General features: G+C 34.5%; 49 protein-coding genes and 2 riboswitches (1 of these 51 running past the window's edge). Of the genes, 18 read left to right on the top strand and 31 right to left on the bottom strand.

Annotation, left to right across the window (positions count from 1 at the left end; genetic code table 11):
* Together K8344_RS11985 and K8344_RS11980 are read right to left on the bottom strand one after the other, a co-directional pair.
* A protein-coding gene (locus K8344_RS11985) for a viperin family antiviral radical SAM protein (protein ID WP_237608925.1) crosses the window boundary here: on the bottom strand, window positions 1–606 show its 5' portion. Its footprint begins 405 nt before the window's first position; the window shows 606 of its 1,011 coding nt (coding positions 1–606); the start codon lies at window positions 604–606; its stop codon lies off the left edge, out of view.
* A 355-nt stretch (window positions 607–961) separates the two neighbouring features.
* On the bottom strand, window positions 962–1,102 hold the full coding sequence (locus tag K8344_RS11980) for a hypothetical protein (RefSeq protein ID WP_237608924.1): 141 nt from the start codon (window positions 1,100–1,102) through the stop codon (window positions 962–964).
* A 212-nt stretch (window positions 1,103–1,314) separates the two neighbouring features.
* On the opposite strand from K8344_RS11980, the gene K8344_RS11975 reads away from it, so the two are divergent.
* From K8344_RS11975 to K8344_RS11965, 3 genes are all read left to right on the top strand, one after another.
* On the top strand, window positions 1,315–2,349 hold the full coding sequence (locus K8344_RS11975; protein WP_237608923.1) for a LytS family sensor histidine kinase: 1,035 nt from the start codon (window positions 1,315–1,317) through the stop codon (window positions 2,347–2,349).
* On the top strand, window positions 2,350–3,105 hold the full coding sequence (locus K8344_RS11970; RefSeq protein ID WP_237608922.1) for a LytR/AlgR family response regulator transcription factor: 756 nt from the start codon (window positions 2,350–2,352) through the stop codon (window positions 3,103–3,105).
* A 525-nt stretch (window positions 3,106–3,630) separates the two neighbouring features.
* A complete protein-coding gene (locus tag K8344_RS11965) occupies window positions 3,631–4,125 on the top strand; it encodes a YqiA/YcfP family alpha/beta fold hydrolase (protein WP_237608921.1) in 495 nt (164 codons plus the stop codon).
* Between the two features lie 35 nt (window positions 4,126–4,160).
* On the opposite strand, the gene K8344_RS11960 is transcribed toward K8344_RS11965, so the two are convergent.
* From K8344_RS11960 to K8344_RS11945, 4 genes are read right to left on the bottom strand one after another with little or no spacing between them, the layout of a single operon-like run.
* On the bottom strand, window positions 4,161–4,403 hold the full coding sequence (locus K8344_RS11960; RefSeq protein WP_237608920.1) for a hypothetical protein: 243 nt from the start codon (window positions 4,401–4,403) through the stop codon (window positions 4,161–4,163).
* Window positions 4,387–4,797, bottom strand: coding sequence for a hypothetical protein (locus tag K8344_RS11955; protein ID WP_237608919.1), 411 nt, complete (start codon window positions 4,795–4,797; stop codon window positions 4,387–4,389). Before K8344_RS11955 ends, K8344_RS11960 begins: the two co-directional genes overlap by 17 nt.
* Window positions 4,798–4,844: 47 nt before the next feature.
* On the bottom strand, window positions 4,845–5,441 hold the full coding sequence (locus K8344_RS11950) for a CHAP domain-containing protein (protein WP_237608918.1): 597 nt from the start codon (window positions 5,439–5,441) through the stop codon (window positions 4,845–4,847).
* A gap of 56 nt (window positions 5,442–5,497) precedes the next feature.
* On the bottom strand, window positions 5,498–6,301 hold the full coding sequence (locus K8344_RS11945; protein ID WP_237608917.1) for a DUF4846 domain-containing protein: 804 nt from the start codon (window positions 6,299–6,301) through the stop codon (window positions 5,498–5,500).
* Window positions 6,302–6,607: 306 nt separating this feature from the next.
* On the opposite strand from K8344_RS11945, the gene K8344_RS11940 reads away from it, so the two are divergent.
* Window positions 6,608–8,317, top strand: a complete 1,710-nt coding sequence (locus tag K8344_RS11940) for a tetratricopeptide repeat protein (RefSeq protein WP_237608916.1) — start codon at window positions 6,608–6,610, stop codon at window positions 8,315–8,317.
* A gap of 124 nt (window positions 8,318–8,441) precedes the next feature.
* Here K8344_RS11940 and K8344_RS11935 read toward each other — a convergent pair whose 3' ends face one another.
* Entirely contained in the window at window positions 8,442–10,043 is a 1,602-nt protein-coding gene (locus K8344_RS11935; protein WP_237608915.1) for a T9SS type A sorting domain-containing protein, read from the bottom strand.
* 503 nt (window positions 10,044–10,546) lie between these two features.
* Window positions 10,547–10,642, top strand: a riboswitch (TPP riboswitch).
* 6 nt (window positions 10,643–10,648) lie between these two features.
* Between K8344_RS11935 and thiS the strand changes: the two genes are divergently transcribed.
* From thiS to K8344_RS11890, 9 genes are all read left to right on the top strand, one after another.
* Window positions 10,649–10,975, top strand: coding sequence for a sulfur carrier protein ThiS (thiS, locus tag K8344_RS11930; RefSeq protein WP_237608914.1), 327 nt, complete (start codon window positions 10,649–10,651; stop codon window positions 10,973–10,975).
* Between the two features lie 45 nt (window positions 10,976–11,020).
* Complete coding sequence (gene thiC, locus K8344_RS11925; protein ID WP_237608913.1) at window positions 11,021–12,880, top strand: phosphomethylpyrimidine synthase ThiC; 1,860 nt, start codon at window positions 11,021–11,023, stop codon at window positions 12,878–12,880.
* Between the two features lie 3 nt (window positions 12,881–12,883).
* Window positions 12,884–13,480, top strand: coding sequence for a thiamine phosphate synthase (locus K8344_RS11920; protein ID WP_237608912.1), 597 nt, complete (start codon window positions 12,884–12,886; stop codon window positions 13,478–13,480).
* Entirely contained in the window at window positions 13,467–14,231 is a 765-nt protein-coding gene (locus K8344_RS11915) for a hydroxymethylpyrimidine/phosphomethylpyrimidine kinase (protein ID WP_237608911.1), read from the top strand. Before K8344_RS11920 ends, K8344_RS11915 begins: the two co-directional genes overlap by 14 nt.
* On the top strand, window positions 14,228–14,851 hold the full coding sequence (gene thiE, locus K8344_RS11910) for a thiamine phosphate synthase (protein WP_237608910.1): 624 nt from the start codon (window positions 14,228–14,230) through the stop codon (window positions 14,849–14,851). The genes K8344_RS11915 and thiE overlap by 4 nt, the downstream gene beginning before the upstream one ends.
* Window positions 14,852–14,877: 26 nt before the next feature.
* Window positions 14,878–15,651: a thiazole synthase gene (locus tag K8344_RS11905; RefSeq protein ID WP_237608909.1), complete on the top strand. Its 774-nt coding sequence runs from the start codon at window positions 14,878–14,880 to the stop codon at window positions 15,649–15,651.
* The gene (gene thiH, locus K8344_RS11900) at window positions 15,644–16,762 is read left to right on the top strand and encodes a 2-iminoacetate synthase ThiH (RefSeq protein ID WP_237608908.1); all 1,119 of its coding nucleotides are present in this window, start codon (window positions 15,644–15,646) and stop codon (window positions 16,760–16,762) included. The genes K8344_RS11905 and thiH overlap by 8 nt, the downstream gene beginning before the upstream one ends.
* A 3-nt stretch (window positions 16,763–16,765) precedes the next feature.
* A complete protein-coding gene (moeB, locus tag K8344_RS11895) occupies window positions 16,766–17,839 on the top strand; it encodes a molybdopterin-synthase adenylyltransferase MoeB (RefSeq protein ID WP_237608907.1) in 1,074 nt (357 codons plus the stop codon).
* 141 nt (window positions 17,840–17,980) lie between these two features.
* Window positions 17,981–18,199 carry a hypothetical protein gene (locus K8344_RS11890; protein WP_139856339.1) on the top strand — a complete coding sequence of 73 codons (219 nt, stop codon included), beginning with the start codon at window positions 17,981–17,983 and terminating at the stop codon, window positions 18,197–18,199.
* 372 nt (window positions 18,200–18,571) lie between these two features.
* On the opposite strand, the gene K8344_RS11885 is transcribed toward K8344_RS11890, so the two are convergent.
* The gene (locus tag K8344_RS11885; protein WP_237608906.1) at window positions 18,572–19,012 is read right to left on the bottom strand and encodes a nucleoside deaminase; all 441 of its coding nucleotides are present in this window, start codon (window positions 19,010–19,012) and stop codon (window positions 18,572–18,574) included.
* Window positions 19,013–19,343: 331 nt separating this feature from the next.
* Entirely contained in the window at window positions 19,344–19,817 is a 474-nt protein-coding gene (locus tag K8344_RS11880; RefSeq protein ID WP_237608905.1) for a 6TM ABC transporter family protein, read from the bottom strand.
* 371 nt (window positions 19,818–20,188) lie between these two features.
* On the opposite strand from K8344_RS11880, the gene K8344_RS11875 reads away from it, so the two are divergent.
* Window positions 20,189–21,601, top strand: a complete 1,413-nt coding sequence (locus K8344_RS11875) for a glycosyltransferase family 2 protein (RefSeq protein WP_237608904.1) — start codon at window positions 20,189–20,191, stop codon at window positions 21,599–21,601.
* Window positions 21,602–21,746: 145 nt separating this feature from the next.
* Here the strand turns inward: K8344_RS11875 and K8344_RS11870 are convergent, their stop codons facing one another.
* Complete coding sequence (locus K8344_RS11870; protein WP_237608903.1) at window positions 21,747–22,163, bottom strand: response regulator; 417 nt, start codon at window positions 22,161–22,163, stop codon at window positions 21,747–21,749.
* Entirely contained in the window at window positions 22,160–23,611 is a 1,452-nt protein-coding gene (locus tag K8344_RS11865; RefSeq protein ID WP_237608902.1) for a sensor histidine kinase, read from the bottom strand. The genes K8344_RS11870 and K8344_RS11865 overlap by 4 nt, the downstream gene beginning before the upstream one ends.
* A 164-nt stretch (window positions 23,612–23,775) precedes the next feature.
* On the opposite strand from K8344_RS11865, the gene K8344_RS11860 reads away from it, so the two are divergent.
* On the top strand, window positions 23,776–24,339 hold the full coding sequence (locus K8344_RS11860) for a response regulator (protein ID WP_237608901.1): 564 nt from the start codon (window positions 23,776–23,778) through the stop codon (window positions 24,337–24,339).
* Between the two features lie 58 nt (window positions 24,340–24,397).
* Here the strand turns inward: K8344_RS11860 and K8344_RS11855 are convergent, their stop codons facing one another.
* From K8344_RS11855 to K8344_RS11840, 4 genes are all read right to left on the bottom strand, one after another.
* A complete protein-coding gene (locus K8344_RS11855; protein WP_237608900.1) occupies window positions 24,398–25,993 on the bottom strand; it encodes an FMN-binding glutamate synthase family protein in 1,596 nt (531 codons plus the stop codon).
* Between the two features lie 682 nt (window positions 25,994–26,675).
* Entirely contained in the window at window positions 26,676–26,870 is a 195-nt protein-coding gene (locus K8344_RS11850) for a hypothetical protein (protein ID WP_237608899.1), read from the bottom strand.
* A gap of 244 nt (window positions 26,871–27,114) precedes the next feature.
* On the bottom strand, window positions 27,115–28,062 hold the full coding sequence (locus K8344_RS11845; RefSeq protein WP_237608898.1) for a T9SS type A sorting domain-containing protein: 948 nt from the start codon (window positions 28,060–28,062) through the stop codon (window positions 27,115–27,117).
* A 23-nt stretch (window positions 28,063–28,085) separates the two neighbouring features.
* Window positions 28,086–29,378 carry a DUF5074 domain-containing protein gene (locus K8344_RS11840; RefSeq protein ID WP_237608897.1) on the bottom strand — a complete coding sequence of 431 codons (1,293 nt, stop codon included), beginning with the start codon at window positions 29,376–29,378 and terminating at the stop codon, window positions 28,086–28,088.
* 314 nt (window positions 29,379–29,692) lie between these two features.
* Window positions 29,693–29,925: riboswitch (cobalamin riboswitch) on the bottom strand.
* 189 nt (window positions 29,926–30,114) lie between these two features.
* Here K8344_RS11840 and K8344_RS11835 point away from each other — a divergent pair.
* Window positions 30,115–32,283 (top strand): S46 family peptidase, encoded by a 2,169-nt coding sequence (locus K8344_RS11835; protein ID WP_237608896.1) that lies wholly within the window; start codon window positions 30,115–30,117, stop codon window positions 32,281–32,283.
* 147 nt (window positions 32,284–32,430) lie between these two features.
* On the opposite strand, the gene K8344_RS11830 is transcribed toward K8344_RS11835, so the two are convergent.
* The 6 genes from K8344_RS11830 to K8344_RS11805 all read right to left on the bottom strand — a co-directional run bounded on the left by K8344_RS11830 (window position 32,431) and on the right by K8344_RS11805 (window position 42,192).
* Entirely contained in the window at window positions 32,431–34,554 is a 2,124-nt protein-coding gene (locus K8344_RS11830) for a M3 family metallopeptidase (protein ID WP_237608895.1), read from the bottom strand.
* A 123-nt stretch (window positions 34,555–34,677) separates the two neighbouring features.
* Complete coding sequence (locus K8344_RS11825; RefSeq protein ID WP_237608894.1) at window positions 34,678–38,184, bottom strand: HYR domain-containing protein; 3,507 nt, start codon at window positions 38,182–38,184, stop codon at window positions 34,678–34,680.
* Between the two features lie 339 nt (window positions 38,185–38,523).
* A complete protein-coding gene (locus tag K8344_RS11820; RefSeq protein WP_237608893.1) occupies window positions 38,524–39,183 on the bottom strand; it encodes a uracil-DNA glycosylase family protein in 660 nt (219 codons plus the stop codon).
* A 50-nt stretch (window positions 39,184–39,233) separates the two neighbouring features.
* The gene (gene yaaA / locus K8344_RS11815) at window positions 39,234–39,995 is read right to left on the bottom strand and encodes a peroxide stress protein YaaA (protein WP_237608892.1); all 762 of its coding nucleotides are present in this window, start codon (window positions 39,993–39,995) and stop codon (window positions 39,234–39,236) included.
* 117 nt (window positions 39,996–40,112) lie between these two features.
* Complete coding sequence (locus tag K8344_RS11810; RefSeq protein ID WP_262913428.1) at window positions 40,113–40,640, bottom strand: DUF3124 domain-containing protein; 528 nt, start codon at window positions 40,638–40,640, stop codon at window positions 40,113–40,115.
* Window positions 40,641–40,716: 76 nt separating this feature from the next.
* Window positions 40,717–42,192, bottom strand: coding sequence for a potassium/proton antiporter (locus K8344_RS11805; RefSeq protein ID WP_237608891.1), 1,476 nt, complete (start codon window positions 42,190–42,192; stop codon window positions 40,717–40,719).
* A 240-nt stretch (window positions 42,193–42,432) separates the two neighbouring features.
* On the opposite strand from K8344_RS11805, the gene K8344_RS11800 reads away from it, so the two are divergent.
* Both K8344_RS11800 and K8344_RS11795 read left to right on the top strand, forming a co-directional pair.
* On the top strand, window positions 42,433–43,230 hold the full coding sequence (locus K8344_RS11800; RefSeq protein ID WP_237608890.1) for a HipA family kinase: 798 nt from the start codon (window positions 42,433–42,435) through the stop codon (window positions 43,228–43,230).
* Entirely contained in the window at window positions 43,208–43,591 is a 384-nt protein-coding gene (locus K8344_RS11795; protein WP_237608889.1) for a DUF3037 domain-containing protein, read from the top strand. The genes K8344_RS11800 and K8344_RS11795 overlap by 23 nt, the downstream gene beginning before the upstream one ends.
* A 37-nt stretch (window positions 43,592–43,628) precedes the next feature.
* Here K8344_RS11795 and K8344_RS11790 read toward each other — a convergent pair whose 3' ends face one another.
* From K8344_RS11790 to K8344_RS11745, 10 genes are all read right to left on the bottom strand, one after another.
* Window positions 43,629–44,006 (bottom strand): PH domain-containing protein, encoded by a 378-nt coding sequence (locus tag K8344_RS11790; RefSeq protein ID WP_237608888.1) that lies wholly within the window; start codon window positions 44,004–44,006, stop codon window positions 43,629–43,631.
* A 30-nt stretch (window positions 44,007–44,036) separates the two neighbouring features.
* Window positions 44,037–44,537, bottom strand: a complete 501-nt coding sequence (locus tag K8344_RS11785; RefSeq protein WP_237608887.1) for a DUF4251 domain-containing protein — start codon at window positions 44,535–44,537, stop codon at window positions 44,037–44,039.
* A gap of 82 nt (window positions 44,538–44,619) precedes the next feature.
* Complete coding sequence (locus K8344_RS11780; protein WP_237608886.1) at window positions 44,620–46,257, bottom strand: ABC-F family ATP-binding cassette domain-containing protein; 1,638 nt, start codon at window positions 46,255–46,257, stop codon at window positions 44,620–44,622.
* Window positions 46,258–46,949: 692 nt separating this feature from the next.
* Window positions 46,950–47,507 carry a PepSY-associated TM helix domain-containing protein gene (locus K8344_RS11775; RefSeq protein ID WP_237608885.1) on the bottom strand — a complete coding sequence of 186 codons (558 nt, stop codon included), beginning with the start codon at window positions 47,505–47,507 and terminating at the stop codon, window positions 46,950–46,952.
* A gap of 55 nt (window positions 47,508–47,562) precedes the next feature.
* Window positions 47,563–49,968 carry a TonB-dependent receptor gene (locus K8344_RS11770; RefSeq protein WP_237608884.1) on the bottom strand — a complete coding sequence of 802 codons (2,406 nt, stop codon included), beginning with the start codon at window positions 49,966–49,968 and terminating at the stop codon, window positions 47,563–47,565.
* Between the two features lie 62 nt (window positions 49,969–50,030).
* A complete protein-coding gene (locus K8344_RS11765; protein WP_237608883.1) occupies window positions 50,031–50,912 on the bottom strand; it encodes a DUF808 domain-containing protein in 882 nt (293 codons plus the stop codon).
* Window positions 50,913–51,139: 227 nt separating this feature from the next.
* Entirely contained in the window at window positions 51,140–52,213 is a 1,074-nt protein-coding gene (locus K8344_RS11760; RefSeq protein ID WP_237608882.1) for an AOC03_06830 family ribosome hibernation factor, read from the bottom strand.
* 197 nt (window positions 52,214–52,410) lie between these two features.
* Complete coding sequence (locus K8344_RS11755) at window positions 52,411–53,904, bottom strand: MDR family MFS transporter (RefSeq protein ID WP_237608881.1); 1,494 nt, start codon at window positions 53,902–53,904, stop codon at window positions 52,411–52,413.
* Window positions 53,905–54,109: 205 nt separating this feature from the next.
* Window positions 54,110–55,078, bottom strand: coding sequence for an alpha/beta fold hydrolase (locus tag K8344_RS11750; protein WP_237608880.1), 969 nt, complete (start codon window positions 55,076–55,078; stop codon window positions 54,110–54,112).
* A gap of 138 nt (window positions 55,079–55,216) precedes the next feature.
* Window positions 55,217–57,358 (bottom strand): S46 family peptidase, encoded by a 2,142-nt coding sequence (locus K8344_RS11745; protein WP_237608879.1) that lies wholly within the window; start codon window positions 57,356–57,358, stop codon window positions 55,217–55,219.
* Window positions 57,359–57,671 lie beyond the last annotated feature (313 nt).

The raw sequence follows: 57,671 nt of genomic DNA, 5'->3' as shown, positions 1-57,671 counted from the left end.
TTTTAAACCGTAACCATACTTCTTGATGCTATCCACTAGATTACAATAGTACGCTTTGCTTAATGGTTTTTTGCCTATAACTGCTCTCCCTAATTTAATATTTATATCCTCATCTAAACTATCTACACTTACTGCAATCCAATCTAAATAGGCTCTATTTTCCTTTAAAAAAGCATCTGTTAATTTACTACCATTGGTAACAATCATAGTAATCATTCCTAATTGCTTCGCTTTCTTAATTAATTTTGGCAACCATTTACATAGTAAAGGCTCACCACCTGCAAAAGTTATTTTCTTAAAACCTGCAGCAGCTATTTTCTCTACTACTTTTAAAGCATCCTGTTCAGGCAAGTGTCCCTTTGGTAAGATAGTTTGTTTTACATCTTGAAAGGTTGCAAAGCAAAATTTACATCTCATGTTACAAGGTTCCCACAGGTGAAAATTAATACTAGGTATCGTGCCTACACCATTACATTCAGGGTAGTGTTTATTTGTACGATGAGAAACTTCTTTAGTTGTAAAATTATCTGTATTTAGAACTAAACCATAATAATTAGTCTTGTTTAAAAAATCAACATTGTTAACCTTTAAAAAATTTGTTTTCATACCCCCGATAATTTAATTTCTTATAAACTTGTTATCTCATTTACTTTGTTGTTTTATCTAATTTAGTTGGAGGCTATTTGATCTGACACTTCTAATTATACATTAAATGCGTTTTTAATGAAATGAGACCCGAACGTATAATCAAATACTATATTGATATTACAGTTGCATTCTACTGAAAGTTTACTCATAGATAGATTGTCAAATACTGGGTGATTATCACCTAAATTGCTCTCTAATGGGTGTACTTGCGAAAGACTTTTCTCCTCCGTCAAATCAATTTAATGTGATTTATTTTTATTATTTAAAAGCAAATTAATCTCGCCTTTAATATTAAAAGCGAGATTTATATAGTTTATTTTTTAGACTTTTGATTTGGGTTTAACTGTTTACCTCTATTACCATGTACTTTGCTATTAGCTGTATTATTTCCAGATGTTCCTTTGTTTGAATTTGCTTGATTCGCTTTGTGATTGTTTTGGGTTGAATTACTCATGAAAATTATTTTTAATTAAATTTAAACAGTTTGGTACTTTACCAAACATTTCTTATTCATGGCTAATTTAAAATAGAATGAAATTTATTTTTATAATTTGGGGTATACAAGCTATATTTGGGACATAGCCCCCGGTTTTTATTAAATTCTCTTTAAAGTTTAACAAAAAGCAGCCTGTATTATCAACCAATTTCAAACCTACCAAACTCTTTATGTTACAGCAGTCTTCGTATTCTGACCTTATAGAGCAAAATGAAGTATTAAAAACCGTAACACTTATTCTTTTAGGATTATTAGTCCTTTTAGTTATTCGCAATTGGTACAACCTTTACAAAAAGCGTTCTTTCAGAAAAAAAAATAGAAGAATAACGAAAGAGTTAAAAGTTAGTAAGACTAAAATTGAAAGTTTAAAAACTCAAGCAACCCTAGTAGAGACATTACAAAGGCAACTAATAGCAAGCCAAACTGAAAATGCACAGGTTAAAGTAGAATTAAAGCGCTACAAGCAAAAATTAAATGAAACCTTAAGCCAGAAAGAAAAAGAAATGGCACAACAAAAAGAGGTTATAAATCACCAAAAAGAGGCTTATGAACGTTACGTGGTTTTTAAAAGTGTAGAAGCCAATAATACTAGGCTGGGCGCCCATTTTATAAAAAACTTGATTAACCAGATTTATATAGATTTAGAAAGTAGTCAAAACGAGCAAAAATCTTTTTTAGGGTTTTATTACAGTTTTAAAAAGCCAGAAATCAAAATACCCTCTTTAAAAGCTTTAAAACAAATTTTTAAACTGTTAGATTACAATGTTTCTGCGCTTAATAAAGAAAATTCTAGCTTACAGGAAGAATGGAATCATATTAATATGTTTATGGAGCTAATTCAGTATTTAAAACCTCAGGCTAATATTGAAATAAAGAATACGCTGAGTGAAAGACGAATAGAACAGCTAAAAATAAAACCAACTCTATTTTTCCCTTTTGTAGAAAATGCTTTAAAACACGGAAGTCTAAATGAGAAAGGTTCCTTTATTAAACTCACTTTAGAAGAAACAGGGCAACAACAGCTAAGATACAGTTTAACAAATAGTATAGAAATTAATAATCAAATGAAAACAGAGCATTCCGATCAGTTTGGGTTAAATGCTTTACAACAATTACTCGACGCTTACTATCCTAATAGCAAGTTAGTACATAAAGAACTTTCAAATAGACAATACCTCTCAGAACTAATTTTACATATTAATTAAATGATACGCTACATACTTGTTGATGATGACCCCAAAACATTAAGCTATGTAAAAAGCAAAATTGACACTATCGCTAACAATTATGCTTTAAAACATATTAAAAGCTATAGTAGTTCCATAAATGCTTTTAAAGAAGTTGACGAAACGGACTATGATTTACTAATCGTGGATTTTGAAATGCCAGGTTATAATGGTCTTGAACTAGCACAAAATATTGGAGCTAATAAAAAAGTAATCTTTTTAACCTCGACTAGAAACAATGAGCAGAATGTGATTAATCATTTAGATATTTCAGGCTATTTAAGTAAGCCTTTTGCGATAGAGGAGTTTGAAATCATTTTAAAAAACAAAGTTGTTGGTAGAGTAAATAGTAAAATCGGAATACAGAAAGGAGAATCATTAATACTTTCCATTGGAGTAAACCAAGATATAGGTTTTAACCCTGATAAAATATTTTACATTACAACGTCCAAAAATATAAAGGGTGAAAAAGCAAATAAAAATTGTGTTCACTTTTTTAAAGAGAATGACGAGGTTATTTCTCCTAATATAAGAATAAGTATTAATGCACTTTCTAAAAAATTAGAACCATATGGTTTCGAAAAAATTAACCAGAGTACGATTATTAATTTATCTAAAATAAATAGGCGATTTAATAAAGAGCTTACATTAATAGATTGCAATGAAACGTTTACAATTGCTGATCATGAGAAAAAAGGAGTAACATCTAAAATAAAATGGTTGTTTGGGATTTGATGTACTTAAAATTTAATTATTAGGGTGTTAAGTTTAACAAAAATTAACCCGGAAAATCGTTTATCATAATCTGAACCGTTGCATGGTATGCTCTAATTTTCAAAATTTAATTTTTCTACTTAAAGCATTTAGGTTAGGTTTCATTGTTTTTCAAAATTACTGAAGCAATGAAAATTTTCTACACCCGCTACCGCACGAGTCTTCTCGTATGGTTTTCTGCCGTTCATTAAAAAGCTCAACAACTCGACCAAAATACTGAAAAGCAATAGCGGATATCGAATAAAGAAAGAGAATTAACAAGTTGATATTACATTAAAGCCTAGGAAACCACGCGATGCAATCGCGCGGGAACGATGGTACTATTACTTGAATTAAAACCTTAAGGTTTTCGATTAAACTTAATAATGTCTACTATCTTAGTTGGATTTCACTTGACGATCACGATTGGAAGAAAACATAATATATGAGTGGAAAAAAAATATCGACGCCCTTGCTATAAATGAATAAAAAAAGAAAAACAACTACATGAACATACTTTACCTACACGGGTTGGACAGCAGTCTTAATACTGAAAAACGAGCTATTCTTGAGGAATTCGGAATGGTTTATTCGCCTCAAATCGACTATAGAAATGACGAGAGAAGTATAGAAAGCTTGATAAAGCTATACAACGATAAAAACATCGATTTCGTTATTGGCAGTAGCATGGGAGGTTTTGCGGCATATTATATAGCAGACAGGTTTCAACGTCCGGCATTACTATTTAATCCTGCCCTAGCCTACCGTTCTGTTCACCAAGAAATTCCTGACATTAAAAATCCTATTTCCAACTTAAAACATCTGGTTTTAGGGGCGAAAGACGAGGTTATTGATCCAAAATCAACTTTAGAATTTTTATCGAACTCAATCGGAATTGACAATTATAATATTAAAGTCAGGCAAGATTTACAACATCGAATACCAGAGGAAATATTTGAAGTTGAAGTGAAAGCATTTTTTAAGGAGTTATTGTTGAAGTAGATGGAGTTTTCTAAAAATAATTTTAGCAGTGCTTTTCAAGGAACCGAATAAAGGCCTGTACGCTTTTTCAAGCCTCGCAATCTATATTTTAGGATTACAGCAATTACAGGTAATACTATAATTAGGAGTGGAAAAAGCACACAGAAAAAGAAAAAATTAATTTCGTAATACGACGTACCTGTCAGATTTGCCAGATTGATAGTAAAGTCTGTGCAATAGGCATACACAACACCGCCTATATACATTATCGTCTGATATAGATTATTTAGATTTTCCATTGTACTGTTTTTTTAGTGCTTTAATTTCTAAAGTGTAGTCAATGATTTTCACTAATGAATACCAAATTATTAGTGGAAATAGGATAACCAAAAAAATCACATTGGCAGCGCCATAGTTACCGGTGGACCGCAACGCGCCTATGGCTCCAAAATAGATTTTATCGGTAGTTTCCATATAGTTTTTAAGAAGTTTTACATGGTGTTGCTTACAATACGCAGTATCGCTATGTGCCGCCCATGTACATTTATCCGGCGTTCTTACATCTGAATTTATAGCTGTTATTCCTTTCAGCGAATAGGGTGTTTCCTTTATCGTCGGGCGATAGGCTTCATTGATAATTATCATTAAGAGATATGGAAGTAAGAGAAGTGCTATATTTCTAAAAAATCTCATTTACTAGTAAATATTAGGTTATCAAATCTAAAAATAAAAACCAACAGTTACTCCTTTCGTAACCATCCTAAAATTTTAGTATTACCAATTTTCCACTTTCCGTTGCTTTGTTTCAGTTTAAAGTTTTCTCGTGAGGGGCCATAGCGTCCCGGATTTTGTTGGATAATTTCTATTTTGGAATCTGTCACTTTTGAAATAATAGCTACGTGTCCATATTTATTGGTAGTTGTGCCATCAAAAACTAAAAGATCATCCACTTTAGGTTTACTATTGCTAGGGTTGGAATATTGAATTAAATTTCTTCGCTTACTTCTTTTTCCATCTCCTAATCCCTTTTCATAAAAATCTTTTGCATGCCCATAACTATCTGGCATTTTATGATTTAAATGTTCGTAATAGTAACGCTTAACAAATTCAACACATTGGTATTTTAGTCCGATGTTGTATCCATCGGCAGTAGTGTTCCTTCCTTTTACATTTCCAACATTAGCGTTGTAATAAACATAAACACCATTTAGGCTATCTACTTTATCACCAATCTTTAGATTTTTAGACTTTAATCTTTGTTCAATTTTATCACAAGATATAAAAACAAAGAGTGTGCTTATTAACAGTATAGAAAGGGTTAGGGATTTTTTAAACATTTTTGAAACGTAAGCTTTTAAAATTACATTTTAGATTAAGTTAAAATTTAGTCACTCTAATTTTTAAAGGTGCGTATATTGGTTTTTCTAAATAAATACCTTGCCGTTATGGTAGACTTTTTAGCAACATCCAGTGTATACCAGGGGTTGATTTTGCTATTATAAGGATTTGTTAGCACGTGTATAGATTGTGCAGGTGTGTACCCTTCTGCTAACAAATAAACGATATCTCCATTTTTGTTAATTGCTCTTCCTACTACAATCACGGCGTGGCCAGGACTTCCAGGCGTAACTAAAAAATCACCAGTTTTAATTTCACTGTTATTTGTTACTTTTTTTGTTTCATTATTCAAAGAAATAGTTCCTGCGTACATAAAGACAACATCGAGGTACTTCCTGAAACTTTCGTAGCTATCATTTTTGCTGGCTACTTGCTCAAACGAAACCTTAGAAGGACTTAGTAATTTAGGTCTAATTCCGTTTTTATAATCATTCCAACTGAAAGAATCTCCGTTTGTGAAGTGAAAACTAATTTCATCAAATCGTTCCTTTTCAAATAAATACTCAGCCCTTAATCTAATAATTGCGTCCGCACATTGTTGCAAATCTTTATTGCCTATATCATAATCCAAAATCGCAATGTGTTCAGACTGATTTCTAATTGATTTTTGATTATAGTCTAATATAGGGCTTCCGTCTTTTTTCAAATTTGTATTTTGTAAGAACTCACCAAATGAGCCACTGTCTTCGACTATCCACTCATAGCCCTCTGGTGCTAGTACTCGTTCGATAAGCGTTTCACCTGTTTTATTTACAGCTATTTTTTCATTATTATCGCTACATCCGTAAAATACAGTCAAAAATCCTAATACTAAATATAGTCTTATTAGGCTTCTACAATTTAATATCATTTTTATCTATTTATTTCTTTTGGTTTTACAATTAAAGCGACCTCTACGATCGGTTAATCATTATTAGCTCAAACAAAGGAAACTATTTTTAGCGATTCCAAAATCGATTTGTAAAACTATAAAACTAGTAAATAGTAATTTGTGAGTGAAATCAGGTTTAGTAAAGCAAAGAGTCTTTGGCAGTTCTCTTTATTAATTGAATGTTTCCCTTCATTAAACATAAACATTGTTCATCGATTTAAGTATTTTTGACAAATGCGATGGTTCCCTAAATTTAATATTTCGCTCGCTATTAAATTCTTATTAGTAACCACTGTATTACTAGTAGTGGTCTATTTTTCTATTGGATTTTTTATGGGCTCTACTAATTTTTTTTCTCGCACTGAAAGCAGCGATGAGACTCCTCAAGAGTTAACTTCTCTTTTAGATTCGGCCAAGTTGATAATGCGTCGCGATCCGGTAAAAGCCGATTCTTTAAGTAGAGCTGCCAAGCAATTACTTCTAGAAAATAAAAATGATTCTCTACGATATAAAATTGATTATACGTTAGGTGAAATAGCAGTTTACAGATCAAATTATCCTGAAGCTCTTCAATATTTATTAAATTCTAAAGCTGTTCTTGAGAAAAATAAGGAAATGGATAGTATTATTCGTTTTGACTACGCTAGGACGTTGAATAAACTTGGTCAAGTTTACTATGAATTAGAGAAAACCGATAAAGCTTTAAGGTATTTACAGCAAAGTTTATCTATTTACAAATTACTATCTAAAGAAGAGAATATTATTAGAACGATTAGTAATATTGGAGGAATATATTATAAGGAAGGACAGATACAAAAAGCCATAGCTGCCTACGAAGAAGTTTTAGGTTATGATAATCTTGACCAAATTAATGATATACAAATACTTTATTCAAATCTTGGAGCTTTAAACTTACTAATAGGAAAAAACACAGATGGTCTCGAATATTTAAATAAGGCGGAGGCTGTCATTCTCAAAGCCCAGTTAAACGAAAAGAACACCTTACAATTATCAAAGGATTACGCGAGGTTACTATACAATAAAGCTTACTATTATCGCGGAGCAGGTGAATCGCACAAGTATAAAGAACATTTACTTAAGTCTTTAAATGTTCTAGATACCTTTTTTGCTCCTAATGAGGCCCGTGCACCTTTGTTAAGTTTACACGAATTGTATCGTGAAAAAGGCAATTACCAAGCGGCTTATGAAACGCTATTAAAGTATCAGAGTGTTCATGATACACTTTTTAATTTAGAGAGTGAAAGGCAAATTGCTGAGTTGGAAACACAACATGAAGTTTTCCGAAATCAACAAGCGATTGAATTAAAAAAGAGAAATACAGCGATGATGTATTGGGCTGCTCTTTCAGTGTTATTACTTATTTTGATTCTTGTTTTGATTTTTTTATACAGACAAAAGCTGAAATTTATCAAGGCCGAACAAGAAAGACATCGATTGGCCAAAAATAAAATATTGTTAGAATCTAAGATAGACGTACAAGAGGAAATACTACATAAGAAGAAAAAGGAGGTACATCAATTAGCTTCTCAAATTGTAGAAAAGAATGAAAATATTTTAAGCCTAAAAGAGCATTTAAACCAAATTAGCACCTCTGCTCAAAAGCACTTAAACCAAGGAAAAATAACTGAATTAATTAAGAATACTAGAGAGGGTAAGAATTTAGAGGCTGATAGAAAGCAATTTCTATTAAATTTAGAACAAAGTTCGGTAGTGATGTTTGACAAGCTCGATACTGAATTTAACGGTTTAACTAATCGTCAAAAACACTTAGCAGCCTTAATAAAATATGGTTTTACAGCAAAAGAGATTTCAGTTTTATTTAATATTTCTCATAAATCTGTTCAAACTGGAAAGTACAGGCTAAAAAAAATATTGAAACTAACTAACGAACAAGATTTAGAAGTTTTTTTAAAAAAATATTGAATAATAATTCTCGCAGAAGCTAATGTTTGCCTAAAAAATAGCAGGTATTCTTGTAAATAAAAAAGATGACTGCCTCAAAAATTAACTCTTGAAACAGCCATCTGAATTGGGGAGTATTTAAATTTTACTTTTTTAAGAATTTTTGAGTTTTTGTAATACCCTCAGCTTCTATTGTTACAAAATACATTCCTGGGGAAAACTTGTTTACGTCAATCTCTGTTGTTGTTGCATCTATATTTTGTTCGAAAACTTTTTGTCCCATAATATTATATATCTCCATTTTTGTGATAGGGTGTTGTGACGTGATATTTAAAACATCCGACACTGGATTAGGGTAAATAGAAAAAGAATTGGTTTCAAAACTGTTTGTTGAAAGCGTACCTACATGTATAGCGTAATCTTCAACCTGTCCGTAAGTAACCCACGTACATCCATCTATCGGATACATATTTGCGTAAAACTCCTTAACCAATCGCATTCTTGTAGTCCCTGCTAGAGCATTGGCTGGAACTTCTATAATTTTACTAATTTGAATTCCATCTTCACCATTACTGTTTTCAAGGATTCCTATATCATACCTTTCAGTAGTGTTATTGAAAGTGTTATCCTGATTCCAATCTATAAACAAGCTTACACCATCTTGATAATTCCCACCTGTATTCCCTTCCACAATAATTTCATACGATTCGCCTGGTACTACTTGCGCTGAGATGTCTAAAAAATATTCGTGTGCTGGAGCTTCATCAAGAGCTGAAGGAGATCGATTTTCAATTCCCGCGAACTCAACGTTTGAAATTGGCTCAATAATATCCAAATTACCTACTTGACAATAAAAGTCGTTTGTGATAAAATTAAATGGGATGGTAAAGATACTTTCTCCTTCGTTGCACACTGTTTTTATGTAAACATCGTAAGAAGTTATTAATTCGAGATTATCAAGAATTACCTCTGTTGTACTAACAGGAACACTAACTTCAATACCGTTTCCTGTTCCTGGAGTAAACCCAGAAAAACCATATTCGACGGTGTAAGATTCCGCTTCAGGCCATCCATCCCAAACTATTGTAGCTTGGTTTGTTTCGATATTGGATGCTGCTACATTTTCAGGAATTAAACATCCTTCGGCTAATGTACAAACACCATTCAATGTAAATACCCCATCCCAAGTTTCATTTACTAACCAATAATTTATCGCAGGGTTTGAGTAATTTACTCCTTCACCATCTACTTCTACCCCGTTAATTTCCCATCCTACACGTTTTCCAGGAATCGACGCATGTGCTATTAATTGAATCCAATATTTCACGGGTTCAGTACCAGTACCTTCGAAATCTATAGCTTGTGGTAAATCTAAAACTACTCGTCTAATGTCAAAATCTTCTTCTTGATCTATAATTATTTGTGAAGTAGGAACAACATTAGCAATTGTATCTCCAAAAACCAAACCTGGATGACCATTGTCATTATTATAAAACACTACATCTATAGACGCAATTTCGCCATCTTCAGTCCATAAATTCGCTTCAATTTGTTCTAATGAGAAATTTGTAGTATTGGCTGAAAGCTGAAAATCGTTAGCTATTGTTTGTCCGCCAGCGTCCATGAAACCTTTAGATCTAATATCGTTTGCAGGATGGTCATGTGGGGAACAATTGTTTTGACTAATTCCTAATATAGGCGTAAGAAATAGTAAAAGTAAGAAGCTAAAAGATAGAGTGTATTTCATAATTTGTAGTAATTAAAGTTTAGATTGATTAATTAAAATTATCGCGAGCTTTAGCTCAATTTAATTTCACGATTTTATTTTGATGCAAGTTACAAAGGAATATGATTTAGCAATGATTTTAACATACTACACACATACTACAACACTCGCTAATTTATTGATAGTAAACAGGTTTAATAAAAGTGATACACCTAAAACAATTTCAACATTTTTTTAAATTAAATAGAAGAATTCAAATTAAGAGTCCTATTAAAAAACTCCGTTATAACGAAATTTTTAAAACATTGAAGTAGTAAAAATGATTTTGTTTCGACTTTAATTGAATTCAAATAGAAAAAGGCATACCATTTTAGCACAGATACTCTTTACAATCTAATCCCACAATAATTCCCAAAACCTTTTAACAAAAAATCATTCTATAACAATTTGTCCCCCTACACCATCTTAAAATATTTTAAACAAGCTTCCTTGGTTTTAAATAGAATTTATTGATAAGTTTGTGGTGTAAACTTTAGGGGTGTTCTAAAAATTAGAACTGAGAAAGACCCTTTGAACCTGATCTGGTTAGTACCAGCGAAGGGAAAAGTTAGCAATACATCCTCCAAATGGATAGATGTATTTATACACTTTTTATAAAAGTACCGTATCCTAAACTGTACTTTCATTTCAAATACTTCCTTTCTCAAAACCCTTTATCGTTTACAGCATTATTAAAACAATACTGTATGATGATTACTATTTTGGTTAACGAGAAAGCTATGGAAGTCAACCAAGACTTCCACATTCTACAACTGCTAAAGAAAATAAATTCTCCTCTAGATGGTATTGCGGTAGCCGTAAACCACTGCATTATTTCAAAACATTTATGGAGTTCCACAAGCTTGTCTGCCAACGACAAGGTTTTAATAATTCAAGCTACTCAAGGTGGATAATCTCTTCATTTTAATAAACTAACACAACTGCAAAAACTTTTCGATATGAAAAACAAGGACACTGCTCCAAAACAAGGAACAATCACCAGACAAGCATTTCCAAATTCAAAAAAGATATACGTACTGGGCAAATTACATCCACAAATAAAAGTTGCCATGCGCGAAATTTCTTTAAGTGACACAAAAGATTCCCTAACAGGGAAGATAAGCCCTAACGAACCTGTTACTGTTTATGACACTTCGGGCCCTTATACCGACCCGAATAAGGAAATTGACGTGCATAAAGGGATTGAAAGAATTCGCGAGCAATGGATTTTAGACCGAAATAATGTGGAACAGCTAGAAAATTTTTCATCAGAATACGCTAGGGAACGACTAAACGACAAAAGTTTAGACCATATGCGTTTTTCTAGCTTAAAGAAACCTTTGCGAGCAAAAAAAGGGCAAAATGTTACGCAATTACATTATGCCAAACAGGGGATTATTACACCAGAAATGGAGTATATCGCTATACGTGAAAATCAGCGTATTGACGAAATGACCGAAATTAGAAAACAACATAAAGGGGAACATTTTGGTGCTGCTATTCCTTCTAAAATCACTCCGGAGTTTGTACGAGAGGAAGTTGCTAGGGGTCGTGCTGTAATTCCATCGAATATCAATCACCCAGAAGCAGAACCTATGATTTTAGGGAGAAACTTTTTGGTAAAGATTAATGCGAATATTGGGAATTCTGCCACTACTTCTTCTATTGAAGAGGAGGTTGAAAAAGCAGTATGGGCTTGCCGTTGGGGTGCAGACAATATTATGGATTTATCTACTGGTAAAAACATACACGAAACCCGCGAATGGATTATTCGCAACTCCCCTGTTCCTGTTGGGACGGTTCCTATTTATCAAGCTTTAGAAAAAGTAAACGGCGTTGCAGAGGATTTAACCTGGGAGATTTTTAGAGATACTTTAATTGAACAAGCCGAACAAGGTGTAGATTATTTCACCATCCACGCTGGGGTTTTACTTCGTTATGTTCCTATGACGGCAAAGCGTGTAACTGGTATTGTTTCTCGCGGGGGTTCTATAATGGCTAAATGGTGTTTAGCCCATCATAAGGAGAGCTTTTTATACACCCATTTTGAGGATATTTGTGAGATTTTAAAGCAATACGATGTAGCCTTTTCATTAGGCGATGGTTTGCGTCCAGGCTCTATAGCCGATGCTAATGATGAAGCGCAGTTTGCAGAATTAGAAACCTTAGGGGAACTGACAAAAATAGCAAGAAAACACGAGGTGCAGTGTTTTATCGAAGGTCCGGGGCATGTACCTATGCATATGATTAAAGAAAATATGGAGAAGCAAATAGAAGTTTGTGACGAAGCGCCATTTTACACTTTAGGCCCTTTAACTACCGATATTGCTCCAGGCTACGACCATATTACCTCTGGTATTGGTGCTGCTATGATAGCTTGGTACGGATGTGCCATGCTTTGCTATGTAACGCCAAAAGAACATTTAGGCTTACCCAATAAGGAAGATGTTCGTGTAGGAGTAATCACCTATAAGCTAGCAGCTCACGCTGCCGATTTGGCTAAGGGACACCCGGGAGCACAACACCGAGACAATGCTTTGAGTATGGCTCGTTTTGAATTCCGTTGGGAAGATCAGTTTAATTTAGGACTAGATCCAGAGCGCGCCCGAGAATACCATGATGAAACCCTGCCTGCTGCGGGAGCTAAATTGGCTCACTTCTGCTCTATGTGCGGTCCGAAGTTTTGTTCCATGAAAATTTCACAAGAAGTACGTGACTTTGCCGCTGTAAATGATATCGTGGATAACGAAGTAATTCAAAAAGGGATGGAAGAAAAAGCGGAAGAGTTTAAAAGCAAAGGTTCTGAAGTCTATTTATAGATTATGCTAATTGTAATTGCACCTGAAGTAACTATTTCTGAGGAAATAAACAGGCTAAACCAACTTTTTGAAGCTGGTTTGGCCTGTTATCACCTTAGAAAACCCAAGATGAATTTGGACGAACATATTGCTTATCTGAACGGCATACATCCAAAATTTCACAATCGAATTGTAGTGCATTTATTTCATGAACTAGCAAGCGAGTTTCCTCTTAAAGGTGTTCATTTTCAGGAAGAGAAAAGAAAGGTCTTATTAAAAACTAAGCAGACAGATTATTTTAAAGCGTTTCAAGCGAATGATTTGACGATTAGTTCCTCTTTTCATAGTCCCGAGGATATTTCCAATAGTACTATAGATTTCGACTACCAGTTTTTAAGTCCTGTATTTACTTCTATTTCAAAAACGGGATATATAGGGCGTGGTTTTGATGTAAATAGTATTAACAAAATCGTCATTGGACTAGGTGGTGTTCGTGCTGAAAATATTGCAAAAATGAAAGTCCTGGGTTATGATGGTGTTGGTCTGTTAGGAGGTGTTTGGAACACTGATAATCCTGTAGAATCCTTTAAAAAAATAAAAGACAGTTTTGAACAATCATAAATACATACTTAGCATTGCAGGTCATGACCCTAGCGGAGGGGCTGGGATAACTTCCGATATAAAAACATTTGAAGCTCACGGACTTTATGGCCTAAGTGTTTGCACAGCAATTACAATTCAACACGACAGTGATTTTAAACATTGTGTTTGGGTGGACACGGAAATTATTTTGGCTCAAATAGCTGTTCTTTTTGAACGCTTCCCTATGGATACCGTAAAAATTGGTTTAGTAAAATCTTGGCAAAGCTTGCTTCGTATTCTAGAAAAACTTCACCGTATAAACCCTTCCATAAAAGTTGTGTTGGATCCTATTTTTAAGGCAAGTGCAGGGTTTGACTTCCATTCCGATGAAGATCAAAATAACCTAGATAAAATATTAAAACACTGCTATATCATCACCCCAAACTACGATGAAATGTTGAGCTTGTATCCGAATATAGATTTTGAAGAAACGCTTTTGCATATGAAGAAATTCACCAATATCTATTTAAAAGGAGGACATAGATTGGATAAAAAAGGGTGGGATGAACTGCATCCAACAAGCCAACAGCCCTATCAGATCCCTCCTATTGCCGCTAGTATTTCTGAAAAACACGGCAGCGGTTGTGTGCTTTCCTCATCCTTAGCTAGCAATATTCGTTTAGGACAGGATTTACAAACTGCTTGTGATAAGGCAAAGCGGTATACCGAACAATTTTTAAACTCACACCCTTCCTTATTGGGAGTTCACCATAAAAACGTCATAATATGATTCCTAATTTACATTATATCTCTCAAGGCGAAACTACGGAACAACACTTAGAAAACATTCTAAAAGCTTGTACTCACGGAGCTGATTTAGTCCAACTTCGACTTAAAAACGAGGATGAAATCACTTTGTTGAAAACAGCTGAAAGAGCAAGAGAAATTACTAAGAAATTCCAAACAAAATTAATAATAAACGACCATTATAAAATCGCTAAAGCTGTTGAAGCAGATGGCGTTCATTTAGGCAAAACGGATGCCTGTCCTACTTTAGCGAGACAGCATTTGTACGATTGGCAAATTATTGGCGGAACAGCGAACAATCTACAAGACTGCCAAGAACTTATGGATAAGAAAGTAGATTATATAGGCTTAGGTCCCTTCCGATTTACTAGCACGAAAAAAAATCTGAGTTCGATATTGGGCTTAGAAGGCTATGTATCGCTATTGAATGAATGGAATTCAGAAACTCCCATTATCGCCATTGGCGGCATTACTATAAAAGACCTTCCTGAATTATTAAAAACAGGTATTTATGGCGTCGCAGTTTCGGGAGCAATTACAAAGGATTTTGAGAGCATCAAAGCCTTCCAAAAAATATTAAGAACCCCTGTTGATCAGGTTTAAACTTAAAAATTTAATAAGTAGATAAAATGACAGACACACTAAAAATAGCAGATAAAACCTTCCGTTCCAGATTATTTACCGGGACGGGGAAATTCAGCAGTTCTAAATTAATGCAAGAAGCCATTGTAGCATCAGAAAGCGAATTGGTAACCGTGGCTTTAAAGCGGGTAGAACTCCACAGTACATGTGACGATATATTAACGCATCTTCAGCAGGATCATATTCATTTACTACCAAACACCTCGGGAGTACGCACAGCAAAGGAAGCTGTTTTTGCTGCACAATTGGCTAGAGAAGCTTTACAAACCAATTGGATAAAGTTAGAGATTCATCCAGATCCAAAATATCTATTACCCGACCCCATAGAAACATTGAAGGCCACCGAAATTTTGGTGAAAGAAGGTTTCATAGTCATGCCATATATACACGCAGATCCTGTGTTGTGCAAACGATTGGAGGATGTTGGAGCGCAGTGTGTCATGCCACTTGGGGCTCCAATAGGTAGCAATAAAGGACTTATAACTAAAGATTTTTTAAAGATAATTATGGAGCAAAGCAAGGTTCCTGTAATTGTAGATGCAGGAATAGGCGCGCCATCACATGCTGCTTATGCCATGGAGTTAGGAGCCGATGCTGTTTTGGTAAATACAGCAATAGCAGTTTCTAAGAACCCAGTGCAAATGGGGATTGCTTTCAAGTTAGCCGTGCAGGCTGGAAGGTTGGCATACGAAGCAAAATTAGCCGCAGTTAATCCATATGCAGAGGCAAGCAGTCCGTTAACTTCTTTTTTAAATGAGTAATTTTCAAGACATATTTAATCAATATCATTGGGACACTGTAAAGGAAAAGATCTACAGTTATACTGCTAGTGATGTGCAAGAGGTATTATTAAAAGAGGAGATAAACTTAGAAGATTTTCAAGTATTAATTTCACCTGCTGCCAAACCTTTTATAGAAAGCATGGCCCAACGAAGCCGCGCACTTACCAGAAAGCGATTTGGAAACACCATACAAATGTATGTCCCGATGTATCTCTCCAACGAGTGCCAAAATATTTGTACTTATTGCGGGTTCAGTTTAACAAACAAAATCCCTAGGAAAACCCTTAGTGACGAAGAAATCCTAAAGGAAGTAGCCTATATTAAACAGTTAGGCTACGACCATATTTTACTGGTTACCGGAGAGGCTAATAGCACCGTTGGAGTGGCTTATTTAAAAAACGCCATAAAATTAATTCGCAATCACTTTTCTAATATTAGTATAGAAGTACAGCCCCTAAATCAGGAGGAATACGAAAATTTGATTGACGAGGGACTCTACGCAGTATTGGTATATCAGGAAACTTACAATAGAGCTACCTACAAAACCCATCACCCCAAAGGCAAAAAATCTAACTTTGATTATCGATTAGATACTCCCGATAGATTAGGAAAAGCTGGTATTCATAAAATAGGCTTAGGAGCTTTGTTTGGTTTGGATGATTGGAGAGTAGATAGTTTTTACACCGCCTTACACCTAAAGTATTTACAGCAAACCTACTGGAAAACCAAGTATTCTATTTCCTTTCCAAGATTGCGACCACATGAGGGAGAAGTGCAACCTAAAGTGGAAATGACCGACGCCGATCTGGTTCAATTAATTTGTGCTTATAGATTATTAGATGAAGATGTGGAGCTATCTATGTCCACAAGAGAAAGTGAAACTTTTAGAAACAACGTCATAAACCTAGGAATCACTTCTATGAGTGCCGAATCGAAAACAAATCCGGGTGGCTATGCTGTAGATCAAAAATCCTTGGAGCAGTTTGAAATTTCGGATGAACGAGGCACGAATAAAATTAAGGCCATGATACAATCCCAAGGCTATGAGGTAGTTTGGAAAGACTGGGATACATCCTATTCTAAAAAGTAAAACATGAAATTAACCGCAGAAGAAACCACTCAATACAGTAGGCACCTCAGCCTCGAAGAAGTTGGAGAAAGAGGGCAATTACAATTGAAACAAGCAAAGGTATTAGTAATTGGTGCTGGGGGCTTAAGTTGTCCGGTGCTACAATATCTAGCTGCAGCAGGGGTTGGTAACATAGGAATTGTAGATAATGATACAGTGGATCCAAGCAATCTGCAACGGCAAATTCTGTATACACATGAGGATCTAGGGAAATATAAAGTGGAAGCAGCTGTTTCCCGTTTGAAAAGATTAAATCCATTTATCCAACTTCATAGTTATAATACCAAATTAGGTAATGATAATGCCCTTGAGCTATTTGAAAACTACGATATCATTGTAGATGGTACCGATAATTTCCCTACTCGATATTTAATAAATGATGCTGCCGTAATCTTGAAAAAAACGGTAGTATTTGGGTCGATAAACAAATTTGAAGGACAAGTTTCAGTGTTCAACTATAACAACGGACCAACGTACAGATGTTTGTTCCCTAGTCCACCTTCACCAGAATTAGTCCCTAACTGTTCAGAAGCAGGAGTATTGGGGATTCTACCTGGTATTATTGGAAGCTTGCAAGCAAATGAAGTATTAAAGATCATTTTAGGCTTAGGCAATATAATGTCTGGAAAGCTATTGACATTTAATGCGCTTACATTACAACAGGAGCTATTTCAATTTAAAAAGAATCCTTCCCTTGTAATTGCATCTTTAGCACAAGATTATCAAATGTTTTGTGGTCTTGATGTTGGGTTTGAAGAAATAACCTATCAAGAGTATCTACAACAAGCGAATACTTTTAATGTATTGGATGTAAGAAACAAAGAGGAACGAGAGGAACTTACAATAGAAAGCTTTCATATACCATTAGTGGAATTGAAAGAAAGATATACCAAACTAGCAACAAACAAACCCTTATTGGTGTTTTGCAAATCTGGAGTACGCAGTAAGCTTGCTATAAAAATTCTTAAAAGTAAAAACTTCGGGAATAAACTAGTTAATCTAAAAGATGGCATTAACACTGCGACTGTTAATCTTTAGAGGAACGGTTTTAGTATAAAAATTATAGCCATAGAGAATGTATGCCCCAAAAATAATTTAGTCAATTACCCTCAACAATCTTTCTTTATCTTTGCAAGTGTACAACAACCATTAAAAAAATTGAGAATTAAAAATTGCTTTATGTTTAAGATTAAGAATATTAAGAAATTAGGTTTCCTTTTAGCAGCAACAGTTTTATTAGGCTGTGGCTCCGATGACAACTGCAATTGCAGAGGAAAGTTTCTTGGAAATGAAGGTGTTTTTTATGGCGATGTAGTTAATTGCAGCGATGGGGAGCCTGTACTTTCACAACAAGCTAGTGAGGGAAACAACGTAACATATTTAGGTTGTGACGATTAAAAGGGGGTTTAAATCTGCTGTAAAATTGGATTTCTTAGCCACTTCACAAAGCTATTATTGCTAAGTTCTTCTTGTTTAATTTTTTCAAGAAAATAGTTGAAATCGATTAAATAAATTTAGTAAGTTTGCCGTATGGGATTAGGTTTATTAGCAATATGGACTGTTGGACTTTTCTTAGCTCTATTCATTATTATGGAGCTACAAGAAAGACTATAACGGTTTCCATAAACATCTACAGATTACGATATTACTAGATTCCAGAATCTAGCTTAATATATTACACTCTTGTTTTAGCAAAACACAAGTCGATTTCTACTACATTATGTGTTCATTTCCTACAAGCATCTCAATAAATCACTCAGATTAAGTAGTTTATGACGCTCCAACATCTTCATTCCAGAGCTCAGGATTTTCAGAAATGAAATAATCTACGAGTTGCTTACACCTTCTATCGTTTAACACAATCACCGAAACTCCGTTTTCTATCAACATATCCTCGGCACCTAGATAATTGGTGTTTTCACCAATAACAATCTTTGGAATACCATAATGTAAAATCGCCCCTGCACACATGGGGCAAGGCGATAAAGTAGTATATAGAACACTTTCCTTATAAACTGACACCGATTGTCGGCCAGCATTTTCAATAGCATCCATCTCTGCGTGTATAATAGGACTACCTTTTTGAACTCTTTTGTTATGTCCGCGTCCAATAATCTCTCCATTATGCACCAAAACAGCTCCAACCGGGATTCCGCCTTCTGCTATACCGATTTCTGCTTCCTTTAAAGCTTCTGAAAAAAATGTATCCATAATTAATAATCAAACTATTTAAGTTTATATGTTTCGTACTCAAAAGCTCGGTTTCTATCAAAACCAAAGTATGTTGAAATGTTACAACAAAGGGATTTTAATTTTTAAATCAGAACTTTCTGAAGTTAAATTTTGACTGGTAAGTTTATTGCTTAAATATTGTGGGGTAAATATTATGAATCTTTCAACACCCTACTAGAATATACTTATACACTTTTACCAAAGAAACAATTTCTAACGTATTAAAACAATACGTATCGCCACGTACTTATCAGGTACTAATACTCAAAATACAGCTACAAAATCCAATTTAAACCTTGTTTCCAGCGAATTAATCTAATCGGCTTCCTGCGTTTTCACGTGCCCAAACTCTGTAATTTTTAAATTGAGTTTCACTTAGTATGTTACTTAAAATATTGTCTTGAAGTTCGGTGCGCTCAAAGCTATTCATTACCCTATTTCGATTGTTTTTGTTCCAATTTTGCAAAGTTCTATTCCATTCATTATTAAATTTTTTTACTTGCTCCTCCGTCATAGCGAGATCTACAAACATTTTTTGATTTCTAGCCTTAGCAGCTTCTTCAATCTGTTTCCTTGACAATTCTTTGTTAGGAGTTTCAGTAGATAACTGTTGGGATCTATTGGACCTATCGCCTTTAACAGCTACATCAGTGTTTGCTCTACCTCTGTTGGTAGTTTCAATCGGATTTGAATTAGTGTTTGTATCCGTATCGGTTTTTGTTACACCGCAAGCAGTAAACAGACCCAATAATGTAAGTAATGGAAGGCTTTTAATGATATTCATAGTTATTATTTTAAATTTATTTTACTCTTAAACATTAAAATTGTTCGTTTTTCCAATAGTCGAAAAAACGAACAAATTAATACTAACTTACGAAACATTTAGATCTTAACTAGTTTCCGATATTAGTAATTATAGCAATTATTACTCCATATTAAATATTGAACAATAATCTACACAATCTAGACTCACTTACGATCCAAACTGTATAATTGGATATCCAACTGTATAAAATCTATACACTTTTTGTAGCCTTAAATCCCTAAAATCTCTATAAAACCTAGCAAATTCCACACGGCACAACAGTTGCTAAACACTTCCTCGAATTGATAAACAATTTTTAAAAGCGATTAAGAATCAATTAAGGATTTAAAATGAACAACAACACACAAGACACTTCAGGAAATCATTTAGATAAATCTACAGAACATGTAGCTATTAATTACACTAGTCAAAATAAGTCGGTTTCACGTACAAACCCTTGGGGGATATTTGTGCTTGCTAGTACGTTCTTATTAATTTTTATTGCTACTTATCTCTTTTTCTATTTAGATACTGACTTTGCAAATTTTCGTGAAGAACGTATGAGCTCGACCCTTGGTTATGCATTTTTAGTTATGGCTACTGCTCTTTTAGTCTTTAAAGCTGGGTTCTTTATTTATACTCTTATTAGATATTTCAAATACAAGGCTATAGCATCTGTAAGCGATGAGGAATTACCTACTTGTACAGTAATAGTCCCTGCTTACAATGAAGGGAAACAAGTGTGGGAAACACTAAAAAGTTTAGCCAACAGTAACTACCCAGCAGAAAAATTACAATTATTAGCTATTGACGATGGGAGTAAAGATGATACTTGGCGTTGGATACAACAAGCCAAAAAGGATTTAGGAGATAGAGTTACTATATTTCAACAACCTAAAAACAAAGGTAAACGTCACGCGCTTTATCGTGGATTCAATATTGGGACTGGAGATGTGTTTGTAACTGTAGATAGTGATTCTGTTGTAAATGAAGATACTTTAAGAAATTTGGTTAGCCCGTTTATGCTAGATGAAAAATGCGGGGCGGTAGCTGGAAACATTCGAGTATTAAACAACAAAAAAGCGCTTTTACCAAAAATGCTCGATGTAAGTTTCGTACTTAGTTTTGAATTTGTACGTTCTGCAGAAAGTAGTCTTAACTCGGTATTATGTACTCCAGGAGCATTAGCTGCATACCGCCGAAGTGCTGTTTTTGCTGTACTTCCTGAATGGATAAATCAAACATTTATGGGGAAACCATCAGATATAGGCGAAGATAGAGCCATGACGAATATGATATTGAAACAAGGTAATAAAGTCTTGTTTCAACGTAATGCTTATGCTTATACTAACGTACCTGAAAATTATAAGGGTTTATATAAAATGTTCATTAGATGGGGCCGAAGTAATGTGCGCGAAAACATTGAAATGTCTAAATATGTATTCACTAATTTTAGAGAGGAATCAAAATCTGGAATACGTTTATTGTTTATAAGTCAATCGTTAAAGATTATAATGAGCTATCCATTTATTCTGTTTATGTTATTCTTTATAGTAACACACCCGATATTGTTCTTTAGCTCTACGTTATTCGGAATTCTTATATTCTCAAGTTTTCCGATGTTATTCTATGCCAAACGATACAATATTTCAGAATCTTTTTGGGCGTATTCATATAGCATATTGTACACTTTTGCATTATTCTGGATTACTCCTTATGCAATCGCTACTGCTAGTAAAAGAGGCTGGTTAACGCGAGGATAACAATTATAAATTTAGATCCGACAGGATTTCTGGCCAGCACCTAATTGACCAACTATTTATGTGCTGGCCTTTTTTATGGCTGTATTTAAAGAAGATTAATAAAAAAAAAGGCTATTTCAATACACCGCTACTCGAAAAGCCAAGATTAGGTAAGGTATTTTTTTAAATAAGTATCTATTATAGTCTTAAGGTAATCTTCATTAAGGGGCTTGTTATAAAAACCATGAACACTTTTAAATTCCATAGCTCTAGTTTTATCTCTTTCGTCTATTGAATTACTTAGCATTGTAAGCACAACTTCTCCTTGCTGAGACACCGAAAGTTTTTCATATTCTTCCAAAAACTCCCATCCGTTCATTCCTGGCATATTGATATCCAAAAATATCAACGTGGGCTGAGGGTGTTTACCGTCTAGTTCACTTTTTAGATATTCTAAGGCTTCATGTCCGCTATAGCATATATGAATATTATCGCTTATACCCATTTTTTTGATCTTTCGAGCGTGATAGAAATTATCACTTTCCGAATCGTCAATAAGCAATACATTTTTTAATTTTTTCATATAGTTATTTTTTTTAAAGTAAAATGAACAGTGGTACCAACTCCAATAGTAGAACTTACCCAAATGTTACCCAAATGAAGTTCAACTATTTTCTGACAAAATGCTAAACCTATACCCTGACCTTCATAGTCTTTATTGCTATTAAGCCTGCTAAACATATCGAAAACCTTAGTAAAATCTTTCTCAGGAATACCTATTCCATTATCTTTTATATGAAAGTTGAAATAGTTATCTGTTTCGTCGAAAGATATTTTAATGTTAGGTTGCACCTCTGGTTTGGTGAATTTTATAGCATTAGAAATAAGATTTTGAAATAATTGTTTTATCTCAATTCTGTATCCTGTTATTGTTGGTAACGGGTCGTGCTCTATTACAATTCCACGTTCTTCAATTACTACAGCGAAATCATCTTTAATTTTTTCTAATGTTTCATTTAAGTTCACTTCCTCCATCTGACCGCTTGTACCAATTCTGGAAAAAGAAAGGAGCCCGCTAATAAGGTTTCGCATTCGTTCTACTGCCTTATTTATAAAGTTAAAATACATTACAGCTTCCCCTTCCACTCGTTCCGGGAAATCTTCTTGAAATATTTCTAAGTAGTTTGAAACTGTACGTAATGGCTCTTGCAAGTCGTGGGAAGCTACGTAGGCAAAATGATCTAATTGTTGATTTTTTACAATAAGAGACTCATTTAATTTAGCTGCCTCTTCTATTGCCCTTTCTTTTGCTTTAATCTCCCTTTGCTTCTCGGCATTAGAAATTTTTAAATCTTTTAAGGTATGTTGTAAATTTTTGTTTGAACGTTCTAAATCGGACTGTGTTTGGAGAAGCTCTTCTATCAAAGGTCTGATTTTTTTTATTAAGTTAAAAAGACTTAGGAAAACGATGATAGTAGCAATCCCCAATCCTGCTAGAATTATAAGTTTCCAAGTAGTAAACTTTCTAATTCGCTTATCAAGAATAACATCGGCCGTTATTAAAAGATCTTTCAATATTGATGATACGTCATCATTAAAATGAACATCGCGATGATTATCATTCTCAATTGAAGATAAATTGGAAGTTGGATTTAATAAAATACTGTCTAACAATTTAAGGTTAGCATCCATTTTAGCCTCAATCGTATTTACCTGATTTACTTGTTGTTCTGTTTCACGAACTAAATATCTTAACGATTTTAATAATGAGTCGTATTCTTTTTCAGCTAACCTGAATTCTTCTTTATGCTTAATATTATTAGTGTATCTATAGGTTAAGCCAAAGCTCTCCATTTTAGATATTGTTGAAGAAATTTGATCAATATTGTTTTTTACCTTCCAACTTTCAGCAATTTCATCGGCAGAATCAGCATTTTGCATAAATGAAAATCCTATTAAGATAATCACAAGAATAAGCGAAGAGACTAGTAATATAAAATTAGTTAAACCAACTTTTCTAATTCTTTTCATAGGCAAATGGTATAAGTTGTAAAAAAAATACAGCTATCCTTTCAAAAGTAATGAACTAGATTTACATGACAATAATCCAAAAAATAATTTCAAATAATCCACCGTAAGTATAAAATGACCAAATAATTAGATAAATTTACTAGTCTAACCCCAACCTATCCAAGATGGCTTTACCTGATAATATGAATTTTTTGATAGTTGAAGATTTAGTATCAGATACTTTTTTACTTCAACGACAGCTTAAAAAAATTTCAGTAAATCCTGAAATTCGATTTGTAGATAGCGAGATAAGTTTAATAAATGCTTTAAAAACATACATTCCAGATATGGTTATTACCGACTTTAAACTTGTAGGAATGAATGCATTTGATGTAATTAGAATTTCTAAAAATTATAACGACAATATTCCAATAGTAGTTATCACAGGAAATTTAAAATACGAAGGAGATAAGGATGAATTATTAAAGAGTGGTGCCGAAGGTTTTTTTCTCAAAGAACCTATTAATACACTTAATGAAAGATTACTCCCGTTATTTGAGACTATTATAGCAAATAGTCAAGATAAAATGGACCGTATAGATAGGCAGAGACGAAAATACGATTCTAGCAAATCTCATAGCGACTTTTTAAGAGAATACACTTTTGGTGATGATAATGAAGATGAGGATAAAGAGAACCAGAAAGAACCAACGATATTAGACAAGATAATGAACCTATTTAGGAAATAAAAAAGAGTCTGATTCTACTATAGAATCAGACTCTTTTTTGTCTTTAACTTATTATCGATTATGGGTGAATTCCCCAACGGTTTTTATCGGCGTAAGCGAAATCCATCTGATACTTTTTAGGAATATCACCATTTAGCATAGAACCTTCCTTAATAGACGGGAATAGCTCTTCGTAAGTAATCATTTCATTTAATGATACTCTTCTATAAATATGAGTACGTGTAAGATTTCTAGTTTCATCTACACCGGTAGCTCCTAATAATTCCACGAAATTCTTAATTGTTTTTTCGTGATAATTAGCAACACGAGTTTTCTTATCTTCTGGAACCAAACCTACTGTTAATTTAGGGTCTTGAGTAGTAATACCTACAGGACATTTATTGGTGTTACAAAGTAAAGCTTGAATACACCCAATAGCCATTTTCATACCTCTCGCTTGGTAACATCCGTCTGCTCCTAAAGCAATAGCACGAGCAATATGGAACGCAGAAGTAATTTTACCTGAAGCAATCACCTTAATATGTCTACGAATATTCATACCATTTAAGATGTTATGCACGAAATCTAAACCATCTAACAACGGTGCACCTACATAATTACTAAATTCTGGTGGTGCAGCTCCAGTTCCTCCTTCTCCTCCATCTACAGCAATAAAATCAGGATATAAATCTAGTTCTACCATTGCTTGGCATATAGCTATAAATTCACTTTTATACCCTATACACAATTTAAATCCTACTGGCTTCCCTCCCGATAGTTCTCTTAGTTTTTGAATAAACTTCACCATTTCCATAGGAGAGTTAAATGCAGAGTGATACGGTGGAGATACTACTTTAACGTGTGGTTTAATATGTCTAATTCTTGCAATCTCCTCCGAGTTTTTCTCAGCAGGAAGTATTCCACCATGCCCAGGTTTTGCTCCTTGAGAAATTTTAAGCTCAATCATCTTAACATTAGGATGTTTAGCTTTTTCTGCGAATAATTCAGGGTTAAACCTTCCATCTTCGGTACGACATCCAAAATACCCTGTTCCAATTTGCCAAATTAAATCACCTCCGTGTTTTAGGTGATAGTCACTTAATCCTCCTTCGCCTGTATTATGGGCAAAATTACCAATTTTTGCACCAGCGTTTAAAGCTTCTACAGCATTGGAACTGAGTGCTCCAAAACTCATCGCAGAGATATTTAAAATACTAGCAGAATACGGTTGAGTACAATCCTTATTTCCTATAATTATACGTGGATCATTATTTAAGGTATCGAAAGCTTTTGGTGCTATTGAATGACAAATCCATTCGTAGCCTTCTACATATAGATCTAATTGGGTTCCAAAAGGAATGGTATCTCTTACACCTTTAGCTCTCTGGTACACGGTAGAACGATCGACCCTGTGAAAAGGACGGCCATCAATGTCAGATTCAATAAAGTATTGATACAATTTTGGACGAAGTTCTTCAAGCACATAACGCAAACGACCGAACACGGGATAATTTCGCATTATTGTATGCCGCGTTTGAAATACATCGTAATACCCTAAAGCAGTAAATAGGAAAACGATTACAAAAAACACATACCATGAAGGGTCTAAGTAGTAGCCTAATGCAAAAGTTATTATAAGCAAAACACTCGAAAATATAAAGAATTGAGTACGCATAATTGGGATTTATTGAAATTGGGTCTATGTTTTATAGAATATATTAGCTCTTATAAAATATAAAATTCTGATAATCAGTAAGCTGTAGATTTTAGATATTAAGGACCAAATTACAACTTATTTCTCAAGATACTAATATGAAAATAGAGTTTTTAAATGCATTAATTTAATTGATAAATAAATGCCGCTAACTTCAATTCACTTAGATTCCATTCAAAATAACTGTAATTATTAATTCAACAATAATAAGTTTTCTACATGACTGAATAAAAGAGCAAAACTAATTATTCAATACCTATTCAACAACCAAATCACGCCCTTTTAACTTGCAATTATGCTAATTGATTGAGAACAAATTAGGTTAGGTTAAAATCATATGTTTTCACCTTGACTTTCCTAAGAAAACATCAATAGTTTCCAACAAAACCATAGATAATATAAAAAGACAATTCTCAATTTTTAACATATAAATCAAAATATATCGATGTGTTTTGTCTTCAGTTTTTAAATTAATATTAACAAAAGGAAAAGCTTAAATTTTAGCAAATAATATGTGGACCAGACTTCAATTAATTAAGTATAATTTAGTAAAATAAAAAAGCTTCCAAATTATTGGAAGCTTTTTTAATATCTTGGATATTTAAGATGTTTCTTAAACTAAAGGATAGAGTAATCTAATGAACTAAAATGTATATCGTATATTTTTAGATTTTTTCTTATTTACCGTTTTATGTCTTTTCTTATTCCTGCCTTCTACTGTAAATTTCGATTTATTATTATTTTCATCACGGGTTTCATTTTTGGATAACTTTAGTTGTAAGTTTAATTGAGCTATCAAACTTTCAGTTGTACTGCGAAGTATATCTATCCTATTCATAGCATTTAATTTGTTAGTTTTTATTTCGGCAATAAAATTAACACGAATAATATTAGATTTACCCTACATAACATTTTCTTAATCCTTAATTATCATAAACTTAACATTATGACCGTGAAATTGGAATTTCAATATTTGATTCAGATGCAAGAACCTCGGTTTTAAATTGAAATCTCATCTATTTAAGATCTGAACGTTTAAATTGACAAGAAAATTAGCTCCACTTTTATTCTAAACTTGAAAATTATCGCTTCAAAAATCGATACTGACTAATTTTATCACTAGATAACAACACCAATACATACAACCCATCTTGTAAGTTTGACACATCGAGAAAATCTTCTTTATGCAAATTTTTAGAATACACTAATCGTCCGCCCAAATCGTAAACTTCAGCCTGAGAAGAAGTTGATTGTCTGATAAAAAGTTGAGTAGTAACAGGGTTAGGATATAACTGAATCAAAACTTTGTCAATTTCATCTATCCCCAAAACTTGTTCATGTATTACTCCTACAGCATCCAAATCAAATCCACCTGAATGAAATGGAGTTGTAAAAGGATCGTTTATAATATTTCCATGACTATCATAACTTGCATAATTGATATCTAAACTGCCTACAACATCTATTATTTTAATATGAGTAATGGTACCTTTATCAAGTAATGGATCATCTTGTAATTCTGAAAGGTCGAATGGCGTTCCGAACATCGCTCGATATTTCCCGGCTAAGTTATTTATATAAGTCGGATCTAATTCATCAAATCCTTCCACTTGAATCTCTGTTTGAGTTTGGCTATGAGAAGGAAATCTAAAAAAATCAATTCCGTTGGAGCTTACTTCAACAAAAGCTAATTCTAAATAAAAATCACTAAAGCTATTTTCAAAAACGGCAAAATCAAAACCAGGGCCATCTTTTATAGGTTTATCAAATGTTAAAATAGCCTGCCCCCCATCTCCTAAGCTTACCGCACTGTTCGTAGCAGGACCTATTGCATTATCGGGCTCACCATAAGTTGTAAAGTTACTACCGTTAGCCTGATAATCCGGATTCGAAATATCTACATATCCCCTTTCAATACTTACACCTGTCGCCCAAGAAACAAATAATCCGCTATCGGCTGCAATTGCTGTTGACCCAACCTGGCCGGCTGCAGGCGCATAACTTTGCGACTGTAGCCAACAAGTAGTCATCAGAAATAAGATAAAAATTACCCTCATTTTACAATTAACTTCTCTGTTAAAATAGTTCCTTCATAAGTTATTTGCACTAGGTAAACTCCAGCTTTTAGGTCGTTTACTTTTACTGCTTCATTGCTATAAACTCCAGCTTTTACCATTCTTCCTGATGTATCGTAAATTGAAAATTTTGCCATTCCATCAATATTGAGGTTGAAACCATCTGTTGCAGGATTAGGGTAGATCGCGATGCTATTCGCTACAAAATCTGACACGGATGCTGTTTGGGCTTCATATTTATATACTCCATTTGGTAGTTGGCCTACTGTGTATTCTGTTTCAAAACTTCCATCTTCATTATAAACAAATACTTTCCCATCATTCACATAATTTACAGCATCGGTTAAATATAGCTTATCGTTTATTTTATTAAAACCATAAGGAATTAGAACGTTGTTTGATGACGTAATAATAAATGGTTGAGCTGGAATTTCAGTATCTGTTAAAGCCATTTTATAAATATTCCTATTTAATACATAGTAAAGATTAGTAGAATCGAGGCCCAAAAACTCTGGATGATCTAAACCTGTAAATGTGAATTCTTCAGTGTTCTGATAGTCATTTAAACTAATTTTTACAATCTTCCCAGATGTTTCATTTCCTGAATAACTAGGATTTCCGGTGCAAAGAACATAAAGGAAGTCATCGTCAACGCGTAAGGCTGAAGGCACATCGCCCACAGCTACCTCAGTAACCTCGTTGGTAATAGCATCAATAATTGAAATAGAATTCCCAAAACCATAGCCTCCTTGATGCGCAACAAATAGAACACCATTTTTCTCAACTATTTCTTCTGGCCCTTCAGAAACTGGAATAGTTGCAACCACCTCATTTGTAGTTAAATCTATAACAGCAACATAATCGTCTGAAACATCTCCTGGATCACCCCAATTTGTGACATATCCTTTGTCACCGGAAAAAGCAATATATCGAGGATAAGCCATTTGGTCTGTGATGCTAGCAACCAATTCAAAAGTTGTTCTATTCATCACTTTCACCTCATTACTATAATTTAAAACGACATAAGCAAAATCCTCTGTAAACCCCATTCCTTGACCAGTATCACCTAATGCCATACCCATGTTTTGATTTGAAAAAACATTATTTTCTAATGCACCATTTGAATTTAAAAATGAAACTGAAGCTGTTTCAGTACCTATCATACCTTCGTTTAAGATAAATATTCCATGCTCATAGTTTTGAGAGAAACCACTAATACTGAATAATAAAGTTGCGACAGTTGTAAGTAAGTTGTTGTAATAATTTTTCATGTTCACTTTTTTATAAAATTTATTTAGAATTGAATTTATTTGAGATTTAGTCTGCCTATGATCACGCAATTGAATTACAGATCAAGTTTAAATCACTTCTGATTTGCTTTGATTTACAGAAATCCAAACAGGAGTTTTTAAATACATCTAGGTTGATTAATTTGATAATACCTAAGTGTTTATTTTGAAAATATTTAAATGCAGTTATGCCTTTTCTCTGAGCGAATCTCAGAAAATGGATAGTAATACAAATAATTAATTTACAGCAGTAATTTTTCATAAACCTGTAGCTTTTTACCCGAAAGCCATTGTTTTAAGTTAGTTGTTATTTGGCAGGTCTCCTGGCTCGCGTTCTGTAATTTTCCTTCCCATTGGTTCACCAACAGTGGATTTTGAAGTTTTAATTACAGACATCCCAATCTTGGGACTCAGCTTACAGTTGCGGGAACAGCTCAGGCTTTTATTAAGTGCAAAAATTCACTTTTCCTGATTCCCTTTTAATTGTACTGAAGTTTTTCAGCAACAAACCAAATGTGGCGCAAAACTAATTAAAATTTCATTGTGAATTTTTACAAAACAAGAGATTTTCAAAATTGTAAAACGACTTATATATACTAATGGTTATCAATGAAATAAGGAGCCAAAATGAAGGCAAAACAAGTTATAGTGCTCAAAAATCTTCAAAATTGTCGTGGTATTCTTATCTTGCAGACAATTATTCTTTAAAAATTATTCTATGAAATTATTACGTGTACTTTTTATCTTTTTATCCGTCCCTCTCTTTGCGCAGCAAGGTGGTATGTGGATTCCTTCGCTCTTAGAAGGAATGAATGAATCTGAAATGGAAAATCTAGGGATGAAAATGTCTGCCCAAGATATTTATGATGTTAATAACGCTAGCTTAAAAGATGCGGTACCACATTTTAATGGCGGTTGTACTTCAGAAGTTATTAGTAACCAAGGACTTTTACTAACTAACCATCATTGTGGTTATTCACAAATTCAAAGTCATTCAACATTAGAAAACGATTATTTAGAAAAAGGTTTCTGGGCAATGAACTTGAAAGAAGAATTGCCAAACCCAGGAGTAACAGCAACTTTTATCATTAAAATTGAAGATGTTACCACTCAGGTGATGAATGGTGTTACAGAATTAATGCCTGAAGCCGATAAGCAGAAAAAAATAGAAGAAAACATCGCTCAAGTTTCACAAAGCTTCCCGAAAGAAGCTTGGCAAGAAAACCGAGTACGTACATTCTTTGAAGGAAACCAATACATGCTATTTGTGGTTGAAACTTTTAAGGACGTTCGCCTAGTAGGAACTCCACCTTCATCTATTGGAAAATTTGGTAGCGATACCGACAACTGGATTTGGCCACGCCATACAGGTGATTTTGCACTTTTCAGAATTTATGCAGACAAAAACAATCGTCCAGCAGAATATTCGGAAGACAATGTACCTTATACTCCAAAGCACTTCCTTCCAATTTCATTAGACGGAGTAGCCGAAAATGATTTTACTATGGTGTTTGGATTCCCAGGAACAACCGACGAATATTTACCTTCAGTAGCTATTGAGCAAATTATAAATACGATAAACCCTGCTCGTATTGCAATTCGCGATGCTGCCTTAGCTGTACAGGATAAATATATGCGTGCCGACCCACAAATTAAAATTCAATACGCATCAAAGTTTGCACGTATCGCAAACTATTGGAAAAAGTGGCAAGGGGAAACACTTGGATTAACAAAAAGTAATGCCGTTGGTATTAAACAGCAACAAGAAAAAGCGCTTACTAACCAAATAAACAAAAAAGGAAAGCAAAATGAATACGGAAATTTGCTACCACAATTTGAAAAATATTACGCTGAAATTGAACCTTACATTTTAGCTCGTGAGTATTTCTTTGAAACAGTTTTAAGGAATGTTGAATTACTTCGCACTGGATTTCAAGCTTATCAGCTCACACAAGTATATGATGCTAGAGGGGCTCAGTCTTTTGAAGATAGAAGAGATAATATGGTAGAGAGAATGTCTGGCCATTATAAAGACTACAGTGCAAAAGTTGACAAGGAAGTTTTTGAAGCTTTAATTGCTATCTATGCTGATAAAGTTCCACAGGAGTTTTTACCTGCTTCATTTAATAACATTGATTCAAAAGCACTAACTGAAGAGGTTTACAGTAAGTCTGCTTTTGTAGATTACGACTCATTGAAGAAACTATTAGAAGGTGACGCTGAAACTGTAATTTCAAATCTTAACAACGACCCAGGTTTTAAAGTTGTGAAGGATATGGCAGAAGCATATTTCGAAAAAATCGCTCCTAAATATGAAGAAATTCAGCTAAATATTACTGGATTACAACGTGACTATATGAAAGCGTTGATTGAACTAAGCCCAAAAGAAGATCGAATTTTTCCTAACGCAAATGGGACACTACGTGTTACTTACGGAAAAGTAGCAGGTTACTCTCCTGCTGATGCCGTTTATTACGAGCCAGTAACACATCTTGAAGGTGTTATGCAAAAATACATTCCAGGAGATTATGAGTTTGATGTACCTCAAAAATTAATAGATTTATACGAAGCTAAAGATTACGGCCAATATGCCGAAAATGGAAAAATGCCTGTAAACTTTATCGGTACCAACCACACTACAGGTGGAAATAGCGGTAGCCCTGCTATCGACGCACACGGAAACCTAATCGGCCTAAACTTCGACCGCGTTTGGGAGGGTACAATGAGTGATTACTATTACGACCCTTCTCTTTCAAGAAACATTATGGTTGATATTCGCTACGTATTATTTATTGTAGATAAGTATGCGGGCGCAACAAATCTTATTGATGAAATGAAACTTGTTCACCCTAAAAAAGGAAATAAGAAATCTAAGAAAAGAAAGTAATAAGCCTCAGATAATTACTACAAATATTATTTCAATTAAAAGCCCCCAACGAAAGTTGGGGGCTTTTTAAATTCTATTCCACTTACAAGCGATTTGCAGTTAATGCTTATTTGTAGAAGTATTGGAATACGTCAATATATAAGCTTTTTACTTCAAACCTCTAGCTTTTAGCATCGGCTCTATTTTTGGATCACTTCCTCTCCAAGCTTTGTACATTGATTCAAGCTCCATAGTATTTCCTCTAGACAATACCATATCTCTAAAACGCTGCCCGTTTTCACGTGTCATCCCTCCATTCTCTTCAAACCAATTGTAAGCATCGTGGTGCAGCATTTCGGTCCAAGAATACGAATAGTAACCTGCAGCGTAACCTCCAGCAAAAACGTGTGCAAAATACGTTGAACGGTATCTAGGAGGCACAGCGTGAACTACATCCAATTTAGTTCTATTTAAAGCGTCTTTTTCAAATTTAGCAACATCTTCTATCTTTTTATCAGCTGTAATAGTATGCCACTGCATATCTAAATTAGAAGCTGCTAAGTTTTCTGTAAGACTATAGCCCTGATTAAAAGTGCCAGAATTTTTAATTTTATCTATTAGTTCCTGTGGAATCTTTTCTCCTGTTTTATAATGCACTGCATAGTTTTTCAAAATTTCTGGATATAAGGCCCAGTTTTCATTGAACTGTGATGGAAACTCAACAAAATCGCGAGCAACTGCTGTTCCTGAAAGTGAAGGGTATTGTTGGGCTGCAAAAAACCCGTGAAGCGCGTGACCGAATTCGTGGAACATAGTCTCTACCTCATCGTAAGTTAATAGTGCAGGTTCATTTCCAGCTGGTTTTGGATAATTACATACATTATAAATTACTGGCTTTTTGTTGTATAGCTTAGATTGTGTTACAAAATTAGACATCCAAGCTCCTCCTCTTTTGCTAGGGCGAGCAAAATAATCTACATAAAACAGTCCTAGTTGGTCACCATTTTCTTCGAATAATTCATAAACCTTTACATCCTCGTGATACACAGGAATGTCGGTTCTTTCTTTATGAGTAATGCCATAAAGTTTGTTTGCAGCATAGAAAACACCGTTTTCCAAAACATTATACATTTCGAAATAAGGCTTAATCTGATTCTCGTCTAGGTCGTATTTTTCTTTACGCACCATTTCAGCATAATAATTCCAATCCCAAGGTTCTAAAGTGAAGTCTCCACCTTTAGATTTAATCATTTTTTGAATTTCATCAGACTCAACTTGAGCTTTTGCAGTTGCAGCAGCTATTAACCCCTCAAAAAACTTATTAATTGTTGCTGGACTTTTTGCCATTGTTTTCTGAAGACTCCATTCAGCATAGTTGTTAAATCCTAAAAGTTTTGCCTTTTGAGCGCGAACCTCAACTAATTCTTTAATTATATCGCTAGTGTTATTTGCTCCTTGATCTGCTCTGTGGAATGCAGCCTTAAATAATTTTTCACGTGTCGCTCTATTTTCCAAAGACGACAATAGTGGTTGTTGGGTAGTATTTAATAAAGCTACTGTCCAACCTTTTCCATCCTCATTTTCAATCGACTTAAGATAATCTTCATCTAATCCAGCCAACTCTTCTTTATTCGTAAAAATAACTGCACCTGCATTGTTAGCATCTAAAAGCACTTTACCAAACTTATTAGTAAGTGTTGCTATTTTTTCGTTATACTGCTTTAGTTTCTCCTTATCTTCCGAAGAAAGATTTGCTCCTGCTATTTCAAAATTCTCATAGTATACTTCTAAAAGCTTTAACGACTCAGCATCTAAATTTAATGACTCTCTTTTATCGTATAAAGTTTTAAAACGTTGAAATAATTTATCGTTTAGATAAATCATATCGTTTTGCGCTGCAAATTTTGGAGCCATTTCTTCTTGAATAGCTTGTAAGGTTTCGTTAGTATGCGAACCTGTTAGCGCATAAAACACTTGTGAAGCTCTTTCTAACAATTCTCCACTTTTTTCCAATGCCAGAACCGTATTTTCAAAAGTAGGTTCCTCTTCAGAATTTGCTATGGCCTGCACTGCATTTTTTTGTTCTTCTATACCCTTAAGCAACGCTGGCTTATAGTGGTCATCATTTAACTTTGAAAAATCTGGAGCACCATAAGGCAAGGTGCTTTCAGAAAATAATGGATTTTCTGTACTCATCTCATCCTCGCTTTTACTCTTACTCTCTTTCTCTTTAGAATTGTTACAACCTACCACTAGCAACGCTAGGGTAAGAAACGGAATAACTTTTTTCATTATGTTGATTTTTTAAAATATAACTGTAAAGATACGTAATAACCTTTCGCAACAAAATTGAAAACCCCTTCAGCAAAAGCTGAAGGGGTCTCCTTTTTTTGATTGGTTATTTTATAGTTTAAATTATTCTACAATCAAACGTTTAACAGTACTTACGTTGTCACCAACAATTTGAACAACATATACTCCTGTAGCAAGAGTCGAAATATCAACTGCTTTCTCCCCATGCATAGCGCTTAAGTTTATCTCGCTAACCATTTTACCACTCACATCGAAAATTGTCATCGACTCAAGAGCTATATTGGTTTTATTAACAAGGTTTACCATTGTGCTAGCTGGGTTAGGATACAATGTAACTCCAGTGTCTAAAGAGTTTTCATTTGCACCAAGCACAGTCTCAACAGTAAGTTCGAAGCTACAAGTAGAAGAGTTTCCATATTCATCTGTTGCAGTTAAAGTAATTGTATGTACTCCATCTGGCAAGGCAGCTCCAGGAGCTGGATCTTGCGAAGTAATAGTAACAGGGTCTGTACAATTATCCATTGCAGTAGCTTCTCCTGTTGCAAAGTAATCTGGAACTATATAATATAGGTTACCAACGCCCGGATCAACGGTTTGATCTGCCGGACAAGTTATTTCTGGTCCTAATAAGTCAACAACATTCACTTCTGCTACACACGAAGCAACGTTTCCGCTTGCGTCACTCACAAATACCGTTACCAATACTGGGGTACCTATATCTGCACAAGTTACAGTTGTTACATCTGTTGCTATAGTATCGATTCCACAAGCTTCATCGATGTTTGAAAGTAAAGCATAAGGATCGATGGTAGCTGTTCCATCTGCACCTAGAGCAACATCTATCATATTACCAGTTGCAGAAGTCTCGTAAGTAATCTCGAAGTTATCAACTCCAGCACCCCATCCCCAAGCACCTTCATCGTCAAAGGTAAAGCGAACTTGAAGATTAGCATTGGCGTATGGCATAACATCTATACTACCAGAGTTTGTAGGATCAGTATCAACGTCTACAAAGAAAACTTGTTGCCAAGCTGCACCATCGTATACGTCTACTGCAAGTGTACCATCACCTGCGAATTCCTGTAATGCATAGTCAAATGATATAGAAGCCGAAACAGCACCTGTAATATCATATGCAGGTGAAATTAAGGATACTAAATTTACTTCACCACTACCCGCTGCGTCGTCATTAAAAATTGCTGCGTTGGTAGGGAAATCTCCTCCGGTAGGCATATCACCAGAACCGAAAGCCCAATCTGCATTTCCACTAAGAACCTCAGTTGTCCATCCAGAAGGTATAGTTGATCCTTCAAATTCTTCTAATTCTGTAGTTACAGGTACAACACCACAAGTAATTACTGGTGCAATGTTGTCGATAACATTAACAACGGCTGTACAAGTTGCAGTATTTCCGCTTGAGTCGGTAACCGTAACTTCTACCATGTTCTCACCAAGGTCTGCGCAAGTAAAGTCAAGCCCTGAGCCCCCAGAAGTTTCATAGTGGATAGTACCATTAAATACTCTTGGTGCAAAGATTGGCGTTGTAAAAGGTGTATTTGAAGCAGCCCCTAAAGACATAGACATATCGTCGTTAGAGAAGTTTTGATTACTTCCGTCACCATTAGTATAATAGTGAGCATGTGTAGCATCTAATACCAATGCAATACCGTAAGTAGTGTTAGCACTTAATGTGATAGGGTTATCTAATACAGCATTAGAAGGAGCGTCTTGCCCTGCACCAGTTCCAGAACCAACTGCAACAGCTGTTCCCCATGCAGCGGCATTAGTCTCATTGCCAACATAAGTTCCCACTAGAGTATAAACATCCATAGTAAATGCACCTGGGTCTGCGGTATTTATATCAATTTCGGTTACATCTAAGTCGCTTGGTCCCACTGTGATATCGAAATATACAGCACCACCCATAGCTCCATTATTTCCAGAAGCAAATAGACTTGTTAGAGAACCTTGAGCTCCTCCACCAACACCTCCAGCGGTGATTGTGTATCCACAGGCTTCTGTAACACCTGTTACAAGATCACTAGGGTCTATACTTGCTACACCATTAGCATCAAGATATACGTCTAATCCACCACCTGAAGCAGCTTGATAGTTTAGTAAGAAATTGTCAACACCTGCACCCCAATTCCATCCTGTTTCGTCATCGAATGTGAATTTAACTTGGAAGGCATTATTTATATACGCAGTTACATCTATTGCGCCCGTATTTGTAGGATCAATATCCGCATTATCAGCTAAGAAAACTTCTTGCCAAGCCGCACCGTCCCATACTTCTGCACGTAGTAAACCTAACCCTGCGAAATCTTGTAAAGCATAATCAAACGAGATATCTGCAGCGGTTGCTCCTGTTAAATCGTAAACTGGGGAAATTAACTCTGCAATATTATCTTCACTTCCCGCTGCGTCGTCATCAAAAATTGCAGCATTAGTTGGGAAGTCTCCTCCAGTTGGCATTTCACCTGAACCAAAGGTCCAATCTTGAGAACCTAGAATTATATTAGTTGTCCATCCAGCCGGTACAGAAGATGATTCAAAGTCTTCAGACTCTGAAAAGTTTCCAAACCCTCCAACGCAGAACACTTCTGGTGCAGTAGTATCTTGTACCGTAACAGTAGCCGTGCAAGTTGACGAGTTTCCTGAGTTATCAGTTACCGTTAAGGTTACTGTATTTTCTCCAATCATTGAACAATCGAAACTTGAAATATCTAGAGTATAAGAAGCAATTCCACAATTATCAGTAGAACCGTTATCTATATCTGCACCTGTAATTGAAGCCATTCCAGTTACAGAATCAAGATCTACTGTGATGTCTTGACAAACCGCCACAGGAGCTTCGTCATCTATTACATTAACCTCAAACTGGCAAGTAACAGTATTACCATCACTATCGGTTGCAGAATACTCAACAACAGTTACTCCTAAAGGGAAGTCACTTCCACTAGCAGGACCAGCAGTTTGAGTTGTAGGTATAGCACCATCTTCAGTATCGAATGCAATCGCATCACTGAAATTCACCGCTGCAGTACATACGCCAGCCTCAGTATACGCTGTTATATCTGTAGGACAAGAAATAACAGGTGGGTTACCAACTACGCTTCCAACATTTACAGTGTAATCTTCAACTTCCCCAAAAGAGAAAGTACCACAAGGTCCAGGATCGGATGCCCCCCATTTCAACTTAATTCTCATACGAGTATCCCCAAGTGAGGCTGAAGCAGGAACAGTTATATTTAAAGTATGAGGACCACTAGATCCGATAGGACCCGCAATATTATATGCCTCACCAGCATCATCCAAAATACCGTTTTGATTCCAATCTATAAAGGCATATAAATAATCACCACCATCAGGATCTATAGTGATTGATAATTGTTCAGTTCCTCCAGGACTAAGACTTGCAACCATACTTGTAAAATCGCTATATCCTGGATGAACGGTAGTAGAATTATTTATGCCCGCAAAGGTAACATTTGTAATTTTTTCATATGTGGTACTGTTTCCAGCAGCAGCACAATATTGGGCATTGGCTTGCCACCCCAAGGAGGTAAGAAATAATGCCATTAAGGTTAAAAAGGTAATTTTTTTCATAAAACATAATTTAAGTTAATAGTTAAAATCACGTTAAATGTACAGCATTTTATATTAAATGACAAATTATTCTGAAATGCGTCATTAAAATATTAAACAAGTCGCAATTTTATTAATATTTTAAACTGTTTTTCTAAAAAAATTACACAAATATCTCCTTTACAGATATTTACAAAATCAGGAGAATCAACTGTGAAAATTTTACGATATCTCGACTAAAATGAATTTTGTATTAACCCACTGTTAAAATAAGTTGGGTAAAATATTTTGAGGGCTCTAAAACAAAACACGAGTTTACATAAAATGTACTACCTGAATAATGGAAAGTAAATAGTAAAACTAGAAGAATGGTTTGTACTGTTGTACTCGGAAATCTATTGTAGTTTTTTGGGGAAATTCTGCTTTCATTTTTTTATATGAAGCAAGACTTCCTACTGCCCTATTTGCCGCTCCAGAAGGAGCTATGAGAGAAACTGTTTTTATTTCTCTACCGTCATTTGGCAATTGAAAAGAATGTATTCGGGGTACTTTGTTTGAAATTACCTTAAGTGAAATATTGTACTCTTTTAATTTTCTTCTAAAGAAGTATTCTGGCCCATTTTTACTATTTCCCCCTGTAAAGAGCAAGGTATTAATCTTTGGATTTTGCTGAAGTATCACTACCAAATCGCGTAACTCTACATCGCTCATTCCAATATCTGAAGCATCAACCTTTACTCGTTTTGCTGAGGCTACCATATCACAAATACCAATTCCTCGATTTATAAGAAATCGTTCACGCTGTTCTATAGCTTCAGCGGTATTTTCGAACTTTAAATTTAAATTGAATATTTTGTCTAAAATAAGCCATAATTGTCCATCACGACTTCCGTAACAAAAATCGACGTCCCCTACTTTTAATTCCCCTGTAGTGAAACGTGGTGGTGGTAGCGTTCCTACAATCAACTTAGTTGCTGTTTCAGGAATGAATGGAGGATATGGATGTATATGATGAAACAAATGCAATATAGAAATTAGATTACTACTTTCAATTTAGGGATTTTAAAATGTTATCTTATAAAAACTGGTTCAGTTTCTTTTTCGGTGTATTCTTCGCTGTAACCATAACCATCGTAATCAAAAGCTTTTAAATCATCTAAAGATTTTATTTCTTTATCTATTGCATAGCGAGCCATACTACCTCTAGCCTTTTTAGCAAAGAAAGATATTATCTTAAGCTTTCCATTTTTGAAATCTTTAAAAACAGGAGAAATTACAGGAACTTTCAATTTTTTTTCATCTATAGCATTAAAATACTCAACACTAGCAAGATTGATAAAAAGTTCATCATCTTCTAATTCTTTGTTTAAAGTTTCAGTAAGAGTTTTTTTCCAAAAGCCATACAAGTCCTTTTTCCTATTAACAGAAAACTTTGTCCCCATCTCTAAACGATAAGGTTGCATTAAATCTAAGGGACGTAATACTCCATACATTCCAGACAGAATACGAAGTGAGTCTTGTAAAAGATCGAGTTTTTCTAATGGAATAGAATAAGCGTCTAATCCCGTGTAAACATCGCCTGCGAAAGCATAAACTGCAGGACGAGCATTTTCAGCCGTAAAAGGAGTATTAAATTCTTTATATCGTTGGTAGTTTAGTTCAGCAAGCTTATCACTAATATTCATTAATTCAGCAATTGCCTTTTTACTCTTTCTTTCAAGTTTCTTATTAATGAGCTCTGCCTCTTTTACAAACTGTGGCTGAGTGGCACGAGGGGTTGGAAGTTTAGATTCAAAATCCAGCGTTTTTGCAGGGGAAACTACAATTTTCATTTTTTTAGCTTTTGTTTCAAAAATAACGAAAAGAAATACAACTCTACAAAATGTTATCAGCTAGAAACCACTGTAATTAAATATTCATTAATAAACAAAAGACACCAAGCAGGAGAACTACTCTATTCTTTTTCCTAATGTTGTAAAACTTAGCCCTTGAGCACCGCGTAGCGATGTCATTATTGCTTCAAAAATTGGCTCTGGTGTATTCACATTAGAAGACCAATCAAAAATAAAATTGGCCCCACTACCCCCATAATTATCGGCTTCATCAATTACAATCTCTACTGTTTCAAGTGGTTTTAAAAAAATCGGTTTTTTAAAATATTGTCTAATCAAATCGCCATTGGTATTGTAATAATTGGCATTAGATATAAATACAGTATCTGTTTCACTTACATTCCTCAAACTTATCATAGCCGTAAGATTCTGAGTTTTCTTTAATGAAATACTATAAATGTGAGAATATACACTTAGATAGGTTTTTCCGGTTTGCAACGAGTCATTCTTCAGTAAAAATGATTCATTTTCAATATAATGATCTTCCCAATGATTTGGACTAAAAGAGCTTATTTCAGTAGTTTCTTCGCAAGCTGAAAAAACCCCAAACAGAATAATTAATATGACGAATTCTTTAATATTCAACTAGGTTTTTATTTATTGTTACAACCATAAAATTACGATAATTTATTGGTTTCAAACTTAACTATGCGAATTTCGTTTACGCAGCTGAGAACTCTCGAATATTTAAAGCTTTAAATACTTTTTTAATTCCTTCTTTATTTTCTGAAAGCACGATAAGAACATCATCTCCATCAATTACAGTATTCCCATTAGGGGTGATATACTTATCCCCTCTTTTTATCATTGCGATAATAGCGGTTTTAGGAAATTCTATATCTACTATCTGTTTCCCAACTACTTTATTTCCATTAGCAATTCCAATTTCGCGCATTTCCGTTTTAGGATGTTCTTCTAAAAATTTCTCGGAAGGGGTTAGTATTTTTTGACTACTTGGAATACTTACATTCAACCATTTTGCCACTACCGAAAGTGTAGTTCCTTGAATTAAAATTGATGTAAGTGAAATAAAAAACACTATATTAAACATCATATTTGCTTTGTCGATTCCGGCTAACAGTGGATAGGTAGCAAATACAATTGGCACTGCTCCCCGTAATCCAACCCAAGAGATGTAAAATCGCCTACGCAATTTCATTTTAAATGGAATTAAGCTCATAAAAACTGCAACTGGACGCGCAACGAAAATCAAAAACAACGATATTACAAGTCCGATACCAATTACCGGGACAATTTGCGAAGGAAACACCAAAAGCCCTAAGGTCAAGAACAGTACGATTTGCATCAGCCAAGCTAGACCGTCGTACATTTTTAAAATAGTTTTTTTGTGAATTAAATATTGGTTTCCTAAAAACACAGCACATATATAAATAGCTAGAAAACCATTTCCTCCCACAAAATCTGTTACCGAGAAGGTGATAAACATCAATGCAATTACCAACACTGGGTAAAGACCTTCAAAGTCTAACTTTATTCTGTTAATAATAATCTTACTTAATTTCCCAAAGCCAAAACCTGCAATTGTTCCAAGAATCATTTGCTGAAAAAACAAAGGAATCATCGAAACCAAACCTTGGTCTTGATTAACCACTAAGCCTAAAAATGCAATTGTAAGCACATAAGCCATTGGGTCGTTACTTCCGCTTTCCATTTCAAGAGTAGGTCGTAGATTGGCGCGTAGAGCAAGGTTTTTAGACCTTAAAATTGAAAAAACTGCAGCTGCATCTGTAGAGGAAACTATACTTCCTAAAAGTAAGCTTTCGTAAATTGTAAAGTCTGTGATATAATATACAAATGTTCCTAAACCAATAGCCGTTAAAAACACACCAATTGTAGAAAGAGCAAACCCTTCTTTCATAATGGGCTTTACGGCTTTCCAATCGGTATCAAGCCCTCCAGAAAAGAGTATAAAATTTAGTGAAATAATTCCTATTAACTGCGCTATTTGAGGATTGTTAAAGCTAATCCCTATTCCATCTTCACCTGCTAACATTCCGATTCCCAAGAAGAGCACCAAAGTAGGAACGCCAAATTTATACGAAGTTTTACCTGCTATAATACTTATAAAAAGTAGAATTGAGCCAACAAGCAGAATGTTTTCAATGGTTAGATTCAATAACTTTATCTTTTAAAATATTAGGATGATTGCAAAATACAAATTAAAATTTGTAAAATTATCTGCTATTTACATTTTTAATTCTCAACAGAAACAACAAGAAGGTACTTCTCAAATAATAAGGTTCTAAAATCTGTTATCATTGACAATTCAAGGCTTTGTAAAATTTTAAGCACCCACTAATAATTTCACTTGTGTATTCTACTACCATATTCACAAATAACACTAATTTTGTAAGCGATGACTAAGAATAAAATTGAACTTCGCACCGTTAACGTTACGCGCTACATCACCCCACTTCGGGAAGGCGGTTCGTTACCTGCATTGGCAGAAGCCGATGACGATTTTAAATACGTTTTAAAGTTTAGAGGCGCTGGACATGGCGTAAAGGCTTTAATTTCAGAATTGTTGGGTGGCGAAATTGCAAGGACAATGGGACTAAGAGTGCCTGAGTTAGTATTTGCAAACCTCGATGAAGCTTTTGGACGTAGTGAAGGTGATGAAGAAATTCAAGATTTATTAAAAGGAAGTCAAGGCCTAAATTTGGCTTTACATTTCCTATCAGGTGCCTTAACATACGATCCTGTTGTGACGGAAGTTGAAGAAGAATTAGCTTCAAAAATAGTTTGGTTGGATGCTTTTATCACCAATATAGACCGTACGGTAAAAAATACCAATATGCTTATTTGGCATAAAGAACTGTGGCTTATCGATCACGGAGCAACTTTTTATTTTCACCATTCTTGGGGCGATTGGAAAAAAGCAGCACAGAGTCCGTTTTCATATATTAAAGACCATGTTTTATTACCTCAAGCTACTAAAGTTGAAGAAATAAACAATCAAATGATTTCTCTTTTCCCAGATGACAAGCTACTTGAAATCACTAATCTTATCCCTTTAGATTGGCTAAATTGGGAAGGCACAGATTTGAATCCAGAGGAAATTAGAAATGTATATTATCAGTTTTTAGTACTGAGAAGAAACCATGCAAACAATTTTGTAAAACAAATTCAAGATGCCAGGAAAACACTTATATGAATATGCGGTAATACGTTTAGTACCCCGCGTTGAACGTGAGGAGTTCTTGAATGTAGGTATTATACTTTTTAGTAAAGGTGCAAAATACTTGAGCTGCAAATACCATATCGACACTAAAAAACTTAAAGCCTTTTCCTGCGAACTAGAAGCTGAAGAGATTGAAGACAACCTCAAAGCTTTTGAGAAAATTTGTTTGGGAGCAAAACAAGGCGGGCTAGTTGCACAATGGGAAACTTCCGACAGATTTCGATGGCTTACCGCACAACGAAGCTCATCATTACAAACCTCACGCCCTCACAATGGTTTTAGCAATGACTTAGATGCTACCCTTGAGCGATTGTTTGAAGAGTTGGTTTTATAAGGTATAAGAATTTCATCACTAAGTGAATTAAACCAAACTACAATACCTTGGCAGCTAAATACTTTTGCACTTCGTAGATATCAATACTCTTGTTGAATTTCTTACTTACCGTTGGCGTATCTTCGCTTGAAATCCAAATTTTTAGTTCTGCATCCAAATCGAATGTCCCAGCTGTCTCTAATGAAAAGCGAGATATATGTTTATAAGGCAAACATTTAAATTCGGCTTTGCTTCCAGTTACACCTTGAACATCAATTAGAATTAATCGTTTATTTGTAAACATAAAGACATCACGAAAAAGCTTAAAACCAAGTTCTATAACTTCTCCTTCTATTAATAGTCGGCTGTATTTTTCGGTTAATTTTTCGGAAGAAACCTCACTTGCGTTACCAAGAATTTTATTGAATAGACTCATATATTATAAGAGTAATGGATTAGCTGTTAATTATTTAACGGAAATAATTTCTCCATAATAACTTATGGTTCCTCTGTTGTTACTACTAATGGTAAGCGTAGCATACCCAGAATTACTCACTGAAATTGCAATTGAGAAAGTATCATTATCGTCTTCAACTTTGGTTTGAACGTGATATCCTTTGTCGATATTTTCTACTTTAAAATCCTTCGGCTTGCCATTAAAACGCATTCCCTTATCCTTACTCATATTCATACCGCTATATGCCCGTCCATAAAACGGCAAATGACTCTTTACCATTTTTGGAGAAAAGATAATAGCGTAATCACTCCCAACTAAGTTTTTTGAAGTCCCTCCAGTAGGATAAGCTGTATTTGCTATAAATTCAAAATTTTTGGAGTTTAATAAAGCCTCTACACTATTCTGTTGGGCTGAAATAGAAAGATTATTTTTTAAGAGCTTATCTTGAGCTTGTACGTTTACAAACCCAAAAGCAACCAGTGCTGTGAATATTAAAATATGTTTTTTCATGATATTTATTTTTTGAATGAAACGAAGAGTACAACAATTATACCGCATTCGGGTTTCAGACTACAATATAAAACGAATAAATTTACGCTTTTAAATCGATTTCTTTTAAGTTTTGAATTCTATTACGCTCAAGGAAATCGTCAATACTTTCAAAATGCTCGATTACTCGTTTGTCTTTAAATTCAAAAACCTTTTCAGAGAGACCTTGAAGAAAATCACGATCGTGGGAAACCAAAATTAAGGTACCATCAAACTGAAGCAGGGCTTCTTTTAAAACGTCTTTCGACTTTAAATCTAAGTGGTTTGTAGGCTCATCGAGAATTAAAACGTTTACGGGTTCCAGCAATAATTTCACCATTGCTAAACGTGTTTTTTCACCTCCAGAGAGCAGGCCTACTTTTTTATCGATATCATCACCGCTAAACATAAAGCGACCGAGAATATTTTTTATTTGGGTTCTAATTTCACCTTTAGCAACCTCATCTACGGTTTGAAAAACAGTAAGTTCTTTATCTAAAAGTGCTGCTTGATTTTGAGCAAAATAGCCCACCTCAGCGTTGTGACCTAAAGCACAAGTTCCCTCAAAATCTATTTCGCCCATTATGGCTTTAATCATTGTTGATTTACCCTCACCATTTCTACCAACAAAACTTACTTTCTGACCTCGAGAAATACTCATATTAGCATCTTGAAATACCACATGATCGCCATACTTTTTTGTAAGCCCCTCAACAACAACGGGGTAATCGCCACTTCGTTGTGCTGGTGGAAAACGCAAAGCTAGGGCCGAATTATCGATATCGTCAATCTCTATAATTTCAAGCTTTTCCAGCATTCGTTCGCGAGAATTTACTTGATTGGTTTTTGAATAAGTTCCTTTAAAGCGTTCTATAAACTGTTTCGTTTCTGCTATAAACTTTTGTTGCTCCTCGTATGCTTTTATTTGATGAGCACGTCTATCGGCACGTAATTGTAAATAGTGGCTGTAATTGGCCTTATAATCGTAAATACGCCCCATAGTTACTTCAATGGTTCTATTTGTAATATTATCGATAAACGTTTTGTCGTGGGATATTACAATTACTGCTTTGGCTTTATTCAGCAAGAAATCTTCTAACCAAATAACCGACTCAATATCAACGTGGTTTGTGGGCTCATCTAATAGAATTAAATCTGGCTTTTGGAGTAAGAGTTTCGCAAGTTCAATGCGCATACGCCATCCCCCACTAAACTCTGAAGTTTGTCGATGTAAATCACTTCTTTTAAACCCTAAACCACGAAGCGCTTTTTCAACCTCAGCCTCATAATTTATCTCTTCAAGTGCGTAATACTTTTCACCTAACTCTGCAACTTTAGTTATGATATTCATATACGCATCACTTTCGTAATCTGTTCGAGTTTCGAGTTCTTTATTAAGGCGATCTATTTCATCACGCATCTCAAATATCTGAGCAAAAGCTTTAGACGCTTCTTCAAATACAGTGCAATTATCTTCCGTTAATAAATGCTGAGGTAAATACGCGATTACTGTATCCTTTGGAGCACGTACATTTCCTCGTGTAGGTTTTTGAACCCCTGCAATTATTTTCATCATAGTACTTTTACCAGCACCATTCTTACCCATTAGGGCTATTTTATCGTTTTCGTTTACTACGAATGACACATCCCTGAAAAGCGTATCGCCACTAAACTCAACTGCCAAATTATCTATTGAAATCATATTCTGATAGGTGTTTAATAGAACGTTGAACTTAAATGAAAGACAAATAAGGTATTGCCAAAATAGGTGTTACACGTCCAAACGTCATATTTTTTTTAAAGGCTGCAAAACTATTAAAAGAAAGTGGATTATAAGTTATAACTCTAGTAAAGTAAATCGAGATAACGTGAGATGAATTTTCACCAAGTTTGATTTTTTACTGAAATAATTCAGAGTCTATGTTGTGGAAAAAGTTGAAGACATAAGAATCTTTAAATCAAACATATAAACCCATTTTATATTCACAATAAATACTTGTTTATCAATTTATAAAGTGATATGTTTGTCCTTCTATCAAAAAATCCCCCGTTATGATTAGACCGAATAATTTTAATGAATGCGATAGGAATACTCCTCAGTTAAGAAAATCCATAATTTCTTATTATAAATTATATACCATCTTTTTGATATAATTACAGCACTTGTGTGTTATATGAAATAATATTTTTCAGGTATTTTGAAGCTTTACGAAAAATTTTACACCAAAAAGTATAGGTATATAAGACAACGATTCACATTAAAATTTAAAGGCTAATTTTTTAGCAATTCATAAAATTAATATTAGTTTGTTTTTTTTTAAATAGTTGGTTTGATGATGAAAAGGGCCAATGTCGATTAACTTGACAGGCCCTTTTTCAGTTCTATAAAAACCCTTATTTAGCTCTTTTCATAAATTTTGGACCAACCCAAAGCCAAACTCCGGTAATAACGAATAAGAATAAAGAAAGTCCCATTAAGGTGTTATAAAAAACTTTGAATGCTCCGTTTTTTATATTTAACCAATCGTCAACTATTGAACCGTCGTGAATCTCTTCAATTAAATCGGAAATTCTTCTGTCTATACTTAAAACTTCACCAGTAGTGGCATCTAGTTGGATTTCGTGATAACCTTCTTCAAATACGAACTTCATCATTCCCTTATCTGGTCTAGCATCAATTCGGTCTAATTTTAAAGATAGATTAGAATCGACATTTTCGTGAAGAGTTTTTGTCGCTATGCTATGCAATGAATCTAAAGGCATCCATTCTTCAATATTTGTGGAAATTCCCTTTTCAGATTTCGGAAGCATTATTCCGTAACTGTGTTTCTTCCATCCCAATAACAACCCCGTAACAGCCATTATTAAAAACAACACTGCAAGAAAAATTCCCATCAAACGATGAATTTTCCTAGTAGATCGCAAAATGGCAGCGTGTTTTTTTCTATTCATATTATATAATATGTCAATGTTTCTTCAACTCTAAAGAAACCGTAATTATTAGCGTTTAAAAGTGAGCAGTTAACGATAAAATAAAATTTCGCCCTGCCCCTGAAATACCCGAACTATATGAGCGGTAACGTTGATCTGTTATGTTTTCGACCCCACCACTTATATCAAATGTATTTGAAAGCTTATAATAAGCTTTATAATTTAATGTATACCAAGACGGGGCATGAGGGTTACCATTTTCATCTAAAGCATATATTTCAGTTTTTCCTTTTTCTCCTTCAGGTAGGTCGTTAAAATCACGTTTACCTTGGTAGTTCACGTTTAATTCCATTCTTAATTTATTCTTCTTGTAATTTAAGCGTGATACTCCAAAAAATGGTGAAGAATGACGTGCAGGACTAGTTTTCCCGTTCTCTAATTCTTCTTCTCCTTTCTGAAAGTTTACATCTGTAGAAAATCCAAACCCTCTTGGTAGTTTTAATTCTACTCCCGCCTGAACTCCATAAACATGTGCAACTGCAGCATTCTGAATTGCTTGCACTTGACTTAGTTCTCCTTCATAAATTATACTATCACGGCCATTAAGTTTAAAATCTCTTCGAACTAATGCATCTTTAAGTGAGGTATAGTATGCAGTAACATCAAGTTTTACAATATCACCAAACACTTTAGCAATACCTAAATCGGCATTATAAGCATATTCAGGTTTTAAATCGGGATTAGGAACAACAACACTTCCTGGTTCAGAATCGAAAACTTTCCCGATATCATCAACATTTGGAGCTCTAAATGCTGTACCCAAGTTTGTACTTAAAACTAATGTTTTAGTTGGTCTGTAAACACCTCCTATACTCCCAGTAAGTGCGCCTTTGCTAATACTTGCTTTTGAAAAAGGAAAAGAGTAAAAACTAGTATCAAAGTCTGAGTCCAATAAAATATGATTGTATCGCGCTCCTGCACTTAAAGTAAAATCTTCAGAAACTTTATATTCATCTGTAACGTAAACCGCTAACGATTGCCAAGTTGAAACAGGGTACCTTGAGGGTGCAGCCTCTGTAATACCTGTAATAATATCTTTAGTTTTCCCTTTAGAATTTACATCGTCTACAACATATTCCACTCCATAAAAGAAGGTGTTATTATTGCTGGTACTTTTTACAAAATCTAGGTTTACAGAATATGCGCTAACTTCTTCTACTTGATGGCTACGAGAAGTTTTATTGAAGTTTCTACTTAGCCTACTCTCTTCAAACCATTGATGCGCCAATCGTATGCTCATTTGGTCAAATACTGCATTGTTTGCGGTATGGTTAATATTTAAATTATTCATCATCCATATTTGTGGCCCGTAATCCCACTCGGCATATCTTGGCAATCCATTTTTTAAGCGGTTATGCCTGTCGTATCTGCCGTATGGAGAAGTTTCTGAATAGTGAAATCCATACTGTAAATCCCATTTTTCATTTGGCTTAAAGCGAATTTTCTGCATTAAATTAATTTGTGAATAAGCTGAAGGGATTTGTAGTAATTCGTCATCTTGGTTTATAACCATGTCCGAATCCCCTTGTCGCTGAACATAGAAATCTTTTATATAATCGTCTGGACCATGTCTTCCTTGACGAAGATGATTGTAATCCCAGGATGTAAAACTTGTAATGAACGCCCAACTTTTAAAACCTAGATTTACATCTAAATGTCCTGTTTTTTCATTATTTGCTGATGAATATCTAGCACTTGCTTTCCCTGTGATATAAGGTTTATCGGTGAAGGTGAATTTTGGAGTTAATGTTTGAAAGCTCATTACTCCACCAATAGCATCACTACCATAAATTACAGAACCTGGACCGAAAAGCACTTCGGTATTTTCAATTGCAAATGGGTCTAAACTTATAACATTTTGAAGGTTTCCAGAACGAAAAATTGCGGTATTCATTCGTACACCATCTATAGAATAAAGTAAACGACTAGTAGCAAAACCACGAATTATAGGGCTTCCACCTCCCTGCTGACTCTTTTGCACAAAAACCTTTCCTGAAGTACTAAGTAAATCTGCAGCTGTTTGAGGGTTTTGAAGCGCAACATCCTTGGCAGTAATAGAAATAATTTTGGAAGCTACATCATCACTATTTTGTCGCCAACGTGAGCCAGATATAACCACTTCATCTAAATTGAAGTTTGATATTTCTAAATAAACTTCGAAGTTTTCAGACTCTAATTCAGCATAGCTTTTGGTGATAGATTTATATCCTAGTGTTCGAATTTCAATTTTTTCAATGTTATTAAAAGCTGAAATATCAGCTTGTCCTTTGGCATTTGTAGTGGTATATAAATTCGTTTTTACATTCGAAACAGTAACCAATTCAATAGGCTCATTAGATTCTTTTTCTCTTATAGTTATTGTTTGACCGAAGCCATTAATCGCATAACCTATTAATAAAATTAGAGTGAAAATATATCTCATAGTTATAATCCTGAAGTAAAAACTTATTTCAGACGTTTAAATACTTTAAATTAAAATTTGTGCTATTTATCTCCTTTGATAACCTTCCAAAACTTTTTCGCTCCTATTACAACAAGTAAGCAAATAAAGCCAATAATTAAGCCAACAATAAATTCACCTACAAAAGAAGGTAATGATGGTAGGAAACCGTGAAAGTAATCTACATTATGAACAAAAATCCCTCCGGCAACCAATAATAAAGCAATAGTTCCAATAACACTTAAGCTTTTAATTATAATTGGTAATGCCTGTACTAAGAATAGCCCTAACGATTTTTTAAAGCTTTTTCCTTCTTTGCTGCTTTTTATAAGCTTAAACCCTACTTCATCCATACGCACTATAAGTGCAACAATACCATAAACACCTACAGTAGCCAATAGAGCAATAATACTTACAACTATTATCTGTGTTGCAAGGGGTTGCGTTAGAACAGTTCCTAATGCAATAATTACAATTTCTAGCGAAAGAATAAAATCGGTTATAATGGCAGATTTCACACGCTCATTTTCGTAAGCTAAAATTTCTGCTTCACTCATCTCTACATCTACTTTCTCTTTTTTGGAATGAGCGTGAGGAAAAATAAATTCGTATATTTTTTCTGCTCCTTCATAAGCCAAATATAATCCTCCGAGTAGCAAAATAATCGTAACAGCAATCGGTATAAAAGCACTTAATAAGAATGCAATTGGAAGAATAATCAACTTGTTGATAAAAGACCCTTTAGTAATAGCCCACAAAACTGGAATTTCTCTGGAAGATGCAAAACCTGAAGCTTTCTCAGCGTTCACAGCTAAGTCGTCACCTAATATACCTGCTGTTTTTTTTGCAGCAACTTTACTCATTACTGCCACATCATCAAGTAAAACTGCTATATCATCAAGTATTGCGAAGATTCCTGAAGCCATAAAATTTTCTTTTAAATTTTAGCAAAAATAGGCAAGTTGACATTAAACTTCTTATAATTATTGCCCAATTTACTTTACTTCAAGCTATATCAGTGAATTCATCTTATTTCATGGCTGCACGACATTAAATGCGAAAATTAGTTTCTCCTTTAATATGAAAATAAAAACCCGATTTACTTTCTGAATTGAAAGCAAATCGGGTCTAATAAACAATAACTACTAAAAGACTAATAACGTGTTATCGCTCCAAATCCATTAAATTTTGATAATTCTCCTTTAGGAAGAAAAACCACATCCCCGCCAAAGTCCATATTGGCTTCAATCATTTCGTCATAAATATCGTCAATTACTCCCTTATCGTTTCTCTTCTCATCTGACACATATACTATTTCATCATCCTTCATAACTGCAGGTTGAAACAAACCTTGTTCGATAAATAGTGTTTGAATTTTCCCTTCAGAAATTGCTCGCCAGATTTCATTCGTATCGCTCAAAAATTTATTCTGCCCAACTGCCTTTTTCAAATCTTCCTTTCTCGCATTATTTTTTTGAACGATATATTCTTTTACAACTTCCCAACTTTCTTCTACTATAGTATGAGCAGGCTCGTTAATCATATTCTTATTAAGATATACTTCAAAAATACTATTCTTATTGTCGGCAATCTTTAGGTATTCATTATGATTTTCCTCTAGCCCACAAATTAGAACTGGTAGAGGGTTATCTTTTCGTACCTCATTCACCAATTTATCCGCCTGGTTAAAGTATTCTGCAATCAAACTTGTTTGTTTTGAAGCAATTGCGGCTGCAGCCCTATTTTTTGAGAAGAACTGGGTGTTTTCATAAGGGAAAGGATTTCCTACCTCCTGAATAACCTTATCATTCATCACTTCAAGAAGTCTAGTTTTTTCCTGACTTAAAACCAAAATAAAATAATGAGTTTCTAAGTGCATGGCCCTAATTAAATCACGCGTAGCGAAGGTATCGTCTATTACTACCCGGTCTTCAACTTTTATTGGCAAACGAGTAAACTCAGCAATATCGTCATTTACAAAAAGCAATAAACTTTCTAAATTCTGGCTATGGTCGATAGAAGAAGCTAGGTTGTTTAACTTGTCTATCAAGCCTGTAGCATTCCGCTTTGTAGTGTCTGCCATTAACCTATCTTCGGCTTCTTTTATAAGATTTTTTAAACGTAGTCCATCATTTAAATAATCTGGTTTTGTTCTATGCGTAGTTGCTATAACTGTGATACAATTTTCAGAACGTATGTCTTTTAGTTTTTTCAATGTTATGTTCATATTATTTATTTTTTAAGTTAATACTATTTCAAGTCACAAAAATTCAGCTTTAAATTTCGTGTACTTTTGATAAGAATCTAATTAAAACTCATAAGTACTAACATAACCAAAATAAACGTAAGAAACTATGACATAAGTCATTAACACAACATTAACGAAGTATAGATTTTAAAATTAAAAGAGATGAAAAATAGTTTTTATTCTTTTACTGAAGGAAATTTAGCTGGAGTTAATAATAGAATAATTAGAGTAACTAATCCCGCTACTACCATACTTATATAAACATTATTAGTAGCATAAAAGAAAGATTCTCGTAAGTATAGACTTACTTCTGATACAGAAGTATGAGTTTGTAAGACCTCAACCATTTTATTTACTCCTGGCAGTTTTCCTTGTAAAACCTCTGGAGCGTTTTGCAACTTTTCAGATATTGTAGCGTTAAAGACAGCCGCAAATACAGCTGCACCTATACTCTGCCCAAAATAACGCGAGAAGATATTAGTACCTGTTACAACTCCTCTTTGCCCCCATACAACAGTAGACTGCACTCCAACCAAAAGTGGGGTTGTAATTAATCCAAAACCTGCTCCTAATGTCATTTGAATTGCTACTAAGCTCCACACTGGCCCTGGAAAAGGAATTAGCAGAAAACTTGCTGCACCTAATATAACAATTATAATTCCACAAAGAGCCGTGTTTCTGAATCCTACGCGCAGATAAAGCTTTCCTGATAAGGACGAAGACAATGGCCAGGTAATACTCATACTTGCCAAAATAAACCCAGCCGCCATAGCACCTACTCCAGAAACTGATTGCGCAAATACTGGAAGATACATACTTGGCCCCATAGTAGCAATCCCCATTCCTATAGTTGCTAAATTAGCCCTTAGGATAACTTTCTTTTTCCAAACCCATGCTGGTAAAATGGGTTCTACTGCTCTTCGTTCTATTCGAATTGTTATGAATATCAGCAAAACTGCTAATAATAAAATCCCCAAGGTGTTAAAAGATAACCATGGCCAAGATTGTCCACCTTGTAGTAAACCAAACATAATAACCGTTCCAGTTACAAGCATTGCCAATGCTCCTGCCCAATCTATTTTGTGATGGTTGTTAGGTTTGTTCTCATGAAGATAAAAAATTATTAATGCTATTGCTCCAGCACCGATAGGTAGGTTTATTAGAAATATCCATCGCCACGATGCATAATCTGCCAAGGCTCCACCCACTGCAGGTCCCATTATTGCAGAAACACCCCAAACACTAGACAACCAACCTTGAATTTTAGCGCGTTCTTGAATAGTATAAATATCTCCTGCTATGGTATTTACAGTAGCCATTATGGCTCCAGCTCCTACAGCCTGCAACCCTCTAAAAAAAATTAATGAATGCATATTCCAAGCCGCAGCACAGGCAGCAGAACCAAGAAGAAATATTAAAATTCCAAAAATGAGTATTGGTTTCCGTCCATAGATATCTGCTAACTTTCCATAAATGGGAATCGTAACCGTTTGTACAAGTAAATAGATTGAAAACAACCAGCTAAAAAGTGAAAAACCACCAAGATCACCAACTATTTGAGGAATTGCTGTAGCAACAATAGTATTATCCATTGCGGCTAGCATCATAGTAATCATGAGTGCAAATAACACCCAATTTCTACGCATTTCTTTTACTGGTTTATCGTGCATTTTCCTATTTCACTTTTGCGCAAAGATAGCCCTTCAAATACTTCTGTATATTTTGAAATTGAATAAAAATTCCATTAATATGAAAGCGTTGACAACTAGATTTTTTTGAAGAAATAATATGAAATAATGAATCTTCAAAAAGATAATAATCGTTAACAGTATGTAAATAGAAAAATTAAGTTCACTGAAGCCTTCTAGTTAACTCCTACTCCGCTTTATCTATGTTATTGAGAAAGTTTAAAACTTTCTTATTAACTACTTCAGCTTGGTCCACCGAGACAAAGTGGCCTGCATTTGGAACGACTTCGGCGTGACTATTTGATATATTGCTTTTTACTACACCAATAGTTTTTTTGCCGTTAATTACATCATCATCACCAATCAAAACAAGTGTAGGCATCTTTAAGGTTTGTAAACTTTTATTAGGAAATGGCGTCATTTGCATCATAAACTTAGGAAGAGTATCATTTTTCACCCCAATTCTATATTGTTTTAAATAATTCTTATTTATCGCGTTTATGTTGCTTGACATCGTTTCCAGCTCTCTTTCTAACTTCTTTTCATCAGAAGAAAGTGCATTAACTATATTTTTAATTAAATCGGTACTAGGCGGAATCCACATAAAAGTTTGTGCAGGACTCAACAAAACTAGACTTTTAATATCTCTTTTACTTTTCGTTGCCAAATCAACAGCAAACCAACCTCCTCTTGAAGCGCCAACAAGATGGAAAGAATCTAATTTTAGCGCCCATAAAACCTCTTGATACCACTCAGTAATTTCATCTATATTATTAAAATCGGCTGTTTTATAAGATTTTCCTGGCTCAGACAATAGGTCGATTGCGAATATCCTATAATCTTTCACTAAAGCTTTAGCATTGGGATACCACATAGTAGAACTAGCATTCATTCCATGTAGCAAAACAACTGGAGTTGCTTTTCTATTTCCGCTTACTACCACATGCGCTATACCGTGAGAGGTGGTTATATAAAGCTCTTCATAATCAACGCCCCATTGCTTCATAGTTTCATCGTAAGCCTCAAAATATGCTTTGTGTTTTTTACTAGGCGCTGTAATATAATCAGGCTTTTTAGAAAACTCGGCGTACTCGTTTTTACAAGCAGCAAATAATGCAAGCGTAAGAAAGATCAACAGAAATTTTAAGTTTTTCATTCAGATATTATTTGACGGTAAATGTAGTAAAGAACTTTAGTGTTGATGGTTAATCTTTTTATAATAAACATTAGAATTAAAAAAGCCCACAAGTCTATTAATAAGACTTGTGAGCTTTAGTAGTAAATAATAGTTTACTTATTCAGCTATTGTCATTTCATCAATAAGATGAGTTGCACCAGCTAATTTGTCTATAATAAATAATACATAACGTATATCTACATTGATAGTTCGTTGTAATTGGTCGTCAAAAATAACATCTCCAGCCATTGCCTCAATATTACCGTCAAATGCAAGTCCAATTAACTCTCCTTTTCCGTTTAGAACAGGAGAACCAGAGTTACCACCTGTAATATCATTATCTGTTAAGAAGTTTACTGGAAGGTATCCATCCTTATCTGCATACTGACCAAAATCTCTCTTTTCATAAAGGTCGATTAGCTCCTTAGGCATATCAAATTCATCGTCACCAGGCTGATACTTAGCCACTGTTCCCTTTAAAGTAGTATAGTAGTTTTTGTTAGCATCGTTACGCTTATCTTCTGGCAATGAAATAACTTTCCCGTAAGTTAAACGCAGAGTACTGTTCGCATCTGGATAGTATTTTTCGTCTGGATTTTGCTCTCTCATTCCTTGAACCATCAATCTAAATGCACGGTCGAAATCGTGACCTAATTGAGTTTCTTCTTCCGACTTGTAACGGTAACGCTTTAACAAGTCAACAGAAAGTTGGTACAACGGGTCATTTTTAAGAACCTCAGCATCTGGGTTAGCCATGAAGCCTTGTAACTTTTCTTTAGATTCAAAAATACTATTTTGTAGTGCATTGTTTAAATATTCCTTCCATCCATCTTCGGTTTTATTAGCCTCTTTAGCAATCTCAGCTATCAAAGGAGCGATGTTTTTAGCTTTTGTGGAGTATAGTTTAAACTGAGCAGCCAACACATCTCTTTCTAATGGAAGGTAAAGTCCGTCGTAAAGATTGTTCATTTCTGTTTCCAATTTTGGCTTTAATTCCGCTCTTTTAGCATCATTTTGATCGATGTAATATTCAATAGCAGATCCTAAACGGTAAGGAAGTGTAGCCATTCTTGTTCTCAACAACAAGCCTAAGTAATTATTATGACTACTTGCTTCATTTGTTTTTGCGTAGTAATCATTGATAGTTGGAATTACATTAGCATATTTCTTATTAGCTTTTTTAGAAGCCCATTTCTGAAATTTCGCTTCAGTTTCACGCTTAGTTTCCGCAGTTTTATGATGTTTTAAAGCATCAATCATCCCTTGACGGTTTTTCCAATAATTAGCAATAGACGCATAGCTAGATGCATAGTCTAATTTTACTTGCTGGTCGCGGTCCATATAGTCCTTCATTACATCCATAGATGTTTTTGAAGCCTCAACCCAAGCAGGGTAAGCATATTCTACATTTTGCTCAATTCCACCCGCCGGCATCCAACGGTTAGTACGACCTGGGTATCCAAGAATCATAGCAAAATCATTTTCTTCAAATCCTTTGATACTTGTAGTTAAGTGATGTTTTGGCTTTAAAGGCACGTTATCTTCAGAATATTCTGCTGGGTTACCATCTTTATCCGCATAAACTCTAAAAAGAGAAAAGTCACCTGTGTGTCTTGGCCATTCCCAGTTATCGGTGTCGCCACCAAACTTTCCTATACTAGCAGGAGGTGTTCCTACTAAACGTACATCGTTATAATCTTGGTAAACGAAATAGTAAAATTCATTTCCTTCATAAAATGATTTAACTGAAACTGTATATTTTCCACCTTCGTTATTCTCTTGTTCGATTAAAGCTATTTCTTTATTGATTGCTGCTTCGCGCTCTAGTTCGGTCATTTTATCGTTAACCTTGCTTAAAATACGTTTAGAAACATCGTCCATTCTTACAAAGAAACGAACAGAAAGACTCTTAGGCTTTAGTTCCTCTTTGTGGTTTGCTGCCCAATATCCATTTGTTAAATAATCGTTTTCAGCAGTAGATAACTCAGCAATTTGGCTATACCCACAGTGGTGATTAGTTAACACAAGACCTTTATCCGAAATTATTTCAGCAGTACAACCACGGTTAAATTGAACAATAGCATCTTTTATACTAGAGTTGTTTATACTGTATATTTCTTCAGGTGTAAGTTGAAGCCCCATTTTTTGCATATCGCGGTAATTCAACCGTTCAATGTGCATTAAGAACCACATACCTTCATTTGCTTGTACCGGCAAAACGAAGATTGCGATAAATAAAGAAAGAATAAATTTTTTCATTAGTGAATGTAATTATTGATTAAATATGAATTGAAAATGATCTTGTTATCACACAAAATTTTCAGCTTGTAAATATAGTGGATTAACCATTTTAACTGCGAAAATCCCTTTGAAAAGAGTTGTAATCATTAAAATTTAACTTTTTATTAGGAATGATCAAGTTAAAAATAAAACCCCTTCCGTCTTTTGTCAAAATGCCAAAAGACACCTTACCCTGGAAGAAACCTCGAACATTTCATTAAAAATTCTTAGAAGGGGAAGGGGCTGTGTGTATAAAAATAATTAAACATGTGCGGATGTTTGAGAAAAGCCC

This window comes from Aequorivita xiaoshiensis (assembly GCF_022008395.1).
Taxonomy (GTDB): domain Bacteria; phylum Bacteroidota; class Bacteroidia; order Flavobacteriales; family Flavobacteriaceae; genus Aequorivita; species Aequorivita xiaoshiensis.
The sequence above is the reverse complement of the archived record's forward strand: the minus strand, read 5'-3'. Positions and strand labels throughout refer to the sequence as shown.

Excerpts from the sequence above, each read along its gene's own strand:
- K8344_RS11920 (WP_237608912.1), top strand. The coding sequence starts at position 12,884 with ATGCTAATTGTAATTGCACCTGAAGTAACTATTTCTGAGGAAATAAAC.
- K8344_RS11755 (WP_237608881.1), bottom strand. The coding sequence starts at position 53,904 with ATGCACGATAAACCAGTAAAAGAAATGCGTAGAAATTGGGTGTTATTT.
- moeB (WP_237608907.1), top strand. The coding sequence starts at position 16,766 with ATGAAATTAACCGCAGAAGAAACCACTCAATACAGTAGGCACCTCAGC.
- K8344_RS11940 (WP_237608916.1), top strand. The coding sequence starts at position 6,608 with ATGCGATGGTTCCCTAAATTTAATATTTCGCTCGCTATTAAATTCTTA.
- K8344_RS11845 (WP_237608898.1), bottom strand. The coding sequence starts at position 28,062 with ATGACTACTTGTTGGCTACAGTCGCAAAGTTATGCGCCTGCAGCCGGC.
- yaaA (WP_237608892.1), bottom strand. The coding sequence starts at position 39,995 with ATGAAAATTGTAGTTTCCCCTGCAAAAACGCTGGATTTTGAATCTAAA.
- thiS (WP_237608914.1), top strand. The coding sequence starts at position 10,649 with ATGGATAGATGTATTTATACACTTTTTATAAAAGTACCGTATCCTAAA.
- K8344_RS11885 (WP_237608906.1), bottom strand. The coding sequence starts at position 19,012 with ATGGATACATTTTTTTCAGAAGCTTTAAAGGAAGCAGAAATCGGTATA.
- K8344_RS11790 (WP_237608888.1), bottom strand. The coding sequence starts at position 44,006 with ATGAGTCTATTCAATAAAATTCTTGGTAACGCAAGTGAGGTTTCTTCC.
- K8344_RS11890 (WP_139856339.1), top strand. The coding sequence starts at position 17,981 with ATGTTTAAGATTAAGAATATTAAGAAATTAGGTTTCCTTTTAGCAGCA.
- K8344_RS11965 (WP_237608921.1), top strand. The coding sequence starts at position 3,631 with ATGAACATACTTTACCTACACGGGTTGGACAGCAGTCTTAATACTGAA.
- K8344_RS11850 (WP_237608899.1), bottom strand. The coding sequence starts at position 26,870 with ATGAATAGGATAGATATACTTCGCAGTACAACTGAAAGTTTGATAGCT.
- K8344_RS11780 (WP_237608886.1), bottom strand. The coding sequence starts at position 46,257 with ATGATTTCAATAGATAATTTGGCAGTTGAGTTTAGTGGCGATACGCTT.
- K8344_RS11775 (WP_237608885.1), bottom strand. The coding sequence starts at position 47,507 with ATGAATAGAAAAAAACACGCTGCCATTTTGCGATCTACTAGGAAAATT.
- K8344_RS11955 (WP_237608919.1), bottom strand. The coding sequence starts at position 4,797 with ATGAGATTTTTTAGAAATATAGCACTTCTCTTACTTCCATATCTCTTA.
- K8344_RS11745 (WP_237608879.1), bottom strand. The coding sequence starts at position 57,358 with ATGAAAAAATTTATTCTTTCTTTATTTATCGCAATCTTCGTTTTGCCG.
- K8344_RS11840 (WP_237608897.1), bottom strand. The coding sequence starts at position 29,378 with ATGAAAAATTATTACAACAACTTACTTACAACTGTCGCAACTTTATTA.
- K8344_RS11835 (WP_237608896.1), top strand. The coding sequence starts at position 30,115 with ATGAAATTATTACGTGTACTTTTTATCTTTTTATCCGTCCCTCTCTTT.
- K8344_RS11770 (WP_237608884.1), bottom strand. The coding sequence starts at position 49,968 with ATGAGATATATTTTCACTCTAATTTTATTAATAGGTTATGCGATTAAT.
- K8344_RS11750 (WP_237608880.1), bottom strand. The coding sequence starts at position 55,078 with ATGAAAAACTTAAAATTTCTGTTGATCTTTCTTACGCTTGCATTATTT.
- K8344_RS11855 (WP_237608900.1), bottom strand. The coding sequence starts at position 25,993 with ATGCGTACTCAATTCTTTATATTTTCGAGTGTTTTGCTTATAATAACT.
- K8344_RS11960 (WP_237608920.1), bottom strand. The coding sequence starts at position 4,403 with ATGGAAAATCTAAATAATCTATATCAGACGATAATGTATATAGGCGGT.
- K8344_RS11980 (WP_237608924.1), bottom strand. The coding sequence starts at position 1,102 with ATGAGTAATTCAACCCAAAACAATCACAAAGCGAATCAAGCAAATTCA.
- K8344_RS11950 (WP_237608918.1), bottom strand. The coding sequence starts at position 5,441 with ATGTTTAAAAAATCCCTAACCCTTTCTATACTGTTAATAAGCACACTC.
- K8344_RS11870 (WP_237608903.1), bottom strand. The coding sequence starts at position 22,163 with ATGAAAAAATTAAAAAATGTATTGCTTATTGACGATTCGGAAAGTGAT.
- thiE (WP_237608910.1), top strand. The coding sequence starts at position 14,228 with ATGATTCCTAATTTACATTATATCTCTCAAGGCGAAACTACGGAACAA.
- K8344_RS11875 (WP_237608904.1), top strand. The coding sequence starts at position 20,189 with ATGAACAACAACACACAAGACACTTCAGGAAATCATTTAGATAAATCT.
- K8344_RS11975 (WP_237608923.1), top strand. The coding sequence starts at position 1,315 with ATGTTACAGCAGTCTTCGTATTCTGACCTTATAGAGCAAAATGAAGTA.
- K8344_RS11970 (WP_237608922.1), top strand. The coding sequence starts at position 2,350 with ATGATACGCTACATACTTGTTGATGATGACCCCAAAACATTAAGCTAT.
- thiH (WP_237608908.1), top strand. The coding sequence starts at position 15,644 with ATGAGTAATTTTCAAGACATATTTAATCAATATCATTGGGACACTGTA.
- K8344_RS11935 (WP_237608915.1), bottom strand. The coding sequence starts at position 10,043 with ATGAAATACACTCTATCTTTTAGCTTCTTACTTTTACTATTTCTTACG.
- K8344_RS11860 (WP_237608901.1), top strand. The coding sequence starts at position 23,776 with ATGGCTTTACCTGATAATATGAATTTTTTGATAGTTGAAGATTTAGTA.
- K8344_RS11825 (WP_237608894.1), bottom strand. The coding sequence starts at position 38,184 with ATGAAAAAAATTACCTTTTTAACCTTAATGGCATTATTTCTTACCTCC.
- K8344_RS11765 (WP_237608883.1), bottom strand. The coding sequence starts at position 50,912 with ATGGCTTCAGGAATCTTCGCAATACTTGATGATATAGCAGTTTTACTT.
- K8344_RS11865 (WP_237608902.1), bottom strand. The coding sequence starts at position 23,611 with ATGAAAAGAATTAGAAAAGTTGGTTTAACTAATTTTATATTACTAGTC.
- K8344_RS11785 (WP_237608887.1), bottom strand. The coding sequence starts at position 44,537 with ATGAAAAAACATATTTTAATATTCACAGCACTGGTTGCTTTTGGGTTT.
- K8344_RS11880 (WP_237608905.1), bottom strand. The coding sequence starts at position 19,817 with ATGAATATCATTAAAAGCCTTCCATTACTTACATTATTGGGTCTGTTT.
- K8344_RS11800 (WP_237608890.1), top strand. The coding sequence starts at position 42,433 with ATGACTAAGAATAAAATTGAACTTCGCACCGTTAACGTTACGCGCTAC.
- K8344_RS11830 (WP_237608895.1), bottom strand. The coding sequence starts at position 34,554 with ATGAAAAAAGTTATTCCGTTTCTTACCCTAGCGTTGCTAGTGGTAGGT.
- K8344_RS11760 (WP_237608882.1), bottom strand. The coding sequence starts at position 52,213 with ATGAACATAACATTGAAAAAACTAAAAGACATACGTTCTGAAAATTGT.
- K8344_RS11905 (WP_237608909.1), top strand. The coding sequence starts at position 14,878 with ATGACAGACACACTAAAAATAGCAGATAAAACCTTCCGTTCCAGATTA.
- thiC (WP_237608913.1), top strand. The coding sequence starts at position 11,021 with ATGAAAAACAAGGACACTGCTCCAAAACAAGGAACAATCACCAGACAA.
- K8344_RS11795 (WP_237608889.1), top strand. The coding sequence starts at position 43,208 with ATGCCAGGAAAACACTTATATGAATATGCGGTAATACGTTTAGTACCC.